Origin of the sequence: Actinomyces johnsonii (genome assembly GCF_006546835.1) — a bacterium.
Lineage (GTDB): Bacteria > Actinomycetota > Actinomycetes > Actinomycetales > Actinomycetaceae > Actinomyces > Actinomyces johnsonii.
Map to the genome: position 1 here is coordinate 57672 of NZ_VICB01000025.1, position 40553 is coordinate 98224.

Below are 40553 nucleotides of genomic sequence, written 5' to 3' on the forward strand. Positions count from 1 at the left end.
AGACGAGCATCTCCGAGCCCGGCACCATGCAGACGCGCCTGGCCCTGGGCGCAGGGGCTCGGCTCGTGGTGGCCGCCGGCGGCGACGGAACCGTGCGCGCGGTGGCGGCGGGCCTGGCACGCAGCGGCGCCCAGATGAGCATCGTCCCCCTGGGCACCGCGAACCTGGCGGCCCGCAACCTCGGGGTACCCGTCGGCGACCCGCGGGCCGCGGTCCGGGCGGCTGCCCGCGGGGCCGACCTGCCCGCCGACCTGGCCTGGGTGAGGACCGAGCCCCTGCCCGAGTCCGACGTCGGACTAGACCGGACCGGGACGCCCAGAACCGCCGGACAGGCGGAGGTCCTGGGCGGAGCCACGGCCGCCGAGCCGACTCGCCCCCCTCCGGCCGACCCGGTCGATCCGGCGGACGGCGTCGAGGCGGCAGACCCGCCGCGGCTATCGGCCGAGGCGGCCCGGGCGGTGCGCACGGTCCAGAGGGCGACCCGGCGTACCCGTCAGTGGGCCCGGCCCACGCTCGGCGACGAGCACGCCTGCATGGTGGTGGCCGGGATCGGCTTCGATGCCGGGCTGGTGGCCTCCACGCGCCCGGCCCTCAAGGCGAGGGTCGGCTGGGGAGCTTACGCCCTGGCGGCCATGGAGAACCTGGGATCACCGCGCATGGACCTGGTTCTCAGCCTTCTCGATGACACCGGCGAGCGACGCGTGGAACGTTTGACCGCCCGCAACCTGCTGGTGGCCAACGGAGGTCGCCTGCCGGCGGGGATCACTCTGCTGCCCGAGGCCCGCACCGATGACGGTCTGCTCGACGTCGCCGCCATCGATACGGTTGCCGGTCTGGCCGGGTGGAGCTCCCTGGCGCGCCAGGTGCTGCCGCCCTACGCGGCGCGCTATTCCGAGTCCGGCCGCTCGCTGGGCCGGGTGGTGCTGCGGCGCGGCGGGGAGGTGACCGTCCAGCTCTCGGCGCCGGCGCTGGTGGAGGTCGACGGGGATCTGCTGGCGCCCACGCGGGGCATGCGGGTGCGCATCGACCCCGGGGCGCTGCTCATCCGCCGTCCGGCGGCCTGAGGGCGGGTCGGTCGGGCGGGTTTGAGGGCCGCCCGCTCCGGCTGCATGCCCAGCGGTGCAGTCCCCCCGCTTATTCCTCCCAGAAGCCGGCGACGTCGATCGCCCCGCCGGTGGCCTCGAAGTCTGCGCGCACGGCTCGGCGCAGGTCGGCGTCGTGGAGCCAGTCCAGGGCGACGGCGGCCAGCCCGTAGGCGCCGTCGAGCGCGGCCGCGTCCCCGGTGGGGCCGCCGGCGGCCTCGGTCATGGCACGGGTGTGGAGGGCGACGTCGGGCCGGTCGGTGACTTTGATGAGCGGGTGGATGCCGGGCACGCGCTGGGAGACGTTGCCGAAGTCGGTGCCGGCGGCGATCGTCTCGGGCAGAACCCCGGGGGCCAAGGGGTCGCGGCCGCGCTCGCGTTGGGAGCGCGCCCAGGAGGTGAGCAGGGGGCCGTTGTCCCGGACGGGGACCTCGTTGCAGTACTCCGAGGTAAGGATCTCGACGCCGGTTCCGGTCATGAGGGCGGCGCCGTGGAGGACCTCCTCGACCCGCTCGGCGATCTCCTTGAGGGTCTCGAGGTACTTGGAGCGCACCATGATGGACAGCTCGGTGCGTTCGGGGATGATGTTGGGGACCTGGCCGCCGTCGGTGATGATGGCGTGGAGGCGGTCCATGGGGAGCATCTGCTGGCGCAGCAGGCCGATGCCGGTCAGGGCCAGGGTGGCGGCGTCCAGGGCATTGCGGCCCATGAAGGGCTGGGAGGCGGCGTGGGCCGGCACGCCGTGGAAGACGACCTCCAGGCGGCGTACCCCGAGCCAGGTCTGGTGGGTGACGTCGTGGGCGTAGGAGTGGGTTTGGATGGCGGCGTCGACGCCGTCGAGCATGCCGCGCACGGAGAGGATCTCCTTGGCGGTCGAGTTCTCCTCGGCGGGCGTGGTCTGCAGGACGACGCGGCCGGGCAAGGCGCCGGGGTGAGAGCGGGCCAGGGCGGCCAGGGCGAGGAAGGCGCCCACGGAGTTGGCGCACATGACGTTGTGGCCGCAGCCGTGGCCGATGCCGGGGAGGGCGTCGTACTCGGCGAGGATCGCGATGGTGCCGACCGGCCGGCCGGAGGCACCTGCCTGTACTGGGGAGCCAGAGACCTCCGCGCGCAGGGCGGTGTCCATGCCGTAGACGCCGACCTCGGGCTCGATGCCGTGGCGGCGCAGGAGTGCGGCGACCGTGGCCACGGCATGGTGCTCCTCGAAACCGGTCTCGGGGTGGTCGTGGATGTCATGGGAGAGCTCAACGATCTGCGGGGCCAGCTCGGCGACGGCCTCGCCCAGGGCGGCGCGCAGGTCGGAGGGGGCGCCGGCGTCGTCGGGCAGGGCCGTCGGTGGGCCAACGACGCCGCGGCGCTCCTCGGTCTCGGCGGCCATGCGCTCCTGGATGGCACTGGAAGGGACAGTGGGACGGGTGAGGTCATTCAGGTCGCGCATGGGCCCATCATGCCCACCCACCACCCGTATTGCACGAGGGTCCGGGGTTCGAGCAGTGCGGGTCACTCGCTGCCAGAACAACCTGAGATTCGTGCAGTTGCCACAGTGCTCCTAGACCATTCGTCATCGAATCATCTGCAGAACATGACTCTCTTGGGGTCAGAATCCATCCGGATCGTGCTAGCCTTAGCAGGACTGATTCCCAGTAAGCCCCGCCGTGTTTGCGGGGTTGAATGCTCCACCGGCTTGCCGGTCCAACTGCCCGATCTCACGTCGAGATCGGGCAGTTCTTTTGTCGCATTCTCAAGGCACTCCGGCTGTGATATGTATTTCTCATGTCTGCTCACCACCTTCGCGTGGGGATCGACGTCGGCACCCATTCCGTCGGACTCGCAACGCTGCGGGTTGACGACCAGGGGACCCCCATCGAGCTCCTCTCAGCACTATCGCTCATCCATGATTCCGGGATCGGCGAGGACGGAAAGAAAACCGCCTCGACTCGCAAGGAGATCTCCGGCGTCGCCCGGCGCACCCGGCGTCTGCTGCGGCGTCGACGCAAGCGACTCCAGCAGCTCGACAAGGTGCTGCTTGACCTGGGCTTCCCGATTCCGGATCTGGGTGGGCAGACTGACCCGTACCTGGTATGGAGAGTGCGCGCCCAGCTGGTTGAGGAGACGCTGCCCGAGGAGCTGCGCGGTCCGGCGATCTCCATGGCGGTACGCCATATTGCACGGCACCGGGGGTGGCGTAACCCGTACTCGAAGGTCGAGTCGCTGTTGTCGCCCGCAGAGGACTCCCCGTTCATGGAGGCGCTACGTGAGCGCATCATGAAGGGCCCGGGCGTACTTCTCGACGACGACATCACCCCCGGCCAGGCGATGGCCCAGGTGGCACTGACTCAGCGCATCACCATGCGTGGCCCCGACGGCATTCTCGGCAAGCTGCATCAGAGCGACAACGCCAACGAGATCCGGAAGATCTGCGCCCGCCAGGGCATCTCCCCCGATGTCTGCAAGCAGCTGCTGCGAGCCGTCTTCAAGGCGGAGTCCCCGAGAGGATCAGCCGTGTCTCTCGTGGCTCCCGACCCGCTTCCCGGTCAGGGCTCCTTCCGGCGCGCACCGAAGTGCGACCCTGAGTTCCAGCGGTTCCGGATCATCTCCATCGTGGCCAATCTCCGTATCAGCGAGGCCGGAAACAGGGATCGGCCGCTGACGGCTGACGAGCGCCGTCAGGTCGTCACCTTCCTCCTGGAGGACCCGCGAGAGGACCTGAGCTGGGTTGATGTGGCCGAGAAGCTGGGGATCTCCCGCCAGGCTCTGCGAGGTACTGCGACGCTCACCGCGGATGGTGAGCGGTCGGCCGCGCAGCCTCCTGTCAACGTCACCGACCAGATCATGCGCAAGACCAAGATCAGCCTACTGAAGACCTGGTGGGCGAAGGCCGACGCCGAGAGGCAAGGTGCCATGGTCCGTTACCTCTATGAGGGGCTTGAGGACTCGGAGTGCGCCGAGGTCATCGCCGACCTGCCGGAGGAGGACCAGGCCAAGCTCGATTCCCTTCACCTCCCAGCCGGCCGTGCGGCATATTCGCGGGAGTCCTTGACAGCCCTCAGCGATCACATGCTGGCGACGACAGATGATCTTCATGAGGCGCGTAAGCAGCTCTTCGGCGTCGATGACTCATGGACCCCTCCAGCCGAACCCGTGGGTGCCCCGGTGGGCAACCCGTCAGTCGATCGGACTCTCAAGGTCGTTGCCCGGTATCTTGCCGCGGTTGAAAATGTGTGGGGCAAGCCCGAAGTCATTCAGGTGGAGCATGTTCGCGATGGATTCGCCAGCGAGCGTGCGGCGCGGGAACGGGACCGGGCGAACAACCGTCGCTACGAGGTAAACCAACGCGCGATCAAGGACATTCAGCAGTCTTACGGTGTGGAGGGACATGTACGTCCGGGCGATGTCATGCGCCATCATGCCATCACATTGCAGGACTCTGCCTGCCTGTACTGCGGGGGAACAATCGGCTACCACACCTCTCAGCTGGATCATATCGTTCCGCAGGCCGGAACGGGATCGAATAACCACCGCGAGAATCTCGTGGCCGTCTGCGAGCGCTGCAACCGTTCGAAGTCGAACACCCCGTTCGCAGTGTGGGCGCAAACCTGTGGGATCCCTGATGTAGGGGTGAAGAAAGCCGTTGAGCGAGTGCGCGGGTGGCGCAACCGTCCCGGTGGTATGACATCTGGTGAGTTGAAGCGCCTCAAGAAAGAGGTCATCGCCCGTCTTCAGCGTACCCAGGAGGATCCGGAGATCGATGCGCGCAGCATGGAGTCCGTGGCCTGGATGGCCAACGAGCTCCGCCACCGCATTGCCGCTACCTACCCCGACACTGACGTCATGGTCTACCGCGGCTCCGTCACCGCGGCCGCACGCAAGGCGACGGGCATCGACTCGCGGATCAATCTGATCGGCGAGAAGGGACGCAAGGATCGCATTGACCGCCGGCACCACGCCGTGGACGCCAGCGTTGTTGCCCTCATGGAGCGAAGTGTCGCCAAGACCCTGGCAGAACGGTCGAGTCTTCGCTGGGCACAGCGTCTCACGGGACAGGAAGAGACCTGGAAGCAGTACACGGGCTTGACCGTGGGGGCGCGAGAGCACTTCGAGACATGGCGCAACCACATGCTCCGCCTCACGGAGTTATTCAACGCAAAGCTGACAGCCGATGAGGTTCACGTCGTCGAGAACCTTCGCCTGCGCCTCGGTAGCGGTAACGCCCATGATGACACGATCCGGAAGTACGCCATTCCTCGGCTGGGCGACGGCTTAACGGCCAATCAGGTCGATAGGGCCTGCTCCCCCGCATTGTGGTGTGCGCTTACTCGGGAGAAGGACTTCGACGAGAAGAACGGCCTTCCCGCGAGGGAGGACCGCTTTATCAGAGTTCACGGGCAAGAGCTGACCTCCAATGACCATATTCAGATCTTCGCCAAGAAGCCCGGCAATGACGCCAAGGAGAAGCCTTTCGGAGCCATCGCGGTGCGCGGCGGCTACGCGGAGATCGGGTCAACGATCCACCACGCCCGCATCTACCGCATCGAGGGGAAGAAGCCTGTCTACGCGATGCTCCGCGTCTTCACTCACGACCTGCTCAGTCAACGACACGACGATCTCTTCTCCGCAGTGGTTCCGCCTCAGTCAATCAGCATGAGGTGCGCGGAGCCGAAGCTTCGCCAGGCCATCGCTGCGGGCAACGCCACCTATCTGGGATGGGTCGTGGTAGGTGACGAGCTGGAGATCGACATCGACTCCTTCAAAACTGGGCAGATCGCAGATTTCCTAAGCGAGTACCCTGGCACAACAAGATGGCGCATTAGAGGGTTCTATAACGACCGACAACTCCGACTACGCCCCGCTTACCTAGCAGCGGAGGGGCTCATCGACCCCAGCGAGGCAATCAGTAAGACGTTGTCGATTCCCGGGTGGCTTCCAGCGATCAACCAAGTGGCAGCTACTCATCCGCGAGTAATCCGCCGGGATGCACTCGGCCGTGTTCGCAGCTCCAGCAGATCGGGCCTCCCCACATCGTGGACCATCGAGTGAGGGGCGCCGATGGACACGGCCTGGCGCATCATTGACTGCTCGTCGCTGGAGGGGCGCATCACCTCGGATCGTGGGGCGATCTGCGTCCACCAGGACGACGGCGGTGAGCATCGGATCCCGACGGCGGACGTAGCAGTCGTCCTCATGGGCCCCCACGTGAGCTTCTCGACGGCTGTCGTGCATCGACTACTGGGCGCTGACGTCGTCGTAATGTTCTGCGACTGGCGGGGTGTCCCCGAGGGCGCCGCCTATCCGTGGCATGAGCATGGTCGCGTTGGGGCCAGACAGCTGGCGCAGTCGCAGCTCTCTGAGCCACGGAGGAAGAATGCGTGGGGGCGCCTGGTGAGGGCGAAGGTGCTGGGGCAGGCGACTGTCCTGCTCCAGAAGGATCGTCCTGCGGCAGCCCGGCTCAAAGAGATGGCACGTTCGGTGCGCTCGGGTGACCCGGAGAATGTCGAGGCCCATGCTGCTCGCCTGTACTGGTCCCGCCTGTTCGCCTTCGAGGGTGATTTTCTCCGGCGCCCGGAGGCGGAGGATCACCGCAACAGCTGCTTGAACTACGGCTATGCGGTCCTGCGCGCTCATGGGATCCGGGCGGTGGTGAGCGCCGGGCTCACCCCGACGCTCGGCCTGTTCCACCATGGGCGCGGCAATATGTTCAATCTAGTGGATGACATCATCGAGCCCTTCCGTCCGGCAGTGGATGATGCCGTGCTGCATCTGGATCCTGATGCGAGTCCCGCTGAGCGGCAGGTGAAGCAGGTTCTGGTTGCCTCGGTGCAGCAGCCCTTCCGTGAGGACGGCGCCACGCTCCCGACCGTCTTGGAGGAGCTGGCTCAGCACTTGGGTCAGTACTGCGAAGGGGACCGAGCCCGTTTGGATGTCCCATCCTGGACCGGTCCGAGGCGCAAGTCCTGATGGCGGATGATCCGGTGTGGTGCGTGGTCATGTTCGATCTGCCGGTGGCGACGAAGAAGCAGCGCAAGGAGGCGACTCGCTTCCGCCATCTTCTCCTGGATGAAGGCTTCTGGATGGCGCAGTACAGCGTCTATGTCCGCTACTCCCCGACCGTGGCCGGGGAGCCCCGCAGAGCGGGCACGATCCGGAGCAACCTGCCTCGTGGCGGCGAGGTGAGAATCCTGTATGTCACCGATCGCGAATGGTCGCACGCGCTCTGTTTCCGCAACGAAGAGCCCGTCCAGGCCGAGCCGGAGCCCCAGCAGCTCATGATCTTCTAACCTCTAGCGAGGTGTTTGTGCTGGTCAGACCCCCTTGATAGACGTTTTAGAAGTCTATCAAGGGGTCTGGTGACTGATTCCCAGCAACGGTCACCTGCTCCATGCGGGCGGCTGAAGTCTATCAAGGGGTCTGGTGACTGATTCCCAGCCACTCCTTGTGGTGGGTGGCCGTCATATGAAGTCTATCAAGGGGTCTGGTGACTGATTCCCAGCTTCTTGGTGCCTTCAGGGCCTCGATGTCGAAGTCTATCAAGGGGTCTGGTGACTGATTCCCAGCCGCAAAGCCTCGTCCGATGAAATCGACGGAAGTCTATCAAGGGGTCTGGTGACTGATTCCCAGCGCGGGACCCTCCCGCTGAAACTCCTAACGAAGTCTATCAAGGGGTCTGGTGACTGATTCCCAGCAAGGGCGAGATCACCGCCGAGGAGTTCAGAAGTCTATCAAGGGGTCTGGTGACTGATTCCCAGCATGAAGGGCTTGTCGGGCCAGTTGGTCAGAAGTCTATCAAGGGGTCTGGTGACTGATTCCCAGCTCCATCGTCGTGGGGACCGCCGAGTCCAGAAGTCTATCAAGGGGTCTGGTGACTGATTCCCAGCAGGCCGAGGAAGAGGGGCTCGTTGTCCTGAAGTCTATCAAGGGGTCTGGTGACTGATTCCCAGCTTATGGGCAGTGACGGCTATGGCTTCTTGAAGTCTATCAAGGGGTCTGGTGACTGATTCCCAGCCGCGGCAGGATCGAGAAGCGGACCTCCTGAAGTCTATCAAGGGGTCTGGTGACTGATTCCCAGCAAGAACGGGGGCTCCAGACGCGTGACGGGAAGTCTATCAAGGGGTCTGGTGACTGATTCCCAGCGCAAGGACGGTGCTGACGTTGACGCCGTGAAGTCTATCAAGGGGTCTGGTGACTGATTCCCAGCCTCACCAACACCCCCACCGGAAAACGCTGAAGTCTATCAAGGGGTCTGGTGACTGATTCCCAGCTGGGTGATGAACGGGTCCCGCTTTGTCAGAAGTCTATCAAGGGGTCTGGTGACTGATTCCCAGCCAGGCCGTCGGCTACTGACCAACTCTGTGAAGTCTATCAAGGGGTCTGGTGACTGATTCCCAGCATGGTTTCCTTCATGCTCCGATCCTACCGAAGTCTATCAAGGGGTCTGGTGACTGATTCCCAGCAGGTAGTCGCTGGTGTTCATCTCTGGTTGAAGTCTATCAAGGGGTCTGGTGACTAATTCCCAGTCGTCGGGGAAGGGTTGGATGGGCGATGAACGGCGTCGAACGCGTAGGGCTGCCGTAGGCATCGCTGATGGCGTTCCAGCGCATCATCACCCATCCACGAATGACCACAAACCCTCTGAAACCTGCGGATGCGTGAAACTACATCACCAGCTGGCTCGACGCCGACCAGACCTGAGTTCCCACGCCGGGCAGCCGTCACCGCGACATCCTCGGCTAGCTCCTCATCGACAGCAACTCCGCGCGCTTCGACAGCCTCCGCTAGATCAACCCCAACAGCAGATAGTTCCACCGCTGCGCGCTGACTCCGTCGGGGAAGGGCGGTGTGTAGGCAGGTGGAACCCGCCCGCACACCGCCCCCGGAACACGGATGGGGGCAATGGCGTCACCGTCCGCTTCACCCCGTCTTGCCCCCACCCGTGAGTCAAGCGGCTCGCACAGCCTCAACTCACCGAGCCGTCGTCCTCCTCGATGCCGGCCGCGGTACCCAGGCTCTCGACGGCGTCGAGGTCATCAGCGCCGCCCTCACTGGCGACGGCGCCCCCGGCCTCCCCGCCGGCCTCCATCTCAGCCCGCGCATCGGCCTCCTCCTTGAGTCGGGTGTTGACCTTCTCGACGTCGAGCCGCGTGAGCAGGAAGAGGATGAGCGCGTTGGCCACGAGCGGCAACCACACGTACATGATGTAGATCATCTGGATGGCGGACTCCGGCTGGACCTTGAGGTCCCCGTCGTACCCGGAGGCGGCCAACAGCCAGCCGGAGAGAGCGGTGCCGAGGCCGCCGCCCACCTTCACGCCGAGCGACGTGCAGGAGAACATGAGCCCGTCAATGCGCTTACCGGTGCGCAGCCAGGTGTGCTCCGAGGCCTCGGCGATGAGGGCGTTGAGCGTGCCCTGCAGCGAGCTCATACCCAGGGCCGCGACCCCGGAGAGGATCAGCATGAGCGGGAGGCTGTTCATGTAAGCCGCCACGAGTACCCCGAGCCGCCCAAGGGTCGCGATGACATAGCCGACGACGTTGATCCGGTACATGCCCCCGAAGCGGCGCACCACCAGCGGCGTAATGAGGAGCCCGATCATGAGCGGGATGTTGATGGCCCAGGAGAAAGTCTTCAGCAGGTCCGCGTCCCCCAGGACGTACTTCATGAAGTAGATGCCCATGTTGAGCATGGCCGTGAAGATCTGGGTGAGCAGGAAGACAATGAGGATGATGAGGTAGTACTTGTTAGACACAAGCATCTTGGCCGACTCCCCCACCGAGAGCTTGTCCTCCTGGGGCTCCCCCTCACCCTCGAGCTCCTCGGGCGGCAGCTCCTTAACCGAGAGCACTGAGAGCGTGTTGACCGCCAGGCCGAGCAGCGCGTAGATGATCGCCATCGTCCGCCACCCGACGGCGCCGCCGCCGAACAGGGCCACACCGCCCACGGTGACGCTCTGGATGAGCAGGTTCGTCCCGAAGGCGAACATGAAGCGGATGGAGCCCATCTGCACGCGCTCGGAGCCATTGCGGGTGATGAGTGCGGTCAGCGAGGAGTAAGCGATGTTGTTGGCCGTGAAGAAGACGGCGTTGAGCAGCGTGTAGGCGATGAAGAACCAGGCGTACTTGGCGGTATCCCCCAGGCTCGTGGGGATCGCGAAGATCGCGATGAGCATGGCGGCGCAGCCCACGAACCCCCACAACATCCACGGGCGGGCCTTACCCATCCGCGTGTTGGTGCGGTCTAGCAGCGCCCCGAAGATGATGTCGGAGAAGCCGTCGAAGAGTCGGGAGAACATCATGAGCGTGCCGACGACGCCCGCGTTGAGCCCGGCGGTGTCCGTCAGGTAGATCATGACGAAGGCGGACAGGAGCACATAGACGACGTTGCCGGCCACGTCGCCCGAGCCGTAGCCCACCTTGTTGTACCACTTCAGGTACTTTCTCTCGCTGGCCGCTTCGAGCCCGGTTCCTGCGGTGGGGGCGCCGGCCTTCTTACCGGCAGACTCGCTGCTCATGGTTTCACCTCATTGTGACTACTGGTGTGGGTAAGGGTGTTGAGCAGGAGATGGAGCTCCATCCCCAGCTCCTGGCCGTCGACCTGGTAGCGGGGCCGCAGGGCGGGCCCGCAGCTGTTGGATCCGATGCCGGCCATCGCGGCGTCCAGGCACAGGACCGTGCTGCCCGACGGCGTCAGATCGGTGTTGCGGTGCCGCGCGGCCAGCTCCTCCTGCGTGTAGCGGGAGGCGTTGAAGGAGAAGGGGGTCGGCCCGACAACGGCCAGGCTCAGGCCGTCCCCGGAGACAATCACCTTGTTGCAGTCGGCGTGGCTGCCGTTCTCCTGGGGCCGGATGTAGTCCTCGTGGAGGTCGACGACGTCGGCACTGAAGGCCCCGTGGTGGCTGGCGCGGTGCTTGTCGATGTAACTCTCTTGCGGGCCCAGGCCGTAGTAGTCGACCTGGTTCATGACCTCGGGCAGGAAGAGACGCAGTCCCAGGCGCGGCAGGCTGGGGAAGCCCAGCGTCCGGCGCAGTCGCAGGCTCAGGCTCAGGACGCCGTCGTCGGTGAGGGTCCAGATGAGTCGTCCGCGCAAGGCGGGCTGGACCGAGGGCGCCACGAGGCCGACGTCGGCACTGATGGTGACGCGACCGGGCTCCTCGTCGACGTCGACGCCGTAGGCGCGGGCCGCGGCCTGGTGGTAGTGGGCGCGCTCCCATTCCAGGCGCACGTGGCGGTCGTTGTCGGTGGGCGCCCGCCAGATGTTGAGCTCGACCGGCCGGTCCAGGAGCTCGCGGCCCTCCGCAGCCAGGGATACGGGCAGGCCGGTGCGCGTGTCGATGGCGCAGCGCAGGCCCGCGGCCTCAACCTCGACTCGGGTGCCCTCGCGCTTGACCGGTAGGTGGGTCTCCCCGATGGGGCGGCCGGCGAGCGCCGCGACCCACCGGTGACGCCTGTCGGCGTTGCGCAGCGGGATCTCGTCGAAGCCCAGGACGTGCCCGGCGGCCAGCAGCGAGTCGGGGCGGGCGAGCCGGTAGGTGACCAGCAGGTGGCAGCGTCCGGTGGGCGGGACGCTCGGTTCGCAGCGCAGCATGACGCTTGTGTGCGGCGGGACGGGCTCGAGGAGGTCGAGGTCCTGGCGGTCCACGACAACGCCGTCGCACCGAACCTCGTAGGAGATGCGCAGGTACTGGGACATGTCGGTGTGGTCGAGGTCGTTGTGGATGGTCAGCAGGCCCTCGTCCTGGTCGTACTCGAGGACGCGGGCAGGGCGCTGGACGTTCTTGAGCTCGGCCAGGCCGGGGTGGGGGACGCGGTCGGGCGAGACGAGGCCGTCGACGCAGAAATTGCCGTCGTGGACGGCCTCGTCGTGGTCGCCGCCGTAGAGGTGGATCGGCCGGCCGTCGTCACTGGTTCCGGCGGTCACCGCGTGGTCGCACCATTCCCACACGAAGCCGCCGCACATGCGCTCATCTGCCCGGATGATCTCCCAGTAGTCCTCGAGGTCGCCGGGCCCGTTGCCCATGGCATGGCAGTACTCCACGAGGATGAAGGGCTTGTCCGGGTCGGAATCCAGGTAGTGGCGGATCTCCTCGATGGCCGGGTACATGCGGCTGTACAGGTCGATGCAGGAGTAGTCGTAGCGGCGCTTGGAGTCGCGGTAGTAGGAGCTCTCGTAGTGGGTCAGCCGCGTGGGGTCGAAGTCCTTGGCCCACATGAGGGCCGCTTCGAGGGTGCAGCCGTAGGAGCACTCGTTTCCTGCAGACCAGGAGATGACGCTGGGGCGGTTCTTCTCGCGGTGGACGCACAGTTTCATGCGGTCGACGGTGGCCTCGGTCCACTCGGGGTTGTCGGCGATGGGCTCGTTCCAGTGCTCGACCTGGTTGTCCCAGGAGGGGTCGGCCAGGAAGCGGCTCTGGGTGCCGTGGCTCTCGTTGTCAGCCTCAGACATGACATAGAAGCCGTGCTCGTCGCACAGCTGGTAGAAGCGCGGGTCGTTGGGGTAGTGGGAGCTGCGCACTGCGTTGATGTTGTGCTCCTTCATCAGACGCAGGTCCCACTGCATGTGCTCCAGGTCGACGACGGGCCCGGTGGTCGGGTCGGAGTCGTGCCGGTTGACGCCCCGCAGGGTGATGGGCCGGCCGTTGAGGCGGACGACGGCGTCGCTCGTCTCGATCTCGCGGATGCCGACCCGGTCGGTGATGACCTCGTCGGGGGTGGTGATGACCAGGGTGTAGAGGTAGGGGTTCTCGGCGCTCCACAGGTAGGGGGCGTCAAGGGTTAGGCGGATCCGGTGGGTGTAGCCGTCGTCGCCGGCGAAGGGTTCCAAGTCGCCGGCGGCCACGACCGTGCCGTCGTGGTCCACGAGCTCGACGGAGGTGGGGACGGCCCCGCCCCGGTAAGCGCCCTGGATCTTGACCAGGGCGGTGGCCGGACCAGCGTCGAACCCGGTGCCGACCACCGGACCGAGCGAGGTGGTGGTGGCGTAATCGAACAGGACAGCGGCGGGGCGGCTCAGGAGGTAGACGTCGCGGAAGATGCCGCTGGTGCGGAACTTGTCTTGGTCCTCCAGGTAGGTGCCGTCGCACCACTTGAGGACCAAGACCGCCAGGCGGTTGGCACCGGGGCGGACGAGCTCGGTGACGTCGAACTCGGCGGAGGCGTGGGAGACCTGGCTGTAGCCGACATAGGTGCCGTTGAGCCACACGTAGAAGCAGGAGTCCACACCCTCGAAGGTCAGATAGGTGCTGGGGGCGGCGGCGTCCGGGGTGTACTCGAAGTCGCGGATGTAGGCGCCGCAGGGGTTGTCCTGGGGGACGTGGGGCGGATCGAAGGGGATGGGGTAGCGCACGTTGGTGTACTGATGGTGGTCGTAGCCCAGGTGCTGCCAGGTGCTGGGCACCTGGATCCGGGTGAAGCCCTCCGGGACGCGGGCGGAATCGGGGTCTTGGTCGTCGCCGGCGCTCTCGGGGGCTTCCTGCTCCCAGAAGGCCTCGGTCAGCTCGTGGATGCTGGGCAGGTAGCGGAAGGCCCACTCGCCACTGAGCAGATGGAAGCGGTCGGAGTCCTCCCGCCTCCAGGGGCTGGTGGCGATGGGACGGGATGCGGGCACGTAGTAGGCGCGCGGCGGAAGCGTGTGCTCGTGGAGGACACCGAGGTCCTCGAAGTATCTAGGAACGATCATTGTTCGGCTCCCTCAGGTGTGGACGGGAACGGGGGACGCGCAGCAGTGCAACGTCTTTATGTTGACGTTAACATAGTAGACGAGCCCCGCTCTAGTGAGGCAGATCTATCAACCCAATCTGGACTCCACCAACCTCTGAGGAGGATCACTATGGTAACGTCACCATGTCGTCAGGATGCGGGTACTCCTGCCGCCCCTGATAACCTCATGCCATGCCAGGGCAGCGCCGGGGCGCGGAGGGAGCGCCGTCAATGAGCGATGTGGCTCGCTTGGCCGGCGTCTCAGCCCAGACGGTCTCGCGCGTGGCGGCGGGATCGGAGCACGTCCGGCCCGATACCCGCGAGCGAGTCCTGCGCGCGATGAACCAACTGGGCTACTCCCCCAACCGCGCAGCCCAGGCCCTGCGCCGAGGCTCCTTCAAGACGATCGGGGTGCTGACCCAGCAGATCCAACGCACCGGTGAGGCCCTGACCACCGCGGGAGTGCTGGAGGCAGCCACCGCCGTCGACTACGCCGTCAACCTCGTCCAGGTGGAGCACCCCGCCTCCGACGACCTGCGCGAGGCCGTCTACCGACTCTCCCACCAGGCCATCGATGGGCTTGTCGTCGTGCAAGCCGGGAGGGCCGGGCGCGAGCAGCTGGTATTGCCGCCCTCGATGCCGGTGGCGGTCTCGGACTCCACGCTCGTGGACTACTACCCCTCGGCCAGCGCCGACCAGGTCGGCGGGGTGCGCGACGCCGTCGGGCACCTTCTGGGGCTGGGGCACCGCACCGTCTACCACGTGTGCGGGCCCGAGGACTCCCAGTCCAGCCTCATCCGCAGAGCCACCTGGGCCCGCTGCCTACAGGAGGCGGGGCGGGAGGTTCCCGAGCCGGTACCCGGCGACTGGGAGGCCGCAGCGGGCTATGAGGCTGGTCTGCGCCTGTCGGCCGACCCGGAGGCCACGGCCGTCTTCTGCGCCAACGACGAGCTGGCCCTGGGCCTCATCCGAGCCATGCACGAGCAGGGCAGACGCGTGCCGCAGGACGTCTCGGTCGTCGGCTTCGACGGCCTGGCCGTGGGCGAGTACAGCTTCCCGCCGCTGACCACGGTGCGCCAGGATTTCAAGCGGCACGGCCGAGAGATGGTGGGGCTCGTGCTGGAGCAGGCGGCCTCGGGGGAACTGGAACGCAGCCGCAGCATCATCATCCCCACCGAGCTCATCGTGCGCGGCTCAACCGCCCCGCCGGCGTCCTGAGTGCGCAGTACGGCGTCGGCCCGGCTCAGTCCTCCTGGGGCAGGAGCATGGAGGCGCCCAGGGCGAAGGGGAATCCGGGCTTGAGGATGCACTGGATGACAGGCTGGGCCATTTCCAGGACGCTGTCGGCGTCGAGCCCCTCCTCGCCGTCGGGGCCGGCCTCGGCCACGAGGTCGGCGTAGGGGACGGTGAGGTCGAGCAGGGCCATGCCGTCCCGGTGGGTGGCAGCATCCCAGGCGCCGCCCTCCATCTCCTGAAGGGTGCCCAGGTGGAAGCTCATGACGCCGCGGTCATCGACCTGCGCGGGTACGGACAGGATGTGGTGCGGCTCGGGGTCGCGCGGCGCCCGCAGAGTGAACAGGATGATCCCGCCGTCGCGGGCGGCGCGCAGCATGATGCGGCCGATGTGGATGCCGAAGCTGACGACGTCGAAGACCCCCTCCATGGCCTGCTCGTAGCTCAGCGGCTCCTGGAGGAGGATCGGGGCGCCATCGCCAGGGTCGTTGATGGCGCGGCGGCCCGACGGCGTCGCGGCCCTAAGCAGCAGGAGCCGGCCTGAGTCGGTCAGGGTGCCGGTCTCCACCTGCTCCTGCCAGCCGGCGGGGGCCTGGGCGGGGCCGGGCTCAGACTCCACCAGGCCCATGCCCAGGACGCTGGACAGGTCGGTGCCGTCGGCCGGCCGGTGCCAGGTGATGGTGGCGTCGTCGTGCCAGATGGGGACGACGCCGTTGAAGGGGATACCGAAGCGCACGTGCTCGCGCTCGCCATCGACGGGCCGGGAGGCATCGACGTGGCTGACGCGCCCGCGGGCCCGACCCGCCGGACCTCCGCTGTCGGCGCTGCCCTCCTGCGGTCCTGCCAGGTACTCGCTCATGAATCCACCCTATCGGCGGGAGAGTCGGGCCGCGTGTCGCTCTGCGCACCGATTCGCCCGCCGGTTCGCACCGCGGCCCGAACTGCGCGGCGCTCCTCCTTGCGGGCGTGCTCCCACTCGTGGACCTGCCTGGCTGAGAGGGCCAGCAGGGCCAGAACCTGGAGCGCGCTGGTGATGACCAAGCCGAGGGTCGCCTGTCGGACCCCGAGGCTGGAGACCTGCACCATATCGGTGAGGATGCTCAGGACGAGGGTAGCCATGAGGGCGATGCGGCCGCGCGGATGCCCGTGCCAGGCCGCCGCGCCCAGGGCGGCGGTGGTCAGCGTGAGGATGGCCGACACCGTAGCAATGACGGCGATGACCGCGGCGATCATCCCCCGGTCCATGCCGGAGATCGGAGTGGCGTCCAGAAGGTCGGTGACGTCGATGCGAGTGACACGCATGAGCTCGACGACGATCATGATCCCGATGAGGACCAGGGCGATGATGAGCTGGCTGGGGCGCCGCCGCCGGGCCTCGAGATCGGCGAGGTGGGCCAGGCGCAGGGAGAGCCCGGAGTCGGACCCGGGCACCACCTCGTTGAGGTCGAGGACGTGGAGAGCGCCATCGGTGACCACTCGGTCGCCTCCCCCGTTCTTGTCGTGATAGGAGGTGAAGAAGTCCGGCCAGATTTCGAGTTCGGCGGCCTCGTTGGCCCAGCGGACGTCGTCGACGACGTAGTCGCGCTCGATGTCGATGTCCGCGTCGATCTTGTGGGTGACCTGGAGGGTGAGGGCGCTCAGGCCGACGGCACGGTCGTAGGTGGCGGCGGCCAGCCAGTCCACACGGCCCCCGCCGGGCAGGACCCAACCGGGCGGGCAGTACCAGAAGCGGATGTGGTGGCGTTGGGCGGGGTTGCCCTCGACCTCCTTCTGGTAGGCGAAGCTCTGTTTGCGTCCGAACAGCAGGAGGTTGGAGACGGGAGCGGCCGGGTAGGAGCGCCGCAGCAGTGAGGAGATGATGATGCGCCACGAGGAGCGCAGGGTGATGGGGTCGGCGCGCACCCAGCCGGCGGCCGTCATCGCCTCATGGATATCTTCCTCATCGCCCTTGACGGCAAGGTTGACAGGATCGCCCAGGAGCCCGTCGGGGGTGCGGGTGCGGCCGATGAAGTAGTCGGGAACGTAGAGCCAGGTGAGGACCTGGTGGAGGCGCGGCAGGGCGAGGTAGGCCAGCACCGCCCAGAACAGTAGGGAGTTGACCACGAGCGCCGGTTCGAGGTGCCAGCCCGAACCGATGAGAAGCCAGGCCAGCCACAGCGTGGCGACGGCGGCGATGGCGAAGAAGACGGAATCGAGGACGTCGTCGATGCTCCAGGAGCGTGCGTCGACCTCCGACATCTTGGACGGACCGGCCCGGTAGACGGGCGGCATCGTCGGGCGGGGGCGAGTCGCCTCGGGTGTCGTCATGGCGTCACGCTACCGAAGGGGGCGAATGCCGGATGCCGGCCGCGCCGTCGCGGACCGCGGCCTCGCACAGCACCGCGCCTCACGAACCGGTGGGATCGTGAGGCGCGGCGGAGGGATGGACGACGTCGCCCGAGAGCATGACATCGCCGAGGAGGGGAGCGGAATCGGATTTACTTGAGGACCAGTTTCTGGGTGTCGGAGTGGGGCCCGTAATGCTTGCCCGTCCGCGTGTTCTCGCCGTCTCCGCGGTCGTAGACGATGTTGGTGGAGCCATCGGAGAATGGTCTCAGCGTGGTCGACTTGCCCAGCGAGACGAAGGCGAACCAGCCCTCGATGTTCGTGGCTCCGTAGTCGTCGGCGATGCTGAAGGTCTCGAGGCCGTCGGCCTTCAGGTCGTTGGCCAGCAGCGCTCCGTACTCATCAGCCTTGAGGGAGGAGTTCTTCTCGTCCTGCAGCGACGTAGTGTGTGTGACGCCAGAGCTGTAGCCGACCTCTCCATCGAAGTCGAGTGTGCAGTGGAGGAGGTAGACGGTTTCATCGCTCTTGCCCTGCTTGTACTGCGGTGCGGCGTAGTCCTCGACCACCTTGTCGCAGGTCTGCGTGAGACCGATCTCATCGTCCCTGAAGGTCACTGTGTTGATGTCCTGGATCTTGGAGCCGGACTTGGTGGTCTCACCACCCTTGGAGTCCTTCTTCTTGTCCTTCTCATCCTTATCGTCCTTCTTGCCTTTCTCGTCCTTCTTGGAGTCCTTCTCGTCCTCGGACGCAGTCGGGTCCGACGAGGAGTCCGCGTCTTTATCAGCGGAGGCGCTTGCGGTGGCCCCGTCGGTCGGGGTCTGGGGGCCTTCCTGCTCCTCGCAGGCGGACAGTCCAACAGCCATGGCAAGGGCGGCGGCGACGGAGAGGACCTTGACGGTGGAGCGCATGGGAGTTCCTTTCTGGTGCGCTGCGAACACCGAAATTATGCGGTGCCCACGGACTCTCCACCATGGGGAGCGCACCTGGGGAAGTCCTCCCCACCTCCCCCGGTTGCGTCGCACACCCGTCGTCCCGGTGCTTACCGGGCAGTCCGCTACGGATCGGGGGTGTCCTGGAGGTCTCCGGGGAAGTTCCTTACCGCATGCGCCGAGGCGCCATCAGAAGTCCCAGTCCTCATCCTGGGTGGCCTCGGCCGTGCCCATGACGTAGGAGGAGCCCGAGCCGGAGAAGAAGTCGTGGTTCTCGTCGGCGTTGGGAGACAGGGAAGCGAGGATCGCCGGGTTGACGTCGACGGCGTCGGCCGGGAAAAGCGCCTCGTAGCCCAGGTTCATGAGGGCCTTGTTGGCGTTGTAGCGCAGGAACTTCTTGACGTCCTCGGTCAGGCCGAGCTCGTCGTAGAGGTCCTCGGTGTACTGCTCCTCGTTGTCGTAGAGCTCCATGAGGAGGTCGAAGGTGTATTCCTTGAGCTCGGCCTGGCGCTCAGGCGAGGACTCGCGCACGGCCAGCTGGTACTTGTAGCCGATGTAGTAGCCGTGGACGGCCTCGTCGCGGATGATGAGGCGGATGAGGTCGGCAGTGTTGGTCAGCTTGGCGTGGCTGGACCAGTACATGGGGGCGTAGAAGCCGGAGTAGAAGAGGAAGGACTCCAGCATGGTGGAGGCAACCTTGCGCTTCTCGGGGTCGTCCCCGCGGTAGTAGTCCAGGATGATGCGGGCCTTGCGCTGGAGGTTCTCGTTCTCCTCGCTCCAGCGGAAGGCCTCGTCGATCTCCGCCGTCGAGATGAGGGTGGAGAAGATTGAGGAGTAGGAGCGGGCGTGGACCGACTCCATGAAGGCGATGTTGGTCAGCACCGCCTCCTCGTGGGGGGTGCGGGCGTCGGGAATGAGGGAGACCGCGCCGACCGTGCCCTGGATGGTGTCCAGGAGGGTCAGGCCGGTGAAGACCCGGGTGGTCATGTTCTTCTCGGCCTCATTGAGGGTGGCCCACGACTGCACGTCGTTGGACAGCGGCACCTTCTCGGGCAGCCAGAAGTTGCCGGTCAGGCGGTCCCAGACCTCGAGGTCCTTGTCGTCGGCCAGGCGGTTCCAGTTGATGGCCTGGACGCGGTCGACCAGCTTGATGGGCTCGTGCATCGGTTCCTCCCGGGGTTTGGGTGAGCTGGCCTCATGCTACCGACGACGGTGCCGACCGGCTGTGACGCCCGACCGGGTCGCGACTGTGGTGCCTGCCGCCCTCCCGGCACTGGAGATGGCCGGACACGGACATCGCCAACAAGACGTTATTGACTAACATTTCGTTAGTGACTAACATTTTGGCCATGAGTCCACGCGCTTCGACGACCGACCTGCTCCGGCGGACCGCACTGAGGATGTTCGTCGATCAGGGGTTCGACGCCGTCCCGGTCACCGCGATCGCCAAGGCCGCCGGGGTCTCCCACATGACCTTCTTCCGCCACTTCCCCACCAAGGAGGCCGTGGTGGTGAACGACCTATTCGATCCGCTCATTGCTGCGGCCGTGCGCGCCCAGCCGCGGCAATGGCGTCCGCTGACCCGGGCGGTGCGAGGTCTCGTTGCGGCCATAAGTGAGGAGCCGGCGCGCGAGGAGATGTCCTCCCGGGAGTTCTACGAACGCGTTCGACTGGCGGCCCTCACCCCGTCGCTGGCAGCCGCCGTACGAACCGCGGGTCAGGAGACCGAGCGCGCCATCGCCGCGGCGCTTGTCGTTCCGGGCGTCGACGACGCGGCGGCGCGGGCCGCGGCCGGAGCCGTCATGGGCGCAGCGAGCAGCCTCCTGCTCGCCTGGGCAGGCGAGAACAACGCGCCCGACGCCGGAGCAACCAGTACGGCCACCAGCACCACCGGCGACGCAGCAACCGTTCTCAGTCGAGGTCTTCTCAGCCTCCTGGGGGAATCATGAGCGGCACAGCAGCTCCAGCCCTGGAGGTTGAGGGCGTCCATGTTGCCCTGCGGAGGAAGCCTGTTCTACACGGCCTCAGTCTCTCGCTCGCCGAGGGCGAGTGCCGCGCCGTCGTAGGTCTCAACGGCGCCGGGAAGACCACAGCCCTGCGCGTCATCCTCGGCATGCTCCGTCCCGACACCGGCAGGGTCCTCCTATACGGCCGCGATATCGCCTCCACCTCCAGGGACGTGTGGCGACAGGTGGGTCATCTGGTGGAGACACCATTCTCCTACCCCGAGCTCACGGCCCGGCAGAACATCGAGGCTGCTGCCCGCCTCCACGGGGCCGACCCCGAGCACGCCGGGAGGCTCACAGCCCGGATGAGTGAGGCGCTGGCGCTGACCGGTTGGCTCGATGTGCCCGTACGCCGTCTGTCACTGGGGACGCGCCAGAAGGTGGGGCTGGTGGGAGCATTGGCTCATGAGCCGAACGTCGTCGTCCTCGATGAGCCGACCAACGGACTGGACCCGCTCGCCGTCGTCGGATTCAGGGATCTGCTGCGGGAGGTGACCGGGCGCGGCGGAGCGGTGCTGGTGACCGGGCACCACTTCGATGAGCTGACGCGCATCGCCGACCGTGTCGACATCCTGCACCGGGGGCGGATCATCGACACGATCGTGCCCGAAGGACCCGGCTGCCCCGGAGGCGCAGACCTCGAGAGAGTCTTCTTCGACGCCGTCCTGGCGGCGGACCTGGCCACAGACAGCACTGCCCCGGAGTCTGGGGCGGGGCCGAACGCCCGCGTGGACACGAGCCGTGAACGGACGGAGATCTCATGATGGCCATGGATCGCAGCGCTCTCGGGATCGTGATCGGCCTGGAGGCCCGCAAGCTGGCTCGGGCCACGGTGACGCGCGTGGCGACGCTCGCCGCCCTCACCCTGGTCACGGTCACCACGGCCGGCGGTTATGCCGCCGCGATGCACGCCGGAGACACCGACATGGGGCGGAAGGCGGCGTCCATGGTGACCTCGCCGGGTTGGGACGGCTACACCGGTCTGGGGGCGACGAGCGTGAGCGCGACGATCCTCCTGGCTGTGGGCGTGGTGATGTCCTGGGGTGTGGGGCGGGAGTTCACCGACGGAACCATTGTGGGCCTGTTCGCCATCCCGCCGGCCCTGCGAACCATTGCGACGGCGAAGATGGTGGTGACCCTGTCCTGGGCGGTTCTGCTGGGAGCCGGCGAGGCGGCACTACTGATGACGGCGGGGCTGCTGCTCGGCCTGGGGGTGGCAGGAGCCGCCGGCTGCTTCGCGACGCTGTTGCTTGTCTCGGTGGCGCTCGGCGCCGGTGTCCTGCCGGTCATGTGGGCGGCAACGTGGTGGCGCAGCTACCTGGCCGGCATCGGGCTCACGCTGGTGATCCTCGTCGTCACCAATCTGGCCGCAGGGTTCGGGCTCGGTTCCTACGTCCCGTGGTCTATCCCGATCGTGTGGGCCTCGCACCAGACGGAGGTCAGCACGCCGTTGCTGGCGGTTCCGGTGATGACCGCCGCGATCGGCGCCTGGATCACCTACCGGTCCTGGGATCGGCTGCAGCTGGGCGCCGACTGACCGCGGGACATTGCCCCATCGGAAGGCCGATCTTCGGCCTTCACGACAAGGAGGAGGCAGCCTGCTGCGCCGCCGCGAGGATCGCTGCACTCCTCTTTGGAGGCCAGCCCTGCCCGACAACGCTCCCATTCTTCATGTCGAAGCGAACGTGATCCACACCGGCCCTCTCCCAGGCCGTTGAGAGCTCAATGCCCTGAAGGACCCGATTCCCCAAGACAACAGCCAGCACCTTCGCAGCGGCATCGGAGTCGAGACCGTTTTCGTAGCTCCCGAAGGCAGCCACACGCAGCTGGATCTGACAAGACACGAAATCCATTTCATCCAGTTTAATCGACACCCCCTCTCTACTCCTGTAAATCGGGGAAATCGCCTCGAACACTTGCTTCAACGGAACAGAGCCGAGATCAGCGCATCCAGTGCACCGAACCGTCACACTCACTTCGCCGACGCGCACGCACTGTTTGAAAGGCAGGAGATCGATCGATAACACATCGGAGCCGGGGGCAACCATCCAGCTATCCGGAAAACTTTCAGCTCCACGATACCGCACCGAGGTTCCATACGAAGAAACCTCGATGCTCTCAATCGCGGGCGCGCATAGCCCGGTAACCGCCTTGACTGCCTCCGTCGCATCACCCACCTTCCTGCTCCATCTGACCCTGGTGGATTCTTGCATCCAGGCGATTTCCATATCCACGGCCGACGTGGACGACCCGGAGATCTCCTCGACTTTATTGAAAGAATTGCCTACCACGGCGATCAAGGTATTGACGGGCGGTTCGTTTTCCAGTCCCACGCGAATCGTCCAGCGAATACCGGCATCACCGCAAAACTTGGCATGCACTTCAACCGAGTCAACGCCTTTCAGGAGGTGAAGATATCGTTGTAGTCTTCGTTTCCTGTTAAACTCAAGAAGCGAACAGTAAACAACAATGGTGGCAAATACGAGGAGTACCGCAAACCGCCTACCGACCCGACTCACGGGACCCAAAATACGGCATTTAAAGAAACTTGCATCAACGGCAATGAACATCACCAACGACAGCCACAGAATCCCCAGGATTACAGCGTTCACTATATTTCATCTTCCGGGATCCGTACGGGCATGCCTTGCTCTCGCATCCACCCCATATTTCTAGATGCTTCACAGTGGGGCGTACCGCAGAAAGAAGTGGACCGGTTCGCATCATCTCCGGAGTCTGCGCCCCGACTCCCACGCCGATGATTCAGCTGGACCTAGCCAGGGCGAGAGCGGTCAGAAGGACACGGAAGACGCTGCGTCGACGATGAGCCATGACATCACCGTAAGTTCCCAGCCCCGCACACGGAACGGGGAGCAATCCCCGTTCCGGAGGCCGCCTTCCACTCCGTCTCCCTTCGCCGACGTCGCGGTCGTACCTTAGGTCGCGCGTTCGAGGGGTAAAGGGCACGACCGCGCACCGTAGGGTACGAACACGCAGGCGCTTCGTCCTACTTTCTCAACAGCCCCCAGACCGCCACGCACGTGAAAGGAAGACAGGCGTGGCCGCGTACCCCGCTCGTCCCGACTACGTCGTGCCCACTGGGGACTTCATCGAGGAGTGGATGGAGGAGAACGGCATCAACCTCGACGGTGACCATGGCGTCATCGAGGAGGATCGCTGACGCCTGCGCCTCTCACCTCCTTGTTCCGGACAACCACGGGTACAGACTGCCTGCCGCGTCTCAGACCGCCAGGTCCTCCATCTCCTCGAGCTCCTTGCCCTTGGTCTCGGGCACCCGGAAGAAGACGAAGAGGAGGGACAGCAGCGCGAAGACGGCGTAGAAACCGTAAGCGAAGGTCAGGCTGATGCTGGAGAAGGTCGGGAAGGTGGTGGAGATGAAGAAGTTCGCCACCCACTGGGCGGCAGCAGCCACAGCCAGTGCCCCGGCGCGGATCCGGTTGGGGAACATCTCGCCCAGCAACACCCACACGAGCGGCCCCCACGTCGCCCCGAAGGCCACGACGAACAGGTTGGCAGCCACCAGCGCGATCGACGACCAGGGCGCCTCCAGGGTCACCTCACCACCGCTGATATTGGCGAAGGAGAAGGCCAGCGCCATGAGCCCCAGGGAGATGGTCATGAAGAACGAGCCGGCCAGCAGCATCGGCCGGCGCCCCACCTTGTCCACCAGGAGGATCGCCAGGATCGTCACCACAATGTTGGTGACCGACGTGATGACCGTGATGGTCAGGGCATCGGACTCCTCGAAGCCCACGGTGCGCCACAGCGTCGTCGAGTAGTAGAAGATGACGTTGATACCCACGAACTGCTGGAAGACGGACAGCAGGATACCCACCCAGACGATCGGCTTGAGCCCCAGCGCAGTGCCGCGCAGGTCGGACAGGGACTCGCGCTTCTCGGAGTCGATGGTGGAACGGATCTCCTCGATCTTGAGGTTGACGTTGATGATGCCGGTGAAGTCGTAGAGCACTTGGGAGGCCTTGTCATAGTCACCGCGCGCCACAAGGAACCGCGGGGACTCTGGTAGACGGAAGGCGAAGAGTCCGTAGACGAGGGCGGGCAGCCCCTCGGCGATAAACATCCACCGCCAGGCCTCCATCCCCAGCCACAGCTCCTTGGCAGCCCCGCCTGCCTGTCCGGAGAACCAGGCATCGGCCAGCAGGGAGGAGAAGATGCCGATGACGATGGCCAGCTGTTGGAGGGAGCCCAGGCGACCGCGCACACTCGCCGGGGAGACCTCGGCGATGTACGCCGGGGCGATGACGGAGGCCGCCCCCACTCCCAGGCCGCCCACCAGGCGCCACACGATGAAGTCGATGACGCCGAAGGCCAGCCCTGATCCGAGCGCGGAGGCCAGGAACATGACGGCGGCGATGAGCATGACCGGCACTCGGCCCAGCCGGTTGGAAACCGGCCCGGCGAACCAGGCGCCGACGGTGCAGCCGATGAGTGCCGAGGAGACAGAAAAGCCCTTGAGGGCATCGCTGAGGGCGAACTGGTCGGAGAGGGCGTCGACGGCGCCGTTGATGACGGCGGTGTCGAAGCCGAAGAGGAACCCGCCCAGGGCCGCGGCCACACAGATGCCGATGATCCGGGCGTTGATGCGGCTGACAGTCGAAACCGGATCGCCCGAGTTCGTCGACGCTGGGGAGGAGGTGGTTGATGGCTGAGAGGATGACGACTGCGATGACGGGGAAGGCTCTGCCATGGTGTGTTTCCTGACGTCGGAAGAGTCGCGCACGGCACTCGTTTCGTGGCGTGCGGCATGGCGGACCCCCTCAGGCTACGACCGTGTCCGACGCCACAGTGACTGTTTCGCCGTCCTCTTCCCCACCCTCGCCTCCGCCCCGGTTCGACGGCGCACGGCCGGGACCCAAGTCCTTGACGTTCGGTCGATTGATTCGAGTGGTGGGAGTCTCCACTCGGGCCGGAGCCGTTACCGGCGCCGGCCTGTGGTGAAGGCGTCCGATTGATGTCATGGCTTGCCGACGACAACGCCCCCGAGCCCACCTGGCCCTAGGACTCAGGCATGCTCGGGGGCGCGCCCCTATGAGAACTGGGGGCTGGCGTCCGGCCTCAGGTGTGGCAGGGTCGCTCGGATCGGGAGACGGCGACTCGCTGGGCGACGGAGAAGGCGAGGGCTTGGCCGTGTAGGTATTGGTGAAGGTCGTGGCCACCACCTGGTTCTCCTCACCGATGGTCACCTCTTGGGAGGCGGGCGCCTTCAGGGTGTATCCCTCGACATCAGCGGCCTGTGCGTCCTCTGTGATGGTGCAGGTCGATCCAGCCTTGACCTTCTTGGACTTCTCCGAGGTCGCGGCTCCGGTCACCGTCAGCGACCCCTCGGAGCCGTCAGTGCAGGTGTAGGTGAACTCGAAGGTGGACTTGCTGAAGTCGCCGTCGCCGGCCAGAGCCTTGGTGACCGTGAAGTCACCCTCCTCCACAGCGGCGGGGTCGGCGGAGTTGCGCAGCGTCACGGCCGTGGACTTCTGGTCCTCGATAGTCAGGCTGTTGGTGTTCTGGTCCCCTACTGCGAAGGTGTGGCTGCCCCAGGCCACGCCGGCAGGAGTAGTCGAGGCCGTCGTCGTGTCCTCCTTGAGGGCCAGGACTGTCCCAACCGGGAAGGTGCCGTTGTACACGGCCTTCTCACCGACGGAGACGGTCATGGAGGTGTTGCCACCAGTACGGGCCTGGTTGACGGTCCCCGGAGCCTTCCACCCCGGCAACCCGGCCCAACGACGACGAACATGACCGCCGCACCGCACACCCGGGCGAGGCCATGGGCGAATCAGCGCCCTTCCAGCCCTTTTTCCCTACGTCGCCGCATCTGCTCCCCGGCGCCCTGTCATCAAGGCATCACAATGGATACAGATACCGCTTCCAGGCCTCAGCCACTTAGTTGACTGAGATAATAGTTCCATGAGCCCTACGGTGCGGGTGGGCGAAACCGCCACCCTTGTCAGCAGCCTCGTCGACCAGCTCTCACAGCGGTTGACGGACGACGCCGCGCCCGAGCGCTTCGTCGTCGGGCTCGTCGGGGCGCCCGGATCGGGGAAATCGACGATCGCCGCGCAGCTGGGGGCCGGACTCAAGGAGGCCGGTATCTTCGCCGGGCTCGTCGCCATGGACGGCTTCCACCTGTCTGACGCCGTTCTCGACGAGCTGGGCCGCCATGAACGCAAGGGCGCACCGGACACCTTCGACGTCGAGGGCTACCTGGCGACTCTGGATCGGGTGCGGGCCGACGGCGCCCATCAGGTCCTCGTCCCGGTGTACCGACGCGATCTGCACGAGCCGGTGGCGGCTGGGGGCATAGTCTCCGGGACCGGCGTTGTCATCACCGAGGGGAACTACCTGGCCTTGGAGACGCGCGGCTGGGGAGCGGTGCGTGAGCGGATCGACCTGCTCATCCACATCGACGTGCCCGAGGAGGTGCTCGTGGTGCGGCTCATCAACCGACACGAGGACTTCGGCAAGAACGCGCTCGACGCCGGTCACTGGGTGCGCACGGTGGACCTGCCCAACGCCCGGCTCATCGCCACGAGCGTCCACCGCTGCGACGAGGTGTGGCGCGAACCCGAGGACGACCCCGACTCCGACGACGAGCTCGAGTAGCGTCTCGGTAGGTCCGCACCGGCGTCGGCGGCCCTGGGCTCACAGATGCACGTCACGTTTGACAGGTTGCTCCGGAGCCTCAGCCGCGTCCGTACGGTGGACTGAGACGACGATCTTTCACTCCTCGGACTATTGTCGCTGGGCATATCCCCGCTGATGCTCCACCGATGATCCGAGGCATCCCATGACAGCCCCTACTGACACCGACACCGCACCGCGCTCCGAAAAGCCGACCGCAGTTGCGGCCTCCGGCGTCGAGGCAGCCTCCGAGAAGAGACAGGATCGCAGCGCCCGTATCGCGGTGACGGTCTTCCCGCTCATCATGTTTGGCGCCTTCCTCGCCGCCTTCTTCTCGCCCTCCACCTTCGTGCCGCTGGCCGGTTACATGACGCCGTTGCTGGCCATCACGATGCTGGGGATGGGGATGACCCTATCCATCCCGGACTTCACGATGATCGCTCGTCACCCGAAGCCGGTCATTCTGGGCGTGGTCAGCCAGTACGCGGTCATGCCACTGGTGGGCTGGAGCGTGGCGAACCTGCTGCCGCTGTCCCCAGAACTCAAGGTGGGCATCATCCTCATCGGCTGCGTGCCAGGCGGGACAACGTCCAACGTGGTCAGCTATCTGGCCAAGGGCAACACGGCGCTATCGGTGTCCATGACTGCCTTCTCCACGATGCTTGCACCCATCATCACCCCGCTGCTGACCCTGTGGCTGGCTGGAACCTACATGCGGGTACCGGCCGGGTCGATGGCGCTGTCGATCGTGCAGATCGTGCTGCTGCCGGTGGGGGCGGGCCTGGCCTGCAACGTCTTCTTTCACAAGCAGGTGGCCCGGATCCAGCCGGCGATGCCGTGGGTCTCAGTCGTGGCCATCGCCGCGGTGGTGGCAGCGGTGGCCTCCAAGAGCCAGCCACTCATCGCCACCGCCGGGCCGCTCATGTTCGCCGCGATCGCTCTGGAGAACGCGACCGGTTACGCCCTGGGCTACGCCGTGGCACGAGCCTTCGGGGTCTCGCGGGCCGACCGACGCACGATCGGCATCGAGGTGGGCCTGCAGAACGCGGGGCTCGGTTCGACCCTCGCCCTGCAGTACCTGAGCGCGGCGGTGGCTGCACCCTGCGCCGTGGCGACCTTCTGGCACACGATCACCGGTTCCCTGCTGGCGATGTACTGGCGCCTGCGCGGGTTCCCGGCTGGGGAGGACCCGCACGCCACCGTGCGCGAGCTGCGCCGTCGCACCGAGGAGTCGTCACCTGCAGGCGACTGACAGCACCGCAAGGAGGGGACGGAACGTGTGACCCATGCAGCTATTGCTGGCTATAGTTAACGTGCCGCCGCGTTACGGCGCGGAGTGGAAGTAAGCGCCGGTGCACCCGTGTCGTCATGTGGGCCCGGCGCTTGCGTCGCACCCGCTACTACTCTGGTCATCGGGTATGCTCAAGCCGCTCAGGGCAGTAGCCCTGTGAAGTAGACCCGGCAACCTTCCGGACGGTGGGCGAGCCGGGTTTCGCGCACCAACGGGGCGGCTCGCGCACCTAGCTCTCCATCCAGCACGACGTCGGGGCCAAGAGGACTCATATCCTCTTGGCCCCGACGGCGGTCATAGACAGGCAGCCGACGGCCACAGGCTCACAGCATGCAGGAGACGCAGCCCTCGACCTCGGTGCCGGTCAGGGCGGCCTGGCGCAGGCGGATGTAGTAGAGGGTCTTGATGCCCTTGCGCCACGCGTAGATCTGGGCGCGGTTGACATCACGGGTGGTGGCCGTGTCCGGGAAGAACAGCGTGAGGCTCAGCCCCTGGTCCACGTGCTGGGTGGCCGCGGCATAGGTGTCGATGATCTTCTCCGGGCCGATCTCGTAGGCGTCCCGGTAGTACTCGAGGTTGTCATTCGTCATGAAGGGCGCCGGGTAGTAGACGCGGCCGATCTTGCCCTCCTTGCGGATCTCCACCTTAGCCACGATCGGGTGGATCGAGGAGGTGGAGTTGTTGATGTAGGAGATCGAGCCGGTGGGCGGCACGGCCTGCAGGTTGCGGTTGTACAGGCCACCCTCCTTGACCTTGGCAGCCAACTCGGCCCAGTCCTCACGGGTGGGCACATGCGCGCTGGAGGCCGCGAAGATATCCTTGACGCGCTCGGTGACCGGCACGAAGTCCTGGGTCACGTACTTCTCGAAGAACTCGCCGCTGGCGTAGGTCGAGTCCTCGAAGCCCACGAAGCTCTCCCCGCGTTCCACGGCCATCTCGTTCGACGCCGTCAGGGCGGCGAACAGGACGCTGGCGAAGTAGACGTTGGTGAAGTCCAGGCCCTCCTCGGAGCCGTAGTGGATGCGCTCGCGCGCCAGGAAGCCGTGGAGGTTCATCTGCCCCAAGCCGATGGCGTGCGACTCGTGGTTGCCGCGGTCGATGGAGGGCACGCTGGGCAGATGGGTCTGGTCGCTGACAGCGGTCAGGCCGCGCACGGCGGTGCGGATCGTGCGGGCGAAATCCGGGGAATCCATCGTCTTGGCGATGTTGAGGCTGCCCAGGTTGCAGGAGATGTCCTTGCCCACGTGGGCGAAGGTGAGGTCCTCGTTGAGCTCGCTGGGCTCGGAGACCTGGAGGATCTCAGAACACAGGTTGGACATGACGACCTTGCCCTTGATGGGGTTGGCCCTGTTGACCGTGTCCTCGAACATGACGTACGGGTAGCCGGACTCGAACTGGATCTCTGCCAGGGTCTGGAAGAAGGTGCGGGCGTTGATCTTCTTCTTCTTCTTGATGCGCCCGTCGTCCACCATCTCGCGGTACTTCTCGGTGACGTTGACATCCGCGAACGGCATACCGTAGACGCGCTCGACGTCGTAGGGGCTGAAGAGGTACATGTCCTCGTTGTTGCGGGCCAGCTCGAAGGTGATGTCCGGGATGACGACACCCAGTGAGAGGGTCTTGATGCGGATCTTCTCATCGGCGTTCTCGCGCTTGGTGTCCAAGAACCGCATGATGTCGGGGTGGTGGGCGTGCAGGTACACGGCCCCGGCGCCCTGGCGGGCGCCCAGCTGATTGGCGTAGGAGAAAGAGTCCTCCAGCAGCTTCATGACGGGGATGACGCCGCTGGACTGGTTCTCGATGCGCTTGATGGGAGCGCCCATCTCCCGCAGATTGCTCAGCAGCAGGGCCACTCCCCCGCCGCGCTTGGACAGCTGGAGGGCGGAGTTGATACCGCGGGCGATCGACTCCATGTTGTCCTCGATACGCACCAGGAAGCAGGAGACAGGCTCGCCGCGCTGGGCCTTGCCCTCATTGAGGAAGGTGGGGGTTGCCGGCTGGAAGCGGCCGGACATCATCTCGTCGATGAGGTCGAGGGCCAGCTGCTCGTCGCCGTCGGCCAGGGTGAGGGCCACCATGGTGACACGGTCCTCGAAGCGCTCCAGGTAGCGCTTCCCGTCGAAGGTCTTGAGCGTGTAGGACGTGTAGTACTTGAAGGCGCCCAGGAAGGTCTCGAAACGGAACTTGTGGGCGTAGGCCGCCTTGAAGGCGGACTTGACGAACTCCGGGGAGTACTTGTCCAGGATGTGGCCCTCGTAGTAGCCCTCCTCGACCAGGTACTTGAGCTTCTCCTCCAGGTCGTGGAAGAAGACCGTGTTCTGGTTGACGTGCTGAAGGAAGTACTGCCGAGCCGCCTCATGGTCGGCGTCGAACTGGATCTTGCCGTTCGCGTCGTAGAGGTTCAGCTTCGCGTTGAGCGCGTGGTAGTCCAGATCCGGGGAGGACACGGTCTCTGAGCCGGTGTCCGTCAGCGTGTCTGCCAAAAGTGTTCCAATCCTTCTTTGACGCGTGCGACGTCCGTGGGGGTGCCGAGCAGCTCGTAGCGGTACAGGAACGGCACCCCCAGCTTGCTGGCGATGATGTCACCCGCCAGGCAGTAGGCCTGGCCGAAGTTGGTGTTGCCCGAGGCGATGACGCCCCGGCACAGAGCCCGGTTATCCGGGTCGTTGAGGAAGGCGATGACCTGCTTGGGCACCGCCCCCTTGACGGAGCCGCCGCCATAGGTGGGCACGACCAGGACGTACTCCTTGTCCACGGTCAACGGCGAGTCCGTCCGCCTTAAGGGGATGCGCGCCGTCGGGAAGCCGAGCTTGCCCACGAATCGGTGCGTGTTCTCCGAGGTGGAGGAGAAATAGACCAGCAGAGGCCCGCTACTCACGGCGCGCCCCGCGGCCTCAGACCGCGACAGACTCGACGGCGAGCGCGAGGGTCTTGATCTTGTCCGGGCGGAAGCCGGACCAGTGGTCCTCCCCGGCGACGACGACGGGAGCCTGGGCGTATCCCAGGGATTTGACCTGCTCAAGAGCCTGGGCGTCCAGAGAAATGTCCACCGTCTCGTAGGACAGACCGGCCTTGTCCAGGGCGCGGTAGGTGGCCGTGCACTGAACGCAGTTGGGCTTGCTGTAGATGGTGATCGCCATGGCCGTCTCTTCCTCAGGGTCCGGTGGCGGTGACTGCGGCCCGTCCCCGAAGGGGGACTGAACCGGCGGCACCACACGCTTGTCATTCGCGGGAGGCCAGAACGGCCCCGCAGAACAAGACACTACCCCTTGGGGTAGTCCGGGTCTACTACCCCAAGATGCTGTGTCAGCCGTGGTCCTGTGCACACCACCCCTCCCTTCTGTGGAAAACACCCGCTGGACTGTGGATGCCCGGTGGAAACGGCTCACAAACATCTTCACGACGACATCCAAACCCGATCCCCCGATCCGCAGGACGATGGTCTCACAAGGGCGTGACATCCATCAGACCCCCTTAACCACAGGGGTCGCCGTCCAAGACCGGCAGTCCACCCCCAGCCCTGGGGACGGAGGAGGAAGAATCACCTCCGAACACGCACGCACTCGGCGTGTCGCCCCTCCCAGCGAACAACCAGCATACGGTCGTCAAGAAGTTAGGAGACGATCAGAGGGGACTGAAGACGGCCCATCTGCGCACCCGAGGCGAACAACACCGCCTGGGGAATCCGCAGGAGTACGCAGTCTCACACTCGACAAGAGGTCTTGGCTCTAGCATTTTTTGCAACGGTCGAATTATGGTTATTGTTACAAGATCGTTATATCCCGGTCCCCATCCATCTCCCACGAGGACTCGACATGCAGCAGACGTTGCAAGAACTGCCACTCACGTTGGCTTACATCGGCGCCGACCTGTTAGCCATCGCCCTTCTGGTCGGGGTGCTCTACATCCCGCGCCACGGGCGTCGTGACCTCGTGGCCGCCTACATCGGCGTCAACGTAGGCGTCCTGGCAGTCACCCTGCTGCTGTCATCGAGCAACAACGTCGGAGCCGGCCTAGGCCTGGGGCTCTTCGGCGTCCTGTCCATCATCCGCCTGCGCTCCTCCTCCCTGGCCCAAGGCGAGGTGGCCTACTTCTTCGCGGCCCTGGCCCTCGGCCTGCTCGGCGGGATCAAGAGCCACCTCATCATCGTCGCCATCCTCATGATCCTCATCCTCGCCTCCCTATGGGTAGGCGATCACCCCGCGCTCATGCGCTACAACCGCAACCAGACCGTCACAATCGATCGGGCCATCAGCAATGAGGACGAGCTCATCCTCGAACTCGAGGACCTGCTCGGCGCCCAGATACGCAGTGTCGACCTCAAGAACCTGGACCTGGTCAACGACACCACCATCGTCGAGGTGCACTACCGGCTGCGCCGTCGGGCCCGCACGGCACCACCCGCCACTCAGCCGAAGGACACCGGGACGCAGCAGGTCCGGCAAGCTCCTCAGGAGAGCGCCCCTCAGGCTCCTCATCTGATTGAGGAAGTCCCGCTTCAGACTCCCACCCCGATCCAGCCCGTTCAGACTCCCACCCCGATCCAGCCCGTTCAGACTCCCACTCCGATCCAGTCCGTCGGGCAGCAGGCCTGGCCCGGGGCGCTCTCTCACGACAGCGCCGCCTCAGCGGCCACCGCCCCGCCCCGGCACGACTGGATCACTGGCAACCGGCAGCAGCACACTCCCCAGCGGCACAGCCAGCCGAGTGCTCCACCGCCTCCTGTGGCCAACCCCCGCTACAACTGACCGATCACAACGGCACCCACCGCACCGCCGCGCCACTGGCAACCGACCCGCCCCACCCGCGACTCCCGACCCCGGAAAGGACCGCACCGTGCCGAACACCGAAGGCATCGACACGATCACCCTCGCCGAGCTCAACTCCGAGGCGAGTCTCCTCACCCGCATGGACCGCAAGTACCTGGTGCCGCCGGGCGACACCCAGGACGTCGTCGACTACCTCGCCCCGCGAGCGCAGGTCCTCCAGATCGACGGCCTGCGGCACTTCCGCTACGCGTCAACTTACTTCGACACCCCGGGGCTGGACGCCTACTTCCTGGCCGCCCGCAAACGGCGCCGGCGTTTCAAGATCCGCACCCGCACCTACCTGGACTCCGGCCTGTGCTTCCTGGAGGTCAAGACCAACGGCTCGCGCGAGGCCACCGTCAAGGACCGCTTCAAGTACGATCCCGACGACGCCGACCGCATCACGCCCGACGGTCATCTGTTCGTCATCGAGCGGCTGGTCGAGTCCTCCACCTGCTCCCTGGACGAGGCGAGCGCCATCGCCAAGGCCCTCGTCCCGGTCATGGACTCCACCTACAGCCGCACCACCCTGCACCTGCCTCATGACGAGGCCCGGGCCACCTTCGACACCGAGCTGACCTGGGACCTGTTCGACCCCGACGGGCGGCGCCTCGAACGGGGCGTGTCGGTGGGGCACCTCAATGTCATCGAGACGAAGAACCCGTCCACGGCCTCCCCCACGGATCGGCTGCTGTGGAGGCGGGGGCATCGGCCCGCCCGCATCTCGAAGTACGCCACCGGCATGGCACTGCTGTATGCGAATCTGCCCACCAACCGGTGGAACCGCACCATCAACCGGGACCTGGGCCGCTATAAGCGGCAGGCCCCACTGCGTCAGGTGGCTGCCTGAGCGAGCGCCGCTCCGGTCGCAGGTCGGCCGGGCCGATCCGCGTCTGCACCTCATCGGCTGCCGGCGCCCATTGACATTCGGTCGTTCAGCCGAGACCTCGCCTCATCACCAGCGCCTCCGGGAGTAACGGGCCCCGCCCGGCCCCGGGGGCGCTGTTTGCTGCTTCACATCGGTGGCGGAACAAGTCATGCCTCACCCATGCCGCGTTCACAGCCGGCTCATGGAATGCGCTCTTTGACTGTTATTCACCGGACGGAGTCACCCGCCGCGGCGCGCCCCGAGTACATGTTCGGTCTTTAAGCGCCCATCTCACGGCAGGCCCCGTCGCCGGTCCGAAATAACCCCGACAGGAGCCTCCCGATGAGCCTGACCACCCTGACCTACATCGCCGCCGACCTGATCGCCCTCACCATCCTGGTCGGGGCCCTCTACGCCCCCCGCCACACCCGCAAGGACCTCATGGCCGCCTACATCGGCGTTAACGTGGGCGTCCTGGCAGTCACCCTGCTGCTGTTGACGGCGAACGTCGCGGCCGGCCTGGGCCTGGGGCTCTTCGGCGTCCTGTCCATCATCCGCCTGCGCTCCACCGAGCTGGCCCAGCACGAGGTGGCCTACTTCTTCGCAGCCCTGGCCCTCGGCTTGCTCGGCGGGATCCAGACCGCACCCATCGGGATGGTGGCCGCCCTCATGGGCACCGTCGTCGCCGCTCTGTGGATCGGCGATCACCCCGCGCTCATGCGCCGCAACCGCCACCAGGTGATTGTCCTCGACCACGCCATCACCAACGAGACCGCTCTCATCGCCCACCTGGAGCACACCTTGGGCGGGCAGGTCCGCTCGGTCGAGGTCCAGCGCCTCGATCTGGTCAACGACACCACCATCGTCGACGTCCGCTTCCGGGCGCCCCGACAGACCCCCGCCGAGCTGGAGCCCGAGACCTCCGATCTTTCCAGGCTCTCCGACGACGACGTCCCCACCTCGAAACTGGCGACCGAGCCGGCGGCCGGCGCATCCACCGCCCCGACCGCCCAGTCCTGGGCCGGCACCCGCCAGAGCACCGTGCAGACCACCGCACCCGCCGACCGGGCCGAGGCCCAGCCCATCACCATCAAACCGGCCGCCCAGTACGTCACCCGCTCCGCGGCCCAGTCCAGCAGCCAACCGGCCACGCAGACAGTCATGGCCGCGCGCTGACGCCGGCCCGCACCGACCAAAAGGACCGCGATGACGACCGCCTCCACGACCTCCACGACCTGCACGATGATGCCCGCCGCGATCCCGAGCGCTGCGGCGTCGGCTCCCCACGGGACGGCCCCGATCTGTCTGAACACGGAGCACCTGGCCACCACCACCCTCGCCGAGCTCAACAGCGCCGCGGGCCTGCTCACCCGCGTGGACCGCAAGTACCTGGTACCCCTGAACTGCGCGCAGGAGCTTGTGGACGGGCTCGCGCCCGACGCCCGGGTTCTGGCCATTGACGAACAGCGCCGCTTCTCCTACGCCTCGACCTATTTCGACACCCCGGGGCTGGAGGCCTTCATGCTCGCGGCCCGCAAGCGGCGTCGGCGCTTCAAGGTGCGTACCCGCACCTACCTGGACTCCGGCCTGTGCTTCCTGGAGGTCAAGACCCGCGGCGCGCGCGGCACCACCGTCAAGCGGCGCATGGGCTACCACGCCGACGACGCCTCCCGCCTCACCGGTCCAGGACGAGCCTTCGTGGCGGCCTGCCTGGCAAGCACGGGGGTCACCGGCTCGGCCGCAGCCCATGAGGTCGCCGCCGCGCTGAGGCCGGTGCTGGCCACCACCTACGAGCGCACCACCCTGCACCTGCCGCGCGCCGAGGCCCGGGCCACCATCGACACGGCCCTGACCTGGCAGCACCTGGGACCGGTCGCAGCCCCGGGGACCGCAGTGGTTTCCGCCGGCCCCTTCGCCGGGATGGTTGCGGGCTCGCAGGCGCTGCGTCCAGCCCACCTGGACGTGGCCATCAGCAGCGGCGAGCCGGTGGAGGTTTCGGGCGTCGCCGTCGTCGAGACGAAGAACCCGGCCACGCCCTCTCCCGCGGACCGCGCCCTGTGGGAGGCCGGATACCGCCCCACCCGCATCTCGAAGTACGCCACCGGCATGGCGCTGCTCCACCCCGAGCTGCCCGCCAACAGGTGGTACCGGACCCTGACCCACGAGCTCGCCGGCCTGTTCGGCACCGACCGCTCCAGCCTCGAAAGCATCAACGCCAGTCACACCACCGCGAGCGCCGCTTGAGCTGGGCGCCCAGACCGCTCACCGATCCGACACCGGACCCGACAAGAAGAGAAGACAGAACAATGAAGCCCACCAAGACGAAGACGACCAAGCCTCTCAACCGACTCCGCCGTCGTGCGACCGGAGCCGTAGCGCTCCTGGCCGCGCTCGCCCTGGCGGCCGGTTGCTCGACCTCCTCGGCCTCCGGCAAGGCGAGCGCCTCTGGCTCGAACGGATCGGAAACGACCTGGACGACGATCTCCTCAACCGTAGCCACAGCGTCGACCGGTGCAAGCGTTTCCGACATCCTGGGCGCCAACGCCTCCGTGGAGAAGGCCTCCAGCTCCGAGGACGACGCCGGGACCACAGACACGTCGTCGGCCACCACGATCACCCTGTCGGGGTCATCGGCCTCGGCCAGCGGGTCGTCGTCGGGCAACGTGAAGGTCGATGGGGGGACCGTGACCATCAACAGCGGCGGTACCTATGTCATCTCCGGTGAGCTCAGCAATGGGCGGATCGTCGTCAACGCCCCCAAGGCCGACGTGCGCCTGGTCCTCAGTGGCGCGAGCATCACGAGCTCGGACGGCCCGGCCATCGACATCCAGGACGCCGGCGACGCGATCGTGGTCCTGGCCAAGGACTCCAAGAACACGCTGACCGACGGTGCCAGCTACGCCTCGGGGCAGGAGGCCACCGCGGCCCTGTTCTCCTCCGATACGCTCACCGTCACCGGGGCCGGCCAACTGGACGTGACCGGCTCCTACAAGGATGGCATCTCCTCCAAGAACGGCCTCATCATCACCGGGAGCGGCACCATTAACGTCAAGGCCGACGACGACGGCCTGCGCGGCAAGGACTACCTGGTGGTCGAGTCCGGGAAGCTGACGGTCGAGGCGGGCGGCGACGCGCTGAAGTCCAGTGAGGACAACGATGAGACGAAGGGCTTCATCTCCCTGGGCAAGGCGAGTATCACGCTGACCTCCTCCGACGACGCGATCGCCGCGACCACGGATGTCACCGTCAAGGACACGACCCTGACGATCACGGCCGGCGGCGGTCAGGCCAACGCCACCATTGAGGAGCAGGCACCGCCCGGGCAGGAGTCCACCGCGGACTCCACAACGCCCTCGCCCAAGGGCATCAACGCCGGGGTGAGCTACACGCAGGACTCCGGGACGGTCACCATCAACGCGGCCGACGAGGGGCTGCAGGCGCCGTTCATCAACGTTGCCGGCGGCGAGCTGTCCATCGCAGCGGGCGACGACGGCATCAACGCCTCCAACGGCGACCACGTCATCGAGGGCCACGAGAACGCCGACTCCGAGTCCGACGACGGCTCGGTGCTCACGATCAGCGGGGGTGAGGTCGAGGTCTCCTACGCCTCCTCCGACGGTATCGACTCCAACGGCTCGGCCTACGTCAAGGGCGGGATCGTGGTGGTCTCGGGGCAGGCCGGCGAGATGGATGGGGCGGTGGACGCCAACGGCGAGACCCAGCTCGTGGGGGTGACGGGGTCGCCATCGGTGAGCGCGGGCGACACGCTCACCGTCACGGACTCCTCCGGGTCGCAAGTGGCCTCGGTCAAGGTCGATTTCACGGCCGCGGCGATCACGGTGCTGGGGCTCACCGAAGGCCAGCAGTACACGGTGGCGACGTCGTCGGGTGGCTCGGCCACGGGGACGGCCTCGGCGCTGTCCGCCGGAATGGGCGGCCCCATGGGTGGTGGCCAGGGCGGTCAGGGAGGCCCCGGCGAGCAGGGCGGTCAGCCCGGTGGGGATCCGGGCCAGCCGCCCAGCGGTGGCCAGCAGCCCGGCAACCAGAGCAACCAGAACGGCCAGTCGAGCAGTCAGTCCAGCACTGCCCAGAGCAGCTGACCCGGGCCAAGAACTGAGAGTGGGGGGCCGCAGCGCAACGCTGCGGCCCCCCACCTCGTCAACAAAAACGTTTAGAAGAAAACTAATCATAACTACAGCAAGGCAATGCTATTTCTGATAAACTCATAAACATGCTTATGACAATTACAGCATTGGTAATCGTTTACGTAATAATTTATCGCCTATACCGAAGAATACTTCCTCGAGTTCGACGCCGACTGAGTATAACTTTAGGAAAAGTAAACGATATAACAATCAACTTGGGGTTAGGGAGATTAAGTCAAGTTAGCGTATTTGCGACTGTTTCATTTCTAACTTACTTCATCGCACAACACCCGGATTGGGCCGCATGGCAACCCATCCTTAAAGGACATAACTCACCATCTGCAATCCTAAGCAACAACGTTCCAACATTACTATCCATCCTTGTTTTCATAACCAGCAGCGCAGCAAATGCGGTACGGGATAAAAAGCAAGGTGGAACATACTTCGGACATTTCCTATCTAGCTACCTTATTTATCGCTCCATTACAAGCGACATTATCTGGACCCCGATTTTCAATGTCCTCGTATTTATCGTCCTCACATTTCCATTCATTCTTGGATTTCTTGATGCCAAAGGTGCCTCAACTTTAGACTGGGCTGCCACCGACACTCACACATTAATGCTAGCCTTATGGGCATCGGCTCTTATTATTGTCGGCACAGTGCTGTTGTTTAACTTCCTGTCACTGCTTCAACAGGCCATGATTCATTTATTCCAACCCGACGAGGTTAAAAATAAAATCAAGGAAGACGTGGATATAGATAACCGCAGCGACATTAGAGATATTTTTGCATCCAAAGAATATGACAAGAGCAGCTCGTCTAGCATATTAAACAATAGTTACATAGAATTCTGGATAAGCCTTTCCGACGAACAAGAACGAGAAGAATATTTTAGAGTAACAGTATCTTCCTCGGAATGGCGACGTCAACAATTCCGCATTTCCTGGATAATACAACATAGGAAACTACAGGAGGAGAAAAAATGGGTATGGTCTTATTTGCAGCACCCTTCGCTTTGGTTGTCTCTCATTTGGTGTGGAATGTATGAGGACAAACTTGACTCATTAGAGCAAAACATGCAGGGTCGCCATGATACATTTGTGGGATATATTAACTCTAAAATCGACAGAACGCTTCGTATCGTTTTGTTGAGACAGATGTGTACCGACTCGAGGAGAATGGATGAGCTGGTGCTAAAGACCGGCGCTATTTCTGCGTCTCGCGATACACAACAAGACATGATACTTCGCAGACTCGGAGTCCTCTCGAAGGCACACCAGCTCCCTCAAAGCAATCCATATGGGATAGTTGGAGGAATCACCTCATCATTTTTCCAAGACGAGCAACGAGGCGATTCTCCTTGGGTTATCACGCTGTCCGCTATTACCTACAGAGAGATCGCCAGAACGATTAACAACGGATATTCCCTTGAAAATCCACTAAGTCAACGTTATTCCGTCAGTTCCCTTCGTGATGTTGTATACTCAGCCAACGGCATCCGTCATGAACCCACCCAACGATATGCGCTTCATTGTCTTATCGAATCGTTAATCGACTCACTCATTATCAATCGACACCCCGGTGAACGAATTCTTGCCCGAGAACTAGAAACGCTGATTCCCGGCCTCCATAGCTACTTGAATTCACCGCCGCTTGAAAAATCTAGCGGAAATTCAAACATCCCTAGCCCTCCGGCAATTGATATAACCATCGGCTGCATAAAATCTCAACTTAAACCTATCGGCCTTTTGAGTCCTGAGGCATATTCAGAACTACTGAAGTACGTACCCGAGGAGGAAGCGGCAGCAGCGCTCCTGTACATGCTTTTGTACACAAGTCGAAGCGATCGCAAAGTATCGCCTGACATTCTACGCCCCTTTGTGTCGGCGCTGCGTAACCACCGCATAATATCTGGCGATAATTTAAAAGTACTCTATGAAGCCACTTCAACAATTCTCAACAGATCAAGCTGTGTCTCACATACACTTAACGAGTCTGGGCTGAAATGGTTACTTGAAATTCTTGAGGCCCCAATCACCGTCAGCCTGTACTGCGATCTGACAAATAGAGAAACAAGTAGATATATCGACCTTAACTTCACTAACCTAGTGCTATGGAGAACTCTTGTTGGAGATAGAATATACTGCGGAAAATATTTTATTGACAGCAAACAAAAATCATTTGAGGAATGGGATATCAAAAACGCAAGAAGGGGCGCTGAAAATGCCGTCGAGATTCTTGAGGGCGCTGGAATGGAGTATGAGGCTCGAAACATCCGCTCATCTCTGCCTATCGAAGAGTCGGCAGAAGAACAACAACTACAGGAGCTGAGGCGAGCAGCTCCGGCACGCCCCTTCCCTCACTTCCATTCCAGGCCAACACCTGGCGCTGATCGACGCCTAAGTAGTCGCCAGAGGCGTCGGAGACTGCATTAAGTTTAATTGTTTCGGTCGATCGTGTGTGCTGAGTTGGATACGTAACAGGTAAATAGATACCTTGTATTCAACACTCCACGACGTTGAC

Annotated in this window: 30 protein-coding genes and 1 CRISPR repeat array (1 of these 31 only partly in view); of the genes, 17 read left to right on the top strand and 13 right to left on the bottom strand. The window is 64.9% G+C overall.

The features are described 5' to 3' along the window. Positions 1 to 1064: the 3' portion of a diacylglycerol/lipid kinase family protein gene (locus tag FK256_RS13365; protein WP_141425081.1), read on the top strand. It extends 163 nt beyond the left edge of the window; 1064 of the gene's 1227 nt are visible here — the last part of the coding sequence; the start codon falls outside the window, past its left edge; the stop codon is at positions 1062 to 1064. A 70-nt stretch (positions 1065 to 1134) separates the two neighbouring features. Here FK256_RS13365 and FK256_RS13370 read toward each other — a convergent pair whose 3' ends face one another. Further along, entirely contained in the window at positions 1135 to 2520 is a 1386-nt protein-coding gene (locus FK256_RS13370; protein WP_141425082.1) for an amidohydrolase, read from the bottom strand. Positions 2521 to 2855: 335 nt separating this feature from the next. Between FK256_RS13370 and cas9 the strand changes: the two genes are divergently transcribed. From cas9 to cas2, 3 genes are read left to right on the top strand one after another with little or no spacing between them, the layout of a single operon-like run. Then, positions 2856 to 6119, top strand: a complete 3264-nt coding sequence (gene cas9, locus FK256_RS13375) for a type II CRISPR RNA-guided endonuclease Cas9 (protein ID WP_141425083.1) — start codon at positions 2856 to 2858, stop codon at positions 6117 to 6119. 9 nt (positions 6120 to 6128) lie between these two features. Then, on the top strand, positions 6129 to 7037 hold the full coding sequence (gene cas1 / locus FK256_RS13380) for a type II CRISPR-associated endonuclease Cas1 (RefSeq protein WP_141425084.1): 909 nt from the start codon (positions 6129 to 6131) through the stop codon (positions 7035 to 7037). After that, positions 7037 to 7357 (top strand): CRISPR-associated endonuclease Cas2, encoded by a 321-nt coding sequence (cas2, locus tag FK256_RS13385; RefSeq protein ID WP_141425085.1) that lies wholly within the window; start codon positions 7037 to 7039, stop codon positions 7355 to 7357. The genes cas1 and cas2 overlap by 1 nt, the downstream gene beginning before the upstream one ends. A gap of 49 nt (positions 7358 to 7406) precedes the next feature. Beyond that, positions 7407 to 8594: a CRISPR direct-repeat array (repeat unit 36 nt; unit sequence GAAGTCTATCAAGGGGTCTGGTGACTGATTCCCAGC). Between the two features lie 439 nt (positions 8595 to 9033). On the opposite strand, the gene FK256_RS13390 is transcribed toward cas2, so the two are convergent. Further along, positions 9034 to 10584 (bottom strand): MFS transporter, encoded by a 1551-nt coding sequence (locus tag FK256_RS13390; RefSeq protein WP_141425086.1) that lies wholly within the window; start codon positions 10582 to 10584, stop codon positions 9034 to 9036. After that, complete coding sequence (locus FK256_RS13395; RefSeq protein WP_141425087.1) at positions 10581 to 13748, bottom strand: glycoside hydrolase family 2 TIM barrel-domain containing protein; 3168 nt, start codon at positions 13746 to 13748, stop codon at positions 10581 to 10583. The genes FK256_RS13390 and FK256_RS13395 overlap by 4 nt, the downstream gene beginning before the upstream one ends. Before the next feature lie 251 nt (positions 13749 to 13999). Between FK256_RS13395 and FK256_RS13400 the strand changes: the two genes are divergently transcribed. Further along, positions 14000 to 14986 (top strand): LacI family DNA-binding transcriptional regulator, encoded by a 987-nt coding sequence (locus FK256_RS13400; RefSeq protein ID WP_141425088.1) that lies wholly within the window; start codon positions 14000 to 14002, stop codon positions 14984 to 14986. A 25-nt stretch (positions 14987 to 15011) separates the two neighbouring features. On the opposite strand, the gene FK256_RS13405 is transcribed toward FK256_RS13400, so the two are convergent. From FK256_RS13405 to nrdF, 4 genes are all read right to left on the bottom strand, one after another. After that, positions 15012 to 15860 (bottom strand): hypothetical protein, encoded by an 849-nt coding sequence (locus FK256_RS13405; RefSeq protein ID WP_244936457.1) that lies wholly within the window; start codon positions 15858 to 15860, stop codon positions 15012 to 15014. Beyond that, complete coding sequence (locus tag FK256_RS13410; protein ID WP_244936459.1) at positions 15857 to 17308, bottom strand: LssY C-terminal domain-containing protein; 1452 nt, start codon at positions 17306 to 17308, stop codon at positions 15857 to 15859. Before FK256_RS13410 ends, FK256_RS13405 begins: the two co-directional genes overlap by 4 nt. A 170-nt stretch (positions 17309 to 17478) precedes the next feature. Further along, complete coding sequence (locus FK256_RS13415; protein ID WP_021606110.1) at positions 17479 to 18234, bottom strand: hypothetical protein; 756 nt, start codon at positions 18232 to 18234, stop codon at positions 17479 to 17481. 210 nt (positions 18235 to 18444) lie between these two features. Then, the gene (gene nrdF / locus FK256_RS13420) at positions 18445 to 19419 is read right to left on the bottom strand and encodes a class 1b ribonucleoside-diphosphate reductase subunit beta (RefSeq protein WP_021609648.1); all 975 of its coding nucleotides are present in this window, start codon (positions 19417 to 19419) and stop codon (positions 18445 to 18447) included. 185 nt (positions 19420 to 19604) lie between these two features. Between nrdF and FK256_RS13425 the strand changes: the two genes are divergently transcribed. Genes FK256_RS13425 through FK256_RS13435 form a run of 3 tightly spaced genes read left to right on the top strand, consistent with a single transcriptional unit; the run spans position 19605 to position 21798 of the window. Beyond that, a complete protein-coding gene (locus tag FK256_RS13425; RefSeq protein WP_244936460.1) occupies positions 19605 to 20204 on the top strand; it encodes a TetR family transcriptional regulator in 600 nt (199 codons plus the stop codon). Continuing rightward, complete coding sequence (locus FK256_RS13430) at positions 20201 to 21025, top strand: ABC transporter ATP-binding protein (RefSeq protein ID WP_141425089.1); 825 nt, start codon at positions 20201 to 20203, stop codon at positions 21023 to 21025. Before FK256_RS13425 ends, FK256_RS13430 begins: the two co-directional genes overlap by 4 nt. Continuing rightward, positions 21022 to 21798, top strand: coding sequence for an ABC transporter permease (locus FK256_RS13435; RefSeq protein ID WP_141425090.1), 777 nt, complete (start codon positions 21022 to 21024; stop codon positions 21796 to 21798). The genes FK256_RS13430 and FK256_RS13435 overlap by 4 nt, the downstream gene beginning before the upstream one ends. A gap of 40 nt (positions 21799 to 21838) precedes the next feature. Here the strand turns inward: FK256_RS13435 and FK256_RS13440 are convergent, their stop codons facing one another. Further along, the gene (locus tag FK256_RS13440) at positions 21839 to 22873 is read right to left on the bottom strand and encodes a hypothetical protein (RefSeq protein ID WP_244936462.1); all 1035 of its coding nucleotides are present in this window, start codon (positions 22871 to 22873) and stop codon (positions 21839 to 21841) included. 446 nt (positions 22874 to 23319) lie between these two features. Here FK256_RS13440 and FK256_RS14795 point away from each other — a divergent pair, with 446 nt between their 5' ends. Further along, positions 23320 to 23442 (top strand): hypothetical protein, encoded by a 123-nt coding sequence (locus FK256_RS14795; RefSeq protein ID WP_280525791.1) that lies wholly within the window; start codon positions 23320 to 23322, stop codon positions 23440 to 23442. Positions 23443 to 23502: 60 nt separating this feature from the next. Here the strand turns inward: FK256_RS14795 and FK256_RS13445 are convergent, their stop codons facing one another. Continuing rightward, positions 23503 to 24990 carry a sugar porter family MFS transporter gene (locus FK256_RS13445; protein WP_081697290.1) on the bottom strand — a complete coding sequence of 496 codons (1488 nt, stop codon included), beginning with the start codon at positions 24988 to 24990 and terminating at the stop codon, positions 23503 to 23505. Positions 24991 to 25060: 70 nt separating this feature from the next. Continuing rightward, positions 25061 to 25948 (bottom strand): DUF5979 domain-containing protein, encoded by an 888-nt coding sequence (locus FK256_RS13450; protein ID WP_211343585.1) that lies wholly within the window; start codon positions 25946 to 25948, stop codon positions 25061 to 25063. A 253-nt stretch (positions 25949 to 26201) separates the two neighbouring features. Here FK256_RS13450 and FK256_RS13455 point away from each other — a divergent pair, with 253 nt between their 5' ends. Both FK256_RS13455 and FK256_RS13460 read left to right on the top strand, forming a co-directional pair. Then, positions 26202 to 26897 carry a nucleoside/nucleotide kinase family protein gene (locus FK256_RS13455; protein ID WP_141425091.1) on the top strand — a complete coding sequence of 232 codons (696 nt, stop codon included), beginning with the start codon at positions 26202 to 26204 and terminating at the stop codon, positions 26895 to 26897. Positions 26898 to 27081: 184 nt separating this feature from the next. Next, positions 27082 to 28167 carry a bile acid:sodium symporter family protein gene (locus FK256_RS13460; RefSeq protein ID WP_141425092.1) on the top strand — a complete coding sequence of 362 codons (1086 nt, stop codon included), beginning with the start codon at positions 27082 to 27084 and terminating at the stop codon, positions 28165 to 28167. 362 nt (positions 28168 to 28529) lie between these two features. Here FK256_RS13460 and nrdE read toward each other — a convergent pair whose 3' ends face one another. From nrdE to nrdH, 3 genes are read right to left on the bottom strand one after another with little or no spacing between them, the layout of a single operon-like run. Beyond that, positions 28530 to 30689 carry a class 1b ribonucleoside-diphosphate reductase subunit alpha gene (gene nrdE / locus FK256_RS13465; protein WP_141425093.1) on the bottom strand — a complete coding sequence of 720 codons (2160 nt, stop codon included), beginning with the start codon at positions 30687 to 30689 and terminating at the stop codon, positions 28530 to 28532. Further along, entirely contained in the window at positions 30674 to 31084 is a 411-nt protein-coding gene (gene nrdI / locus FK256_RS13470) for a class Ib ribonucleoside-diphosphate reductase assembly flavoprotein NrdI (protein WP_141425094.1), read from the bottom strand. Before nrdI ends, nrdE begins: the two co-directional genes overlap by 16 nt. A 16-nt stretch (positions 31085 to 31100) precedes the next feature. After that, positions 31101 to 31346, bottom strand: a complete 246-nt coding sequence (gene nrdH, locus FK256_RS13475) for a glutaredoxin-like protein NrdH (protein WP_141425095.1) — start codon at positions 31344 to 31346, stop codon at positions 31101 to 31103. 675 nt (positions 31347 to 32021) lie between these two features. Between nrdH and FK256_RS13480 the strand changes: the two genes are divergently transcribed. From FK256_RS13480 to FK256_RS13505, 6 genes are all read left to right on the top strand, one after another. Further along, positions 32022 to 32954, top strand: a complete 933-nt coding sequence (locus tag FK256_RS13480) for a DUF4956 domain-containing protein (protein WP_141425096.1) — start codon at positions 32022 to 32024, stop codon at positions 32952 to 32954. An 88-nt stretch (positions 32955 to 33042) separates the two neighbouring features. Next, complete coding sequence (locus FK256_RS13485) at positions 33043 to 33864, top strand: polyphosphate polymerase domain-containing protein (RefSeq protein ID WP_009232764.1); 822 nt, start codon at positions 33043 to 33045, stop codon at positions 33862 to 33864. Between the two features lie 360 nt (positions 33865 to 34224). After that, positions 34225 to 35058, top strand: a complete 834-nt coding sequence (locus tag FK256_RS13490) for a DUF4956 domain-containing protein (protein WP_211343586.1) — start codon at positions 34225 to 34227, stop codon at positions 35056 to 35058. A gap of 69 nt (positions 35059 to 35127) precedes the next feature. Next, positions 35128 to 36126, top strand: coding sequence for a polyphosphate polymerase domain-containing protein (locus tag FK256_RS13495; RefSeq protein ID WP_141425105.1), 999 nt, complete (start codon positions 35128 to 35130; stop codon positions 36124 to 36126). 62 nt (positions 36127 to 36188) lie between these two features. Continuing rightward, positions 36189 to 37982 carry a carbohydrate-binding domain-containing protein gene (locus FK256_RS13500; protein ID WP_141425097.1) on the top strand — a complete coding sequence of 598 codons (1794 nt, stop codon included), beginning with the start codon at positions 36189 to 36191 and terminating at the stop codon, positions 37980 to 37982. Positions 37983 to 38113: 131 nt separating this feature from the next. Continuing rightward, positions 38114 to 40465: a hypothetical protein gene (locus tag FK256_RS13505; protein WP_141425098.1), complete on the top strand. Its 2352-nt coding sequence runs from the start codon at positions 38114 to 38116 to the stop codon at positions 40463 to 40465. Positions 40466 to 40553 lie beyond the last annotated feature (88 nt).

Excerpts from the sequence above, each read along its gene's own strand:
- FK256_RS13400 (WP_141425088.1), top strand. The coding sequence starts at position 14,000 with ATGAGCGATGTGGCTCGCTTGGCCGGCGTCTCAGCCCAGACGGTCTCG.
- FK256_RS13450 (WP_211343585.1), bottom strand. The coding sequence starts at position 25,948 with ATGACCGTCTCCGTCGGTGAGAAGGCCGTGTACAACGGCACCTTCCCG.
- cas9 (WP_141425083.1), top strand. The coding sequence starts at position 2,856 with ATGTCTGCTCACCACCTTCGCGTGGGGATCGACGTCGGCACCCATTCC.
- FK256_RS13445 (WP_081697290.1), bottom strand. The coding sequence starts at position 24,990 with ATGGCAGAGCCTTCCCCGTCATCGCAGTCGTCATCCTCTCAGCCATCA.
- FK256_RS13505 (WP_141425098.1), top strand. The coding sequence starts at position 38,114 with ATGCTTATGACAATTACAGCATTGGTAATCGTTTACGTAATAATTTAT.
- FK256_RS13435 (WP_141425090.1), top strand. The coding sequence starts at position 21,022 with ATGATGGCCATGGATCGCAGCGCTCTCGGGATCGTGATCGGCCTGGAG.
- cas1 (WP_141425084.1), top strand. The coding sequence starts at position 6,129 with ATGGACACGGCCTGGCGCATCATTGACTGCTCGTCGCTGGAGGGGCGC.
- FK256_RS13370 (WP_141425082.1), bottom strand. The coding sequence starts at position 2,520 with ATGCGCGACCTGAATGACCTCACCCGTCCCACTGTCCCTTCCAGTGCC.
- FK256_RS13500 (WP_141425097.1), top strand. The coding sequence starts at position 36,189 with ATGAAGCCCACCAAGACGAAGACGACCAAGCCTCTCAACCGACTCCGC.
- FK256_RS13415 (WP_021606110.1), bottom strand. The coding sequence starts at position 18,234 with ATGCGCTCCACCGTCAAGGTCCTCTCCGTCGCCGCCGCCCTTGCCATG.
- FK256_RS13395 (WP_141425087.1), bottom strand. The coding sequence starts at position 13,748 with ATGATCGTTCCTAGATACTTCGAGGACCTCGGTGTCCTCCACGAGCAC.
- FK256_RS13405 (WP_244936457.1), bottom strand. The coding sequence starts at position 15,860 with ATGAGCGAGTACCTGGCAGGACCGCAGGAGGGCAGCGCCGACAGCGGA.
- FK256_RS13410 (WP_244936459.1), bottom strand. The coding sequence starts at position 17,308 with ATGACGACACCCGAGGCGACTCGCCCCCGCCCGACGATGCCGCCCGTC.
- FK256_RS13430 (WP_141425089.1), top strand. The coding sequence starts at position 20,201 with ATGAGCGGCACAGCAGCTCCAGCCCTGGAGGTTGAGGGCGTCCATGTT.
- FK256_RS13495 (WP_141425105.1), top strand. The coding sequence starts at position 35,128 with ATGCCCGCCGCGATCCCGAGCGCTGCGGCGTCGGCTCCCCACGGGACG.
- FK256_RS13480 (WP_141425096.1), top strand. The coding sequence starts at position 32,022 with ATGCAGCAGACGTTGCAAGAACTGCCACTCACGTTGGCTTACATCGGC.
- nrdF (WP_021609648.1), bottom strand. The coding sequence starts at position 19,419 with ATGCACGAGCCCATCAAGCTGGTCGACCGCGTCCAGGCCATCAACTGG.
- FK256_RS13425 (WP_244936460.1), top strand. The coding sequence starts at position 19,605 with ATGAGTCCACGCGCTTCGACGACCGACCTGCTCCGGCGGACCGCACTG.
- FK256_RS13455 (WP_141425091.1), top strand. The coding sequence starts at position 26,202 with ATGAGCCCTACGGTGCGGGTGGGCGAAACCGCCACCCTTGTCAGCAGC.
- cas2 (WP_141425085.1), top strand. The coding sequence starts at position 7,037 with ATGGCGGATGATCCGGTGTGGTGCGTGGTCATGTTCGATCTGCCGGTG.
- FK256_RS13390 (WP_141425086.1), bottom strand. The coding sequence starts at position 10,584 with ATGAGCAGCGAGTCTGCCGGTAAGAAGGCCGGCGCCCCCACCGCAGGA.
- FK256_RS13490 (WP_211343586.1), top strand. The coding sequence starts at position 34,225 with ATGAGCCTGACCACCCTGACCTACATCGCCGCCGACCTGATCGCCCTC.
- FK256_RS13460 (WP_141425092.1), top strand. The coding sequence starts at position 27,082 with ATGACAGCCCCTACTGACACCGACACCGCACCGCGCTCCGAAAAGCCG.
- nrdH (WP_141425095.1), bottom strand. The coding sequence starts at position 31,346 with ATGGCGATCACCATCTACAGCAAGCCCAACTGCGTTCAGTGCACGGCC.